The organism is Pseudomonas serboccidentalis (genome assembly GCF_028830055.1).
Taxonomy (GTDB): Bacteria; Pseudomonadota; Gammaproteobacteria; order Pseudomonadales; family Pseudomonadaceae; genus Aquipseudomonas; species Aquipseudomonas serboccidentalis.
The window spans coordinates 3,231,229-3,288,899 of the sequence record NZ_CP101655.1; the positions used below are offsets into that span (position 1 = coordinate 3,231,229).

The window sequence follows — 57,671 nt, forward strand, 5'->3', positions numbered from 1 at the left end:
CCGCATCTGCGGGGCTTTTTGTTTTACGCGGCGTTCTTCGCCTTGATCTTTTTCAGCTCTTCGTCACGCAACTCGCGGCGCAGGATCTTGCCGACGTTGGTGGTCGGCAGCGCGTCGCGGAACTCCACCGAACGCGGCACCTTGTAGCCGGTGACGTTGGCGCGCATGTGCTCCATCACGGTTTCCTTGGTCAGGGTCACGCCCGGCTTGGCGACGATGAAAATCTTGATCGCCTCGCCCGATTTCTCGTCCGGCACACCGATGGCGGCGCACTGCAACACGCCCGGCAAAGTCGCCAGCACATCTTCCAGTTCATTCGGATAGACGTTGAAACCAGAGACCAGAATCATGTCTTTCTTGCGATCGACGATGCGCATGTAGCCATCGGGCTGGATCAGCGCGATGTCACCGGTCTTCAGCCAGCCTTCGCTGTCGAGGATCTCGTCGGTGGCTTCCTGACGCTGCCAGTAGCCCTTCATCACCTGCGGGCCCTTGACGCACAGTTCGCCGATTTCGCCCATGGGCTGCTCGACACCGGCATCGTCGATGACTTTGCACAGGGTCGACGGCACCGGAATGCCGATGGTGCCGATCTGGATGTTCTGAATCGGGTTGACCGTGGCCACCGGGCTGGTTTCGGTCATGCCGTAACCTTCGCAGATCGAGCAACCGGTCACCGCTTTCCAACGCTCGGCGGCGGCCAGTTGCAGGGCCATGCCGCCGGACAGGGTGACTTTCAGGTTGGAGAAATCCAGCTTGCGGAAGCCTTCGTTGTTGCACAGCGCCACGAACAGTGTGTTCAGGCCGACAAAACCGCTGAACTTCCACTTCGACAGTTCCTTGACCATCGCCGGCAGATCGCGCGGGTTGCTGATCAGGATGTTGTGGTTGCCGATCAGCATCATCGCCATGCAATGAAAGGTGAACGCATAGATGTGGTACAGCGGCAGCGGCGTGATCAGGATCTCGCAACCTTCGTTGAGGTTGGAGCCCATCAGCGCCTTGCACTGCAGCATGTTGGCGACGAGGTTGCGATGAGTGAGCATCGCGCCCTTGGCCACGCCGGTGGTGCCACCGGTGTATTGCAGCACCGCGACATCGCTGCTGTGCGGATTGGCTTCGGCCACAGGCTGGCCGTGGCCCTTGCTCAACACGTCGTTGAACTTGACGGCCTTGGGCAGGTGATACGCCGGCACCATCTTCTTCACGTACTTGATCACGCTGTTGATCAGCAGGCGCTTGACCGGCGGCAGCAGGTCGGCGACTTCGGTGACGATGACGTGCTTGACCCCGGTTTTCGGCACTACGGCTTCGGCCAGGTGCGCCATGTTCGCCAGGCAAACCAGGGCTTTGGCGCCGGAGTCGTTGAATTGGTGTTCCATTTCCCGCGCGGTGTACAGCGGGTTGGTGTTGACCACGATCAGCCCGGCGCGGATCGCACCGAAGACGGCGACCGGGTACTGCAGAACGTTGGGCAGTTGCACGGCGATTCGATCACCGGGCTGCAAGTCGGTATGCTGTTGCAGATACGCGGCAAACGCACCGGACAACTCGTACAGTTCACCGTAGGTGATTGTCTTGCCCAGGTTGCTGAAAGCCGGTTTGTTGGCGAAGCGTTGGCAGGATTGCTTCAACACTGCCTGAATATTCGGGTACTCGTCTGGATTGATGTCGGCAGCAATTCCAGCCGGGTATTTATCCTTCCAAAAGTCTTCGATCATGGAAGCCCACTCCTCAGCAACGCGAATTCTTCACCGCATTTGATGCGATTATTATTGGTGTGTGTTTTGTATTGGTGAATCTGGCTTTTATACAGGCCGAGAAGTCACAAAGCGCGCCGAGAGTAGCAGCTTTGCCAAGGGCCGACTAGAGCCAAAAGCGGCCTTCATGGTCACTTTAATGACTCAAGACTTTCTAACGGTCATTTTAGAGCAAAAATCCTATAGCACCCTGAAAGCCCCGGATTCAGGGGACTTCAAAGCAAAAGATCGCAGCCTTCGGCAGTTCCTACAGGGAACGCATTCCAATGTAGGAGCTGCCGAAGGCTGCGATCTTTTCGCTTCCGGGTTTTCTATGCGATATCGCGCAACTCCCGCCGCAGAATCTTGCCGACCGGCGTCATCGGCAATGACTCACGCAGCACGATGTGTTTCGGCACCTTGTAGGCGGTGAAATTCTCTTTGCAGTACGCCTTGAGCTCCTCGAGGCTGACCCCGCTTTCCCGCGCCACCACAAACAGCTTCACCGCCTCCCCCGAACGTTCGTCCGGCACACCGATCACCGCGCAGTTGGCGACTTTCGGGTGGGCCATGACCACGTCTTCGATCTCGTTGGGGTACACGTTGAAACCGGAGACGATGATCATGTCCTTCTTGCGGTCGACGATGCGCACGAAGCCGTCCGGGTCGATCACCGCGATGTCACCGGACTTGAACCAGCCTTCGGCATCCAGCACTTCGGCGGTGGCTTCGGGCTTGTGCCAGTAGCCTTTCATGATCTGCGGGCCTTTGATGCACAACTCGCCACGCTCGCCCATCGGCTGCTCGACACCCTCGTCATTGATGACTTTCAACAACGTGCCCGGCACCGGCAGGCCGACTGTGCCCAGGCGCGATTTGTCGCCATACGGGTTGGTGCAGGCCACTGGCGACGTTTCAGTAAGGCCATAACCTTCGGTGATGCGGCAACCGGTGATCTGCTCCCAGCGCTCGGCGGTGGCCTTGACCAGCGCGGTGCCACCGGAGTTGGTCAGCTTGAGGCTGGAGAAATCCAGGGTCTTGAAGTCCGGGTGATCCATCAGCGCGACAAACAGGGTGTTGAGCCCCAGCAACGCCGAAAAGCGCCAGTTCTTCAGTTCCTTGATGAAGCCTGCGATGTCTCGCGGATTGGTGATCAGCACGTTGTGATTGCCGGACACCATCATGCACATGCAATTCGCGGTGAACGCATAGATGTGATACAGCGGCAGCGGCGCCACCATCACCTCCTGCCCTTCGCGCAACAAAGGTTGGCCGTCAGGCCCCAACTGCGCCAGACACGCGCGCACCTGCTGCATGTTCGCCACGAGGTTGCCGTGGGTCAGCATGGCGCCTTTGGCCAGGCCGGTGGTGCCGCCGGTGTATTGCAACACGGCGACGTCGTCGAGGCCGACTTTCAACGGCTTGATGCCCAGGCCGCGACCCAGGCGCAGCGCACTCTTGAAGGAAATGGCCTGCGGCAGCGAATACGCCGGGACCATTTTTTTCACTTTGCTGACCACGGTGTTGATCAGCCAGCCCTTGGCGGTGGGCATCAAGTCGCCCATCTTTGCTTCGATCAGGTATTGCAGGTCCGTGTCGGGCAGCACTTCCTGGACCTTCTGCCCGAACATGTTCAGGTACACCAGCGCCCGCGCACCCGAGTCCTTGAACTGGTGGCGCATCTCGCGCGCGGTGTACAGCGGGTTGGTGTTGACCACGATCAGCCCGGCGCGCAAGGCGCCGAACACGGCAATCGGATATTGCAGCACATTGGGCATCTGCACCGCGATGCGATCCCCCGGCACCAGATCGGTGTGGGCTTGCAGGTAACCGGCGAACGCCGCGCTGTAGCGCTCCAGCTCAGCGTAGGTCAGGGTCACGCCCATGTTGCTGAAGGCCGGACGGTCCGCGAACTTCTTGCAGGAACGCTCAAACACCTCGATCACCGACTTGAACTCGCCCATGTCGATGTCCAGCGGTACGCCAGCGGGGCGTTTGTCATTCCAGAAATCAGGTTGCATTGTTCTTGTCCTCTTTACCTGAATCGATCCGGGAGCCGCTTTTCTGCTCTTTCGCTGTTATCCCTTAAAAGCAAAAAGCAAAAAGCGGAGCTTCACGGACACTAGCAGTTATGGCCATTGAGGCAAATATGGGCGATGGCGACATTGATCGTATGAATCTTCCTGCCGTGGCGTGAGCTGATCGGACGCGCTATACAATGCTACGACTGCGGGCCGTTACCGCTCGATAAAAAGGAATTGCCATGATCCACCACGCCTTCTGGCTGGACGCGAGTGACCGCAGCCGCCTCTTCGTCAACCAGTGGCTGCCGGCCGCGCCATTGAAAGCGGTGATCCTGCTGGCTCACGGCATGGCCGAACACAGCGCGCGCTACGAGCGCCTGGCGCAAGCGTTTTGCGCACAAGGTTACGGGGTGTACGCCCCGGACCTGCGCGGCCATGGCAGGACGGCTGATAACGGCACGCTCGGGCATTTCGCCGATGACGATGGCTGGTGCAAGGTGATCGGCGATCTGGCCAGCCTCAATCAGCACATTGGCCAGCAGCACCCCGATGTGCCAATCATCCTGCTCGGGCACAGCATGGGCAGCTACCTCGCCCAGGGCTATCTGCTGCATCACAGCGCCAGCCTGCACGGGGCGATTCTCAGCGGTTCGAATTTCCAGCCAGTGGCGCTCTACGGCGCAGCGCGACAGATCGCCCGTTTCGAGAAACTGCGTCAGGGCGGCAAGGGGCGCAGCGCGTTGATCGAGTGGTTGTCGTTCGGCTCGTTCAACAAGCAATTCAAACCGGCACGCACGCCGTTCGACTGGCTGAGCCGCGACCCGGTCGAGGTCGATCGGTATGCCAACGACCCGTTATGCGGCTTTCGCTGCACCAATCAATTGTGGATCGATCTGCTCGATGGCTTGCAGCAGATCAGCAAAGCGTCCAATCTCGCCCAGATCGACCCGGGCCTGCCGCTGCTGGTGATCGGCGGTGAATGTGATCCGGTGAGCGAAGGCAAGCGTCTGACAGATCTGGCCAATGCCTTGCGCACGGCCGGCAGCCAGAACCTGCAACTGAAGATCTACCCGCAGGCGCGGCACGAATTGTTCAATGAAACCAATCGCGACGAAGTGATTGCCGATGTGCTGACCTGGATCGACCAGGCCCTGCGCCATCGGCGCCCTCACCGCAGCGAATAATTTTTTGTGGATTCACTTTAATCCGTCACAGGAATCAAGACCGATGACCCAGGTTACCAATATCCCTTACGAAGCCCTCGAAGTCGGCCAGACCGCCAGCTACAGCAAGACCGTCGAAGAGCGCGACATTCAGCTGTTCGCCGCGATGTCGGGCGACCACAACCCGGTGCACCTGGACGCCGAGTTCGCTGCGGCCAGCATGTTCAAGGAGCGCATCGCTCACGGCATGTTCAGCGGTGCACTGATCAGCGCCGCGGTCGCGTGCGAGCTGCCTGGGCCGGGCACCATCTACATCGGTCAGCAGATGAGTTTTCAGAAGCCGGTGAAAATTGGTGACACCCTGACCGTGCGCCTGGAAATTCTCGAGAAGCTGCCGAAGTTTCGCGTACGCATCGCCACTCGCGTGTTCAACCAGCGTGATGAACTGGTCGTGGATGGCGAGGCTGAGATCCTCGCGCCGCGCAAGCAGCAGACTGTGACATTGCCGACGCTGCCGGCGATCAGCATCGGCTGATTGAAAAGATCGCAGCCTTCGGCAGCTCCTACAGGGGAACGCATTCCAAGGTAGGAGCTGCCGCAGGCTGCGATCTTTGGCTTTTCCCTCACGCATAAAAAAACGCCAGACTAGCTGGCGTTTTTTGTAACCTGCGAACCCTTACGAACGGGCGCGAGCCTGGTTACGCAGGGCTTTCACCTGATCGTGATTGCGTTGCACGCCATGGTACTGGCGCTCAACCAGGTCACGAATACCGACCAGGCTGTGCTTGTTGATTTTCTCGATGGCTTCGCGATAAGCCTTCAGGGCGTGGTCTTCACCGCGCTCGGCTTCGTTGAGCACAGCCTCTTCGTCCTTGCCGGTGAACATGGCTTTGACGTCGACCCAGCGACGGTGCAGGTCACCGCTGACGCTGGTGGAGGTTTCCGGATCACCGCCCATCGAACGCACGGTGGCTTGCAGTTCGGCAGCGGCGGTGGCGCAATCGGCCGAGCGCTTGGCGAACAGCGCCTTGAGTTCCGGATGCTTGATGTCTTCGGCGCAAGTCTTGAACCCTTCCTGACCGTCCTTGCTGGTTTCGATCAGGTCGTTGAGTACAGAGATGGCTTCTTTATTCATGTCAGTCATTTTTCAATTCCTTGCGGTTGGTTGAAGATGCAAGGGTTATTGCAGTGTGCGTGCCAGCTTTCCAAACAGATTATTTTAGTTATTTATCAATGACTTAAAAATAAATGAACCATCTGTATCACGGTTATTTGCATGATCTGTCATTTGGCCTGCATGCAGAATGCCTGTATTTTCCAGAGTGTTTTGAATCCAGATGATTGCCATTGATGAATCCCGAAAAGCTTGAACTGTTGATCACCCGTGAAATGCCCTTCGGCAAGTACAAGGGCCGGATCATTGCCGACCTGCCGGGGCCCTATCTGAACTGGTTCGCCCGCGAAGGCTTCCCGCATGGCGAACTCGGTGGACTGCTGGCGCTGATGCAGGAAATCGACCATAACGGTCTGTCGGACCTGCTCGAGCCGTTACGCGCCAAACACGGCAAACCTGCCCCGCGCCACTGAAGCGCCCTCCTCTCTTGAGCCGAATCGACCATGCCTGACAACACCCGCCGTGCCCGTGACGAAGCGTTCTGGCAAACCTTCGCCGATCGCTACGAAGCGCAAACCGGCCCGCTGAACCTGGAGAACGGTTATTTCGGACGCATGTCGCGCACGGTGATCGAGGACTACCAGCGCAACATCGAGCTGATCAACACCAGCAACTCGGTGTATGTGCGCCAGCGTTTCGAGCAGCACGACAGCCTCGACATTCGTGCGCAACTGGCCGAGACGATCGGCGTGCGCGCCCAGAGCCTGGCCTTCACCCGTAACGCCAGTGACGCCCTGCAGTCGCTGATCCGCAATTACAACCGCCTGCAACCGGGCGACCAGGTGCTGATCTGCGACCTCGAATACGACACGGTCAAAGGCGCCATGCGCTGGCTGGCGCGGCATCGTGGGGTGGACGTGATCGAGATCAGCCACACCCATCCGGCCAGTTTCGACAGCCTGCTGGACACCTACCGCGAAGCCTTCATCCGCTACCCGAAACTCAAGCTGATGGCTCTGACCCATGTGACCCACCGCACCGGGCTGGTGATGCCAGTGCAGGCCATCGCCGCGCTGGCGAAACAACATGGCGTGGACATCATCCTCGACGGCGCCCACGCACTCGGTCAGATCGAGTTCAACCTCGAAGCCCTGGGTATCTCGTTCGCCGGCTTCAACCTGCACAAGTGGATTGGCGCTCCATTGACCCTGGGCTTTCTGTACATCGCCCCGCAGCGCCTTGCCGACATCGATCCGGACATGGGCGAAATGCACTTTCCGGCCAGCGACGTCCGCGCGCGCACGCCGTACAGCACGCCGAACATCCCGGCGCTGATGTCCCTGCCGCTGGCGCTCGAGGAGCACCGTTCGCTCGGCGGGGCCGCGGCCAAAGGCGCGCGACTCAATTACCTGCGCAACCTGTGGGTCAGCGCGGTGCGGCACCTGCCGGGCATTGAAGTGATGACCCCGGACGATCCACGCCTGTATTGCGGCATCACCTCGATGCGCTTCACCCGCCACACCGATCAACAGGCGATGGTCGAGCGCCTGCTCAACGAGTACAACCTGTTCACCGTGGTGCGCAACGGCGCAGCGAGCGGGCCGAGCATCCGTATCACCCCGGGGCTGACCACCACCGACGCCGACATGCAGACCCTGACCCGCGCGCTCAACGAGCTGCGCTGATTCGCTCACACGGTGTATTTGTCGAAGTCCTCGGGCTTGATCTGCGATGAGGCCGCGAAAGTGTCGATGCCGATGGTCAGGTGACCGAAAAAACCGTCCTCGTGAGAGTCTCGGCCGATCGGCCACACGGTCAGAGTCGAGCCTTCGCCGCCCATGTTCGCGTAATAGTTGTCTTCGGCGTTGTTCAACGGCGTCGAAGCCCGGCCGCGATAATCCCGGGCGGCGAGTACCGAGCGCGAAACCACCTCGGGAAAATACAGCTGACCGACCCAGGCCACGTTGCGCTCCTCCAGATATTCACCGCCGGTAACGATGCGCACCGCCACATGAATATGCAGCGCCCGACCGGCGTAGAACCCCGGATAGATCGTGGTAAACCGCGCCCGCCCCTTGTGATCACAGAACTGGCTGCCGCGCAGGTAGGTGTCATCGTCGGTGCGCGGGATCGAGCCGATGGCATCGGTGTCGGCTTCGAGATCCGGGTTGACCCGGCTCCATCCGGAATAGGCGCCCCGCGCATTGCAGTGCCAGATATCAACCAGCGCCCCGCTCACCGGCTCGCCGGTCATGGCGTCGACGATGCTCAGACGCAGCAGCAGGGGCAGCCCTTCGGCACCTTCGCTGATGTTGCGGCGCAGCAGCTTGGGATTGCGGAAGTACGGCCCGGCGATCTGTTCGGGGGCCAACTGATAGATCGGTTGTGGCGATGAGGCTGAAGTATCTCGTTCCATGACACGTTCTCTCTTCCATAAGATGAACGCAGATTAACGCCACGCCCAAGCGCCTGTGCGGTAACTATGTATCGCAGCGTAACGATGATTCCCATCCACCTGTAGGAGCTGCCGAAGGCTGCGATCTTTTGATCCTGGCTTTAAAAGATCGCAGCCTTCGGCAGCTCCTACCGGGGATGGGTTTTCCGGGCAAAAAAAAACGGTGCACCGACCAAGCGCACCGTAAAGCCGTAGAACACACAACGAAGTGTCAGGTAAAAACTTTTAGTCCAGCAGCGCCAGGGCCTCGGCGGTGCATTCCTGAATGCGCGCCCAGTCGCCGTTCTTGATCCACTCCGGATCCAGCATCCAGCTACCGCCCACGCACATGACGTTTTTCAGCGCCATGTAGCTCTTGATGTTGGCCGGGCCGACGCCGCCGGTCGGGCAGAATTTCACTTCGCCGAACGGGCCGCCGAGGGCCTTGATCGCTGCCACGCCACCGCTGACTTCCGCAGGGAATAGCTTGAAGCGGCGATAACCCAGGCCATAGCCTTCCATGATGCCGGAGGCGTTGCTGATGCCTGGCAACAGCGGGATCGGGCTGGCGACGCTGGCTTCGAGCAGGTCACGAGTGATGCCCGGGGTGACGATGAATTGCGAACCCGCCGCTTCGGCAGCCGCGAGCATGTTGCGATCGAGCACAGTGCCGGCACCGGTCACCAGCTCCGGACGCTGTTCGCGCAGGATCTGGATCGCCTTGAGACCGAACTGCGAACGCAGGGTCACTTCCAGCGCCGTCAGGCCACCGGCGGCCAGGGCGTCGGCCAGCGGCAGCACGTCCTGTTCACGGGCGATGGTGATCACCGGCAGGATCCGCGCCTTGGCGCAGAGGCTGTCGATCAGGGCAACTTTGTCCGCCATGGAAACGGTCGGGGATGGGGTTGTCATAGCGGCTGTTCCTTGGCTCATGGGCACCAGTAAATCTCTAACGTAGGTTGCAGAAACGCGCGAACCGGCATGGCCGCGACGTCGTCGGATGCCAGTGCGGCATTCAGGGTGGTCAGTTTCGATTGACCGGAAATCGACAGAATCTTGTGCCTGGCCGAAGCCAGCAGCGCGCGGCTCATGGTCAGGCGCTGACGCGGCACACTTGGCGCCAGCATCGGCCAGCAGCGACGAGTGCCATCCGCCTGTAACGCTTCAGTCAGGTTCGGGCTGTCGGGGAACAGCGACGCGGTATGACCGTCATCGCCCATGCCCAGCACCAGCACGTCAATCGGCGGCAGTTCGGCGAGCAACCGGTCGGCCTGTTCGGCAGCCTGCTCGACGTTGGCCGCCGCGCTGTAAAGGCTGAGGAACTGCGCCTTGGCCGCCGGGCCCTTGAGCAGATACTGCTTGAGCAGACCAGCGTTACTGTCGGCGTGTTCGACCGGCACCCAGCGCTCGTCGGCGAGGGTCACGACGACCTTGGACCAGTCCAGCACCTGCTTGGCCAGGTGCTGGAAAAACGCCACCGGGCTGCGACCGCCGGACACCACCAGCACCGCGTTGCCGCGAGCGCCGATGGCTTCGTTCAGTTGCTTGGCGACGTTCAGCGCCAAACCCTCGGCCAGCAGCACCGGGCTTTTGAACGGATGGGCGTGCACGCCCTCGGGCAGTTTCACATCAGATATCGCCATACCACGACCTCCCGTCCCGCGTGATCAGTGCGATCGAGCTCATCGGCCCCCACGACCCGGCCGCATACGGCTTGGGCGCGTCACCGGATTTTTTCCACCCGGCGATCAACTGGTCACACCACTTCCACGCGGCTTCGATTTCATCTTTACGGACAAACAGGTTCTGATTGCCGTTCATCACTTCCAGTAACAACCGCTCGTAGGCGTCGGGGATCCGCGCGCTGCGCCAGGTGTCGGAGAAATTCAGTTGCAGCGGTCCGCTGCGCAGTTGCATGCCCTTGTCCAGGCCTTGCTCCTTGGTCATCACGCGCAAGGAAATGCCTTCGTCCGGTTGCAGACGAATGATCAGTTTGTTGCTGATCTGCAGGCGTTGTTCCGGCGCAAAAATGTAGTGCGACGGTTCCTTGAAGTGGATGACGATCTGCGACAGTTTTTGCGGCATACGCTTGCCAGTCCGCAGGTAGAACGGCACGCCGGCCCAGCGCCAGTTGCGGATGTCGGCACGCAGGGCGACGAAGGTTTCGGTGTCGCTCTGGGTGTTGGAATTGGGTTCTTCCAGGTAGCCCGGTACGGACTTGCCTTCGCTGTGGCCGGCGATGTACTGACCGCGCACCACTTGCGTGGTCAGGCCTTCCGGACTGATCGGCGCCAGGGCCTTGAGCACTTTGACCTTTTCGTCACGGATGCTGTCGGCGGACAGGTCGGCCGGTGGGTCCATGGCGATCAGGCACAGCAGCTGCAGCAGGTGGTTCTGGATCATGTCACGCAGTTGGCCGGCCTTGTCGAAATAGCCCCAACGGCCTTCGATGCCGACCTTCTCGGCCACGGTGATTTCCACGTGGGAGATGTAGTTCTGGTTCCACTGGGTTTCGAACAGGCTGTTGGCGAAACGCAGGGCGATCAGGTTCTGGACGGTTTCTTTGCCCAGGTAGTGGTCGATGCGGTAGGTGCGGTTCTCGGGGAAGAACTGCGCCACGGCGTCGTTCACTTTGCGCGAGGATTCCAGATCGGAGCCGATCGGCTTTTCCAGCACCACGCGGGTGTTTTCCGCCAGACCGACTTTGGCCAGGTTCTCGCAGATCGCGCCGTACACCGCCGCCGGGGTGGCGAAGTAGGCAATCATGCGTTGCGCGGTGCCGGCGGCTTCGGCCAGCGTCACGTAATCATCAGCCTTGAGGAAGTCGACGTGCAGGTAGCTCAGGCGCGCCAGAAAGCGCTCGGCCACGGCTTCGTCCAGCTCTTTGCCGACGTAACGGCGCAATTCGGCGGCGATGAACGCCAGGTGCTGCTGCTCGGAGCCGGATTCACGGGCCAGCGCGATGATGCGCGTGTCCTCGTGCAACAGATCGGCGCCATCGAGGTGATAAAGGGCAGGAAACAGCTTGCGCAGGGCAAGATCGCCCAAAGCGCCGAACAAGGCAAAGGTGCACGGTTCAACCGTAATCGAAGGCATGATGTTTGTTCTTTTATCAAGTTAAGCTACAAATACCTTTTTTCAAGGCATCACTCAAGGGAAAATGTAGTAATAACCACAACATTTTCGCAAAATACAGATTCCGAGTGGTGGTCGGTCGGAGCCATCAGTAGGATAGGCCACCGTCACGGGCCACATCAAAGGCCCAATTTGCATAGCCCGGCGCAACTTTGCGCAGGTGAATTAGGAATTCCATATGGACCGTGTGCGAAATTTACTGGAACAGATCCAGAGTCGCCTTGAAGAGCTGAACAAGGCCGAACGCAAAGTCGCCGAGGTGATCCTGCTCAACCCGCAGCAGGCCACCCGCTTCAGCATCGCCGCCCTCGCCCAGGCGGCGTCGGTGAGCGAGCCGACGGTCAACCGTTTCTGCCGTTCGTTCGGTGTCAGCGGCTACCCTGAACTCAAGCTGCAACTGGCGCAGAGCCTAGCCAGTGGCGCGGCGTATGTCAGCCGCGCGGTCGAGGCCGATGACAATCCCGAGGCGTACACGCAGAAGATTTTCGGCAGCGCCATCGCCTCGCTGGACAGCGCTTGCCAGGCGCTGGACCCGAACCTGATCAGCCGCGCCGTCGACCTGTTGATCCAGGCGCGGCAGATCCACTTCTTCGGCCTCGGCGCTTCGGCACCGGTGGCGCTGGACGCGCAGCACAAGTTCTTCCGCTTCAACCTCGCCGTCACCGCGCATGCGGATGTGCTGATGCAGCGAATGATTGCTTCGGTGGCGCATACCGGTGAGTTGTTCGTGATCATTTCCTACACCGGCCGCACCCGCGAGCTGGTGGAAGTGGCGCGCATCGCCCGGGAGAATGGCGCTTCGGTGCTGGGTCTGACGGCGGAGAACTCGCCACTGGCCAAGGCCAGCACCCTGAGCCTGAACATTCCGCTGCCGGAAGACACCGACATCTATATGCCGATGACCTCGCGGATCATTCAGCTGACCGTGCTGGACGTGCTGGCGACCGGCATGACCTTGCGTCGCGGGGTGGATTTCCAGCCGCATCTGCGCAAGATCAAAGAGAGCTTGAATGCGAGCCGGTATCCGGTGGGTGACGAGTTCAATTAGGACGCTTCGCGTAAAAGATCGCAGCCTTCGGCAGCTCCTGCATGATGTGTACGCCACCCCATGCAGGAGCTACCGAAGGCTGCGATCTGTTGATTTTCATGCTGCTGCCCACGCCTGCAAACTCAAATGCGCCTTCTCCCCCGGCGCCAGATGCAGGCTGTCCGTCCCGCCGGCCGCCGCTTCGACACAGACAAACTCTGCCACTTCATCCCAGCTCACGCCCAACAATGGCCGTGAACCCGGGTGCCAGACCACGGTGTCGGCACTGTCGCCGGTATCGATGCACAGCTCGCGCTGCCAGGCATGATCCTTGAGCTGCAATTCGCCGTCGTGCTGGAACACCCGCTGACAACCGCCATCGACGCGCAACTCGCCTTCCTGCTGGCAGGACTGGCGGCTCAACTGGTCGTAACCCTGCGCACCTTCTAGCCCAGACAGCGCTATCTCGCCGACATCGCCAATACGCCAGTAAGCGTGCAAAGCCTGGCTCAACTGGCACGGCATGTCGTCCTGATGCTCGGTGCTCAGGCGCAACTCCATGCGTTCGCCCAGATGCGCATGCAGGTCCGCCTGCCAGTCGCACAACTGCAACTGCCAATGCAGGCGCACGCCGTCGTCGGCACTGCTGCTGTCGATCAATTTCCAGTCGAGCAGCCGCGCCCAACCATGGGACGGCCAGGCGTTTTCACTCGGATGACGGCCATACCACGGCCAGCACACCGGCACGCCACCGCGAATGGCGCCAACGTGCGGCCACTTCGCCGCGCACCACAACCACGGTTTCTGCCCGCGTGGCTGAAAGTGCAGCAACTGCGCACCCTGCCGACTGAACACCGCCTGACACAGCGGATGGTCGATCACCAGCACATCGCGCATCTGATAGCGCTCCCAGGCGAACACCGGTCGTTCGCGCAGGGATTTGAAGAAGCGTTGCAGCGGATGCTCAGGCATTGGCCACGGTTCCGAATTCATCTGTTACGGGCTGCGCCAGCCCTCAAAAAAAAGCGGACAGCCTAGGGGGCGTTCTCAATTGTTTTTCCGACCGCGGCGGGTAAAACAATTGAGAACGCCCCCTCGCTGTCCGCAAATATGCGCACATAGAGAGGAGCTTATCGCAGACGCGTCAGAACGTAGACTGAATTTTCAGGCCAGCGACCAATGCGTTGTCCACTTCATCCACACCACCCGGGTGAGTGATGTACTGCAGGTTAGGACGTACGGTCAGCCAGTTGGTGACGTGGAAGCCGTAGTTGATCTCGTAGTTGTATTCGGTTTCACGAATCGGCGAGAACACCGGATTGTCGTAGTCCGAAACACCGTTGGAGACATTCAGCAGCTCGGCGTTTTTCTTCACGTCATCGTTGACGTGGATACGCGCCGCGCCAATGCCGACGTCATCCTTCGGACGTGCGTCGAACGGGCCTTTGTAGACAAACATCACCGACTGGTAGTTGTCGATGAAGTTGGTGTCCTTGTCGTGGAACGTGGCGTTGGCCGCAATGTTCAGACCACGAGTCGCATCACCGTTGTGGCTGGTGAGTTGCTGTTGCGCGACGAACCAGTAGCCGTGTTTGCTGCTGTGGGTCTTGTAGGCGTCGCCGGTGGTCGCCGCGTCGAAACCGTTGACGTCTTCACGCACATCGCTGGCGTCCGCCGTGCTCTTGTAGTAACCGATGCGGTATTCGCCCGGCAGGCTGTTGACCTTCGGCGACCAGACCAGCTCGACAGGAAGAACAGTACCTTTGGTGCCGCTGCCGCTGAGTTTGAAACCGTTGCCGTGTTCCAGCTGCGACGGGTTCTGGTTGTACGCACCGATCTGCGCGTAGAGCTCGTCGTTGATGTTGTACTTCACGCGGATCGCGGCCTGGCTGACGGGCCAGTTGTACCAGATGTTGGTCGCCCAGTTACCCACTTGCGAGCCGCAGAACGCCAGGTTCTGGAATTCGCACGGGAAGGTGTTGAAGTCTTCGCCTTCACCGAAGTAACCGGCCTTCACGTCGAGCTTGTTGTCGAAGAATTGGTGCTGAATCCACAACTGGGTCAGACGCACCATGTGGCCACGACCGTAGACTTCCTGCGAAGACGACAAGGTGCCGGCACGCGGATCGCCAACGCGGTCGTTGGAGATGTTTTGACCGTTACGGTTGGTCAGCTGGATCTTGGCCTGGGTGTTGTCCCAGCCCCAGAGTTTCTGCAGGTCCAGCGCCACGCCCAGACCGAACTGATCGCTGTAGCGACCGGTTTTGTCGTCGTTGTAGCCGCCATGCAGGTTGGCGCCCATTTCCCCAACGTAATCAGCCTTGATATCGATACCTTGCTCGATCAGCTTGGTACGCTCGCCACCCCAGTCGCCAGTCATCCATTTCGAATCGGAGCTGAATGCATCGGCAGCCATTGCATTGCCGGCCAGCACCAATGCCGCCGCAGCTGACACTTGGCAGATCAACCGGGCATTGACGTGTTTCTTTTTCATCCCTACATCCTCGTCTTTATTGTTATTAACTGTTTTTTTCCAACGTGGTTTACATAAAGTGCGGTGCTCGACAGACCGGGCACCGCGTGCTCCTTGTAGGAGTGAGCCTGCTCGCGATAGCGGTTTTACATTCAACATCTCTGTCGACTGATACACCGTCATCGCGAGCAGGCTCACTCCTACACTTGTTCCTCAGCGGCCTTTGAATTGCGCCACATTCGCCGACCGTGCTTCGGTCTGCGCCTGGCCCGCAACGCCCAGACGCTCGCCAGTCTTGGCATCGAACAACAACACTTTCGACGGATCGAATTGCAGTGTCAGGGTTTCGCCCACCTGCGGCGCCACGTCCGGCGCCAGACGGCAGCAGACCTTGGTGTCATTCAGGTTGACGAACACCAGCGTGTCCGGACCGGTCGGCTCGGTGACCTGCACTTGCGCCTTGATGCTCGGCAGGCCATTGCCCTCTCCGTTCGCCAGAACAATCTGTTCAGGGCGTAGACCGAGGATCACTTCGCGATCTTCCAGCCCGGCGTCCTGCATGCTCATCGGCAGCTCGCAGCGAGCCTGACCGCTGTCGAGGAGTGCCAGCAGACGACCGTCCTTGCGTTGCAGACGCAGCGGGATGAAGTTCATCGGCGGCGAACCGATGAAGCTCGCCACGAACAGGTTGGCCGGATCGTTGTAGATCTCTTTCGGCGTGCCGAACTGCTGGATGATCCCGTCCTTCATCACCGCCACTTTGTCGCCCAGGGTCATCGCTTCGATCTGGTCGTGGGTCACGTAGACCGTGGTGGTTTTCAGGCGCTGGTGCATCAGTTTCATTTCGGTGCGCATCTCGACGCGCAGCTTGGCGTCGAGGTTGGACAGCGGTTCGTCGAACAGGTAGATCTTCGGCCGCCGCGCCAGGGCCCGGCCCATCGCCACACGCTGTTGCTGACCACCGGAGAGCTGGCCCGGCTTGCGGTTGAGCAGGTGTTCGATCTGCAGCAGCTTGGCCACGCGCGCGACTTCTTCGTCGATCGCCGACTGCGGCATCTTGCGGATCTTCAGACCGAACTCGATGTTCTCGCGCACGCTCATGGTCGGGTACAGCGCGTAGGACTGGAACACCATGGCGATGTCACGATCCTTCGGGCTCATGCCGCTGACGTCCTGGTCGCCGATCATGATCGCGCCACCGGTGATGGTCTCGAGGCCGGCGATGCAGTTCATCAGGGTCGACTTGCCGCAGCCCGACGGGCCGACCAGGATCAGGAACTCACCGTCCTTGATCGACAGTTCGATGTTCTTCAGAGTGTCCGGCAGGCCGGCACCGTAGGTCTTGTTGACGTTGCGAAGTTCGAGCGTTGCCATGATTACCCCTTGACTGCGCCGGCCGTCAGCCCGCGCACGAAATACTTGCCTGCGACCACATAGACCAGCAGGGTCGGCAGCCCGGCGATCATCGCCGCTGCCATATCAACGTTGTATTCCTTGGCCCCGGTGCTGGTGTTGACCAGGTTGTTCAGCGCCACCGTGATCGGTTGCGAATCACCGCTGGAGAACACCACACCGAACAGGAAGTCGTTCCAGATCTGGGTGAACTGCCAGATCAGGCAGACCATGATGATCGGGGTCGACATCGGCAGAATGATCCGCCGGAAAATCGTGAAGAAACCCGCGCCATCCAGACGTGCAGCTTTCACCAGCGCATCGGGAATGCTCACGTAGTAGTTACGGAAGAACAGCGTAGTGAACGCCAGACCGTAGACCACGTGGACGAAGACGAGGCCGGTGGTGGTGCTCGCCAGGCCCATCTTGCCGAGGGTGAACGAGGCCGGCAGCAGCACGGTCTGGAACGGCAGGAAGCAGCCGAACAGCAGCAGACCGAAGAACAGCTGCGAACCGCGGAACCGCCACATCGACAACACGTAACCGTTCAGCGCGCCGATGGCGGTGGAGATGACCACGGCCGGCACGGTGATCTTGATCGAGTTCCAGAAGTAACCGTCAACCGTGGCCCAGGCCTTGACCCAGCCGATGCCGCTGACCACGGTCGGCCAGCTCAGCAGGTTGCCGGTGCTGATGTCTTCCGGGGTCTTGAAACTGGTCAGCAGCATCACCACCAGCGGAATCAGGTACAGCAGGACCGCGAGGATCAGCACCGCGTAGATCGCCACGCGACTGAGGCTGAAGGCGGGTTTGGCAGCGAGACTAGTCATGACGCTTGGTCCTCAGCTCGGAGTACAGGTAAGGCACGATGATCGCGAGAATCGCACCGAGCATCAGAATCGCACTGGCCGAGCCCATGCCCATCTGGCCGCGACTGAAGGTGAAGGAATACATGAACATCGCCGGCAGGTCGGAGGAATAACCCGGACCACCCGCAGTCATCGCCGCGACCAGGTCGAAGCTCTTGATCGCGATGTGGGCGAGGATCATCACCGCACTGAAGAACACCGGACGCAGGCTTGGCAGCACCACTTTCCAGTAGATGGTCGGCATGCTCGCGCCATCGATCTGCGCGGCACGGATGATCGACTGATCGACACCACGCAGGCCGGCGAGGAACATCGCCATGATGAAGCCCGAGGCTTGCCACACAGCGGCGATCACCAGGCAGTACACCACGCGATCAGGGTCGATCAGCCAGTCCAGACGGAAGCCTTCCCAGCCCCAGTCACGCAACAATTTGTCCAGGCCCATGCCCGGGTTGAGCAGCCATTTCCACGCAGTACCGGTGACGATCATCGAGAGCGCCATCGGGTAGAGGTAAATGGTGCGGATAAAGCCTTCGCGACGGATGCGCTGGTCGAGGAACACCGCCAGCAGCACACCGATCACCAGCGTGATGCCGATGAACATGCCACCGAACACCGCGAGGTTCTTGCTCGCCACCCACCAGCGGTCGTTGTCGAACAGTCGTGCGTATTGCGCAAGTCCCGCCCACTTGTAGTTGGGCAGGAAAGTCGAGGTGGTGAACGACAGCACGAACGTCCACAGGATGTAGCCATAGAAGCCCACCAGCACGATGAACATGCTCGGCGCCAGCACCAGTTTCGGTAGCCAGCGCTGCAGTGCATCGAACGGCGAGGCCTTGCTGAACACAGCAACAGAACTCATGGGGAAATCCAGTACGAGAGAAAAGGACTACTTGGGCAACTCGTCCCCTTGTAGGAGTGAGCCTGCTCGCGATTGCGGTGTGTCAGTTGATGAATCTGTTACCTGACAAACCGCTATCGCGAGCAGGCTCACTCCTACAGGGGCCAAGAATTACTTGGCCGACTGAACCGCCGCGCCCAGTTTCTTGGCCGCATCGGCCGGGTCGGCTTTCGGGTCGTTGATGTAGTTGGTCACGACATCAAAGAACGCGCCCTGCACCGCCAGCGTGGTCGCCATGTTGTGCGCCATGCTTGGTTGCAGGCCGCCGGATTTGGCGTCTGCCAGGAAGTCCTTGGCGGCGGTTTGCGCGCAGGAATCGAAGCCGAGCTTGTCCATGTTGTTCAACATGTCGTTACGCACCGGGATCGAGCCTTTGTTGATGCTGAAGACTTTCTGGAAGTTTTCACCCAGCACGACTTTGGCGATGTCCTGCTGACCCGCCGCAGTGCCTTTGTCTTTCTGCTTGAACACCGCCAGGGAGTCGATGTTGTAGGTGAACGCCTTGTCGGTACCCGGGAACGCTACGCACTCGTAGTCCTTGCCGGCGACTTTCTTGGCAGCGGTCCATTCGGACTTCGCCCAGTCACCCATGATCTGCATGCCGGCCTTGCCGTTGATGACCTTGGCCGCTTCCAGGTTCCAGTCCTGGCCCTTGCCGTCGGCGTCCATGTAGGTCGCGACTTTCTTCAGCTCGGTCAGCGCCTTGACCATTTCCGGACCGGTCAACGCCTTGTTGTCCAGGTCGACCAGGGCTTTCTTGTAACCATCAACGCCCATGACCGAGAGCACCACGGCTTCGAACACGGTGCTGTCCTGCCAAGGCTGACCGCCGTGGGCCAGCGGGATGAAGCCCGCAGCCTTGAGCTTGTCGCCAGCGGCGTAGAATTCTTCGAGGGTGGTCGGGTTCTTGGTGATGCCGGCTTTCTTGAAGACTTCCGGGTTGATCCACAGCCAGTTCACCCGGTGAATGTTCACCGGCACGGCCACATAATCACCGTCGTACTTCACGGTATCGGAGACTTTCTTGTCGAGCAGGCTGTCCCACTTTTCCGACTTGGCGACGTCTTTCAGCACGTCGGTGTCGAGCAGACCGGTGGACGCCCATTCCTGGATGTCCGGGCCCTTGATCTGGGCGACGCCTGGCGGGTTGCCAGCCACGGCACGGCTTTTCAGCACGGTCATGGCCGTGGCACCGCCACCGCCGGCGACTGCGCCGTCTTTCCAGGTGAAACCGTCTTTTTCGACTTGCGCCTTGAGCACATCAACGGCGGCTTTTTCGCCACCGGACGTCCACCAGTGCACGACTTCGACCGAACCTTTGGATTCGGCAGCGGAAACACTGAGAGGCAGAATTGCGAGCGGGAACAGGGAGGCGACAGAAATGACAGTAGCGAGGCGAGAAATCGCATTCATCTGAGATGTACCTTTCTTGTTGTTATGCATGCAAGTCTGGTGCTTGCGCTGCACAGGAGTTTAAACAGGGCGATTCCCTTCGCAGGTAACGAAGGGATGCGCAAATGTCACCGCATGGTTACATAGGAACAGCCCGGGATAATTGCGCCAGAGCCGTTGCCATACTGGGTGACAAGGGTAGACGAGGGATCAGAACCGCCTGCCAGGCATGATACAGATCGGGCTTGCCCGGCCAGATATCGGCGCTCGGACGGTTTTGCGGATCGAGTTCGTGGTGCCAGCTGCCATCGCACCGGTCAATGAAATGGCCTTCACAGAATTCCCAGAACAGTCGGTACCAGGCTTCGTACTGCGCATCACCGGTGCGTTTGAGCAAGGCGCTGGCAGCGGCGCTGGCCTCGGCATGAGTCCAGTGCAGACGATGGCGCACCACGGCCTTGTTGTCCCAGTCGAGGGTGTAGACGATCCCCGGCGCGCCATCGACGTCCCAGCCGTGGCGGCAGTTCTGCTCGAAGAGTTTTTGCGCATCGGTCGCCAGCCAGCCCGGGGTGAGCATGCCGGCCTTAACCCGCGCCGCTTCGAGGTGCAGCAACAGCCGCGCCCACTCGAAACCGTGGCCCGGGGTGGTGCCGTAGGGACGGAAGCCGTCGGCCGGGTTGTCGTGGTTGTACTCGCGCAGCGGTTGCCAGTCGCGGTCGAAGTGTTCGATGACCCTGTAACCGTTGGCGGCGGCGTGACCGTGGATCACCCGTTCGACGATGCGTTGCGCGCGCACCAGCCAGCGCGGGTCTTCGGTGACATCGGCCAGCGCCAGGAACGCTTCGGTGGCGTGCATGTTGCTGTTGGCGCCGCGATAGGCTTCTTCTTCGCGCCAGTCGCGATTGAAGAATTCGCGCATGGCGCCCTCTTCTTCGCACCAGAAATAGGTGTCGATGATATCGATGGCGTCATCCAGCAATGCTTGGGCGTCGGGACGTTGCGCGACCACCGCCGAGCTGGCCGCGAGCGCGACAAAAGCATGCAGGTAGGCGTTCTTGCCGGTGTTGCCGTCGCGGTGTTCGGCGACCGCAAACCAGCCGCCGTGCAGCGCATCACGCAACGGGCCACGCAGGGCCGCGATGCCGTGATCGACCAGTCCGGCGAACCCCGGCAGGCCCTGAATGTGGGCCATGGCGAAGCTGTGGGTCATGCGCGCGGTGTTCATGGTTTCGGCTTGCGCGTTCGCAGGCAGACGGCCGCGCTCGTCGAGGTTGCCGAAACCTTCAGGCAGCTTTGAAGCCTTGGCGAATGCCAGCAGGCGCAGACCTTCGTCGGCGAGCCATTGCTGGTGGGCAGGGGCATTCAGCCAACTGCTGAAGCCTGGGTGAAAGGTGTCCATGGAGTGGCCCTTTTTTGTTGTTATGACTGCGGGCAGTCTAAACAACGGGCCGGGCCGGGCTTGTAACGAAGGGGGCGGGTTTTGTCACCAAGCCGTGACATTAGAAAAGCAGAGTCAAAAGATCGCAGCCTTCGGCAGCTCCTGCAGGGAAATGCATTCCAAATGCAGGAGCTGCCGAAGGCTGCGATCTTTTTGATCTTCAGTCTACTGAACGCGGCAGCTGCAACGTCACCCGCAACCCACCCTCACGCAGGTTCTGCAACGTCACCTCGCCGCCATGGCTATGGGCAATGTTGCGCGCAATGCCCAAACCGAGGCCATAACCCTGCTGCTGCCCCGCCAGACGAAAATGCGGCTCGAACACCTGCTCCAGCCGTTGCTCCGGCACGCCCGGGCCTTCGTCGTCGACGTGCAGGACAAACGCGCGCTCATCATCGTCGACGTGCAGGTGCGCGTTCTGCCCGTATTTCAACGCGTTGTCGATCAGGTTGCCAATGCAGCGCTTCAACGCCAGAGGCTTGCCCGGATACGCCGCCAGCGCCTTGCCTTGCTGGGTCACGCGGCCATTGCCGTTGGGCGCCAGATACGGCTCCACCAGGCAGTCGAGCACATGATTCAGGTCCACCGGCTCGATGTTCTCGTGGATGTCGGTGTCTTTCACGCACTGCAGCGCGCCTTTGACCAGCAGCTCCAGTTCATCCAGATCCCGACCGAACTTGGCTTGCAGTTGCTCGTCTTCCAGCAGCTCGACGCGCAAGCGCAGGCGGGTGATTGGCGTGCGCAAATCATGGGAAATCGCACTGAACAACTGGCTGCGTTCGGTCAGGTAACGGCTGATACGCTCACGCATGGTGTTGAACGCACGGCCCACTTCCACCACTTCACTGCCACCACCCTCGGCCACCGGTTCGACGTCGGCACCCAGCGACAGATCCCGCGCCGCCCGCGCCAGACGCTTGAGCGGCCGACTCTGCCAGTGCACCAGCAGGCCGATGAACAACAGCAAAAAGCCGCTGGTGAGGACGATGAACCACACCTGTTGCGCCGGCAGGCCTTGTTCTTCAAGACTGGTGTAGGGCTCGGGCAACAGCGACGCGATGTACAGCCATTCGCCCGGGGCCATTTGAATCTGGGTGACCAGCACCGGCGGGTTCACCGGCTCCAGGGTCAGCGCGTAATGCGCCCAGGAACGTGGAAGCTCATCGAGCTTGAGTCCGGCGTTGAAAATCCGCAGGTCTTCGGGGCTGACGAACGTCACCGAGATATCAGTGTCATGGCCCAGCGACTGGCGCAGCACTTCGTCCACCGCCTGAATCACCGCCGCCTTGCGCGGGGTGATCGGCAGCACGTCCATGCCCAGCGGTTTATCGTTGAGCGTCACCACGAAGCGGGTGCCGCCCATGCTGCGCAACTGGTCGAGCACCAGCGGTCGGTACGCCACCGGCAGCGAGCGGAAATAACTGACGCTGGCGGTCATCGAATGGGCGAGGCTACGGGCGCTGGTGACCAGACCTTCGAGCTGGGTGGCGCGCAGTTGCGAAACCCAGATCACGCTCGACAAGGTCTGCGCAAACAGCACCGCCAACAGCGTCAACAGGAGCATCCGCCCCAGCAGCGAACGCGGCACCGGCACCTTGCTGGCGAGCCGGCGCAGCGACTCAGTGAGCATTGCCGGCAACCACATTGGCTGCCAGTTGGTAGCCGCTGCCGCGCACGGTGCGAATCAGTCGCGGCGGTTTTTCCGTGTCACGCAGGCGCTGGCGCAAGCGGCTGACGGCCATGTCGACGATGCGGTCGAGCGGCATCAGCTCACGGCCACGGGTGGCGTTGCCGATGGTGTCGCGGTCGAGGATTTCCTGCGGGTGATCAAGGAACAGTTTCAACAGCGCGAAGTCGGCGCCGGAGAGAATCACTTCCTCGCCGTCGGTGTGAAACAGCCGATGGCTGACCATGTCCAGCCGCCACTCGTCGAAGGCCAGCACTTCACTGCCGCCGCGTTCCTGGCCGAACTGCGCCCGACGCAGCAACGCCTTGATCCGCGCTTGCAGTTCGCGAGGGCTGAAAGGTTTGCCCAGATAATCGTCAGCGCCGAGCTCCAGACCGATTACTCGGTCGGCCTCGTCGGAACTGGCGGTGAGCATGATGATCGGCACCTGCGCCTGACGCGGATGCTGACGCACCCAGCGGCACAGGCTGAAGCCGTCCTCGTCGGGCAACATCACATCGAGGATCACCAGATCGCTCGGTGCTTCGTTGAGTGCCTGGCGGAAACTGGCGCCATCGGCTGTGGCCCGCACCTGAAACCCGGCGCGGGTCAGGTAGGTTTCCAGCAACTCGCGTATTTCCTGGTCGTCATCGACCAACAATATCGACTTGTTGACTGAGCTCACTTCGAAGGCATCCTTGTTGTTGGAATTGGGGCGGATTATGCCTGAGCAAAAACAGATGGCGTACGAGCTTTTGTGGCGAGGGAGCTTGCTCCCGCTGGGCTGCGAAGCAGCCACGATGTTTTGCCTCTGACATCGTGCTAGCCGGAGTTGCGATTGCTGCGCAGTCGAGCGGGAGCAAGCTCCCTCGCCACAGGTTACTTATGTCACAACAGGGATTGATTGTTCCAGCGCTACACCGGCACCGACCAGCCCGGAATACGGCGCCGTCACCAGCCACACCGGAATGCCCTTGAAGTAATCGCTCATGCAGCCCTTGTCGGCGAAGCTGCGGGCGAAACCGCTTTCGAGGAAGAAGTCGGCAAACCGTGGAATCACCCCGCCAACGATGAACACGCCGCCACGCCCACCGGTGGTCAGCACGTTGTTGCCCGCCACGCGGCCGAGCCAGCAGCAGAACTGCTCCAGCACTTCCAGCGCGATCGGGTCCCCCGCCAGACCGGCCGCGGTGATCGCTTCCGGTGTGTCGAGTGTCGGTTCATGCCCGTCCACCGCGCAGATCGCCCGATAAACCCGTGGCAACCCGCCGCCGCTCAACGCGGTTTCCGCGCTGACATGGCCGATTTCGTTGTGGATGTGCTGCCAGAGTTGTGTTTCCCGCAGGCTGCCCAACGGCAGATCGACGTGACCGCCCTCCCCCGGCAATGCCGCGAAACGCCCCTCACCCAGATCGAGCAAAGTGCCGACGCCCAGACCAGTGCCCGGACCGATCACCACCGCCGGGCGCAACGGCTCCGGCGTGCCTTCGCAGACCACGCGAAATTCGCCGGGCTGCAAGCGGGTCATGCCCAGCGCCATCGCCGAGAAGTCGTTGATCAGCAGCAGTTGCTCGACCTGCAAGGTCTTGCAGAACGCCATGCGGCTCAGGCGCCAGTGATTGTTGGTGAACTTGAATTCATCACCACTCACAGGCCCCGCCACCGACAGGCATACCGAACCGATCGAGCCCGGCGCCAGACCGAGGCCGCTCAGGTACAGGCTGATTGCCTCCTCCGGGGTGGCGTGGTCGGCCGTGGCCAGCACCTGAACCGATTCCAGTTGCTGGTTTTTCCACAACGCGAACCGCGCGTTGGTGCCTCCGATATCACCGACCAAAGCCAGTTTCAATTAAGCGTCTCCAGGGCAGAAGTGAAGGCGCTGGCGCCCTGCTCCGCCGAGCTGAAGGCCAAACGCATGAAGCCAAACAGTTCACGACCGCTGCCGATGTTGTTGCCCAACAGGCCTTTGGCGGGTTCGCGCGCTGCGAATTCGGCGGCGTCGACCTTGAGTTCCAAAGTCCCTTTGACGCCATCGACGCGGATGATATCGCCCTCTTGCACCCGCGCCAAAGCACCACCGACATAAGCTTCCGGGCTGACGTGTATCGCCGCCGGGATTTTCCCCGACGCGCCGGACATGCGCCCGTCGGTCACCAGCGCGACTTTGAAGCCGCGATCCTGCAGCACACCGAGGAACGGCGTCATCTTGTGCAGCTCGGGCATACCATTGGAGCGCGGGCCCTGGAAGCGCATCACCGCGACAAAATCCTTCTCCAGCAGACCGGCCTTGAACGCATCGGCCAGGTCCTGCTGATCCTGGAACACCATGGCCGGCGCTTCGACGATCTGGTTTTCCAGCGCCACGGCGGAGACTTTCATCACGCCACGCCCGAGGTTGCCTTCCATCACCCGCAAACCGCCCTCGGCCGAGAACGCACGGGCCACCGGACGCAGGATGTTTTCGTCGAGGCTTTCGATCGGGCCTTCGCGCCACACCAGCTCACCGTTTTCCAGGAACGGCTCTTTGGTGTAACGGCTCAGGCCATGGCCGAGCACGGTGTTGACGTCTTCGTGCAGCAGGCCGGCTTCGAGCAGTTCGCGGATCAGGAACGACATGCCGCCCGCCGCCTGGAAGTGGTTGATGTCCGCTTTACCGTTCGGGTAAACGTGGCTCAGGGTCGGCACGACTTCGGAGAGGTCAGCCATGTCCTGCCAGGTCAGTTGAATGCCCGCCGCCATGGCGATCGCCGGCATGTGCAGGGTGTGGTTGGTCGAGCCGCCGGTGGCGTGCAGCGCGACGATCGAGTTGACCAGCGCCTTCTCGTCGACGATTTCGCCGATCGGCATGAAGTTGCCGTTCTGCTTGGTCAGGCGCGTGACCTGATGCGCGGCTTCGCGGGTCAGGGCGTCGCGCAGCGGCGTGTTCGGGTTGACGAAAGAGGCGCCCGGCAAGTGCAGGCCCATGACTTCCATCAGCAACTGGTTGGTGTTGGCGGTGCCGTAGAAGGTGCAGGTGCCTGGGCTGTGGTAGGACTTCATCTCCGATTCCAGCAGCTCTTCGCGGGTCGCTTTGCCTTCGGCGTACTTCTGCCGCACGTCGGCTTTTTCCTTGTTGGAAATCCCCGAGACCATCGGCCCGCCCGGAACGAAGATCGTCGGCAGATGGCCGAAGCGCAGCGAACCCATCATCAGCCCCGGCACGATCTTGTCGCAGATGCCAAGCATCAGCGCGCCGTCGAACATGTTGTGCGATAGCGCCACTGCTGTGGACATGGCGATCACTTCGCGGCTCGGCAGGCTCAGTTCCATGCCCGGCTCGCCCTGGGTCACGCCATCGCACATCGCTGGCGTACCGCCGGCGAACTGGCCGACCGAACCGATTTCGCGCAGGGCGTTCTTGATCTGTTGCGGGAACACTTCGTACGGCTGGTGTGCCGAGAGCATGTCGTTATACGACGAAACAATGGCGATGTTCGCCGAGTTCATCATCCGCAGGCTGTGCTTGTCTTCGCTGCCACACCCGGCCACGCCGTGGGCGAAGTTGGCGCATTGCAGCTTGCCGCGCATCGGCCCGTCAGTGGCGGCACCGCGAATCAGTGCAAGGTAAGCCTGACGCGTGGCGCGGCTGCGGGCGATAAGCCGTTCGGTGACCTCAAGAACGCGGGGATGCATGTGTAGAACTCCAGGCTAACGGATGTGGCGACCTGATTGTCTATGCTGATCAAACGCCGCTGTTGTTGGAATGACAGACGGCTTTTTTGACCATTCGGACCAGTTGATTCAGGTCACTCGTTGTAGATAAAACAAAATATTGCCACTAAAAAGGCTTGTTTTCTATTTTTATGCGAATAATCTTGTAATTCCAACAACAAAACGACGGCGGCGCTGTTCAATGACTCTTCGAATTGCAATCAATGGTTTTGGCCGTATCGGCCGTAATGTCCTGCGCGCACTGTATACCCAAGGCTATCGACAGGATTTGCAGATCGTCGCTATCAACGATCTGGGCGACAGCGCCATCAACGCCCATTTGCTCAAGTACGACACCGTTCATGGCACATTCGACGCCGAAGTGGCCCATGACAATGAGAGTCTGACGGTCAATGGCGACCGCATTTCGGTCAGCGCGATTCGCAACCCGGCCGAGCTGCCGTGGGCCGCGGAAAAGATCGATGTGGTGTTCGAATGCACCGGTCTGTTCACCGACCGCGCCAAAGCGGCCGCGCATATTACTGCCGGCGCGCGCAAAGTCATCATCTCGGCGCCGGCCAAAGGCGCGGACGCCACCGTCGTTTACGGCGTGAACCACGACATTCTGCGCCAGTCGCACCAGATCATCTCCAACGCTTCGTGCACCACCAACTGCCTGGCACCCGTGGCGCAGGTGCTGCATCGCGAGCTGGGCATTGAAAGCGGCCTGATGACCACCATTCACGCCTACACCAACGACCAGAACCTCACCGACGTCTACCACACCGACCCGTACCGCGCGCGTTCTGCCACGCAGAACATGATCCCGAGCAAGACCGGCGCCGCCGAAGCGGTAGGCCTGGTGCTGCCGGAACTGGCGGGCAAACTGACCGGCATGGCCGTGCGTGTACCGGTGATCAATGTGTCGTTGGTGGACCTGACCGTGCAGCTCAAACGCGAAGCCTCGGCCGACGAAGTCAACGCGCTGATGAAAGCCGCCAGCCAGCACTCGAAAATTTTGGGTTACAACACGTTGCCGCTGGTTTCCAGTGACTTCAACCACAACCCGCTGTCGTCGATCTTCGACGCCAACCACACCAAAGCCAGCGGCAAATTGCTGAAAGTGCTGGCCTGGTACGACAACGAATGGGGCTTCTCCAACCGCATGCTGGATAACTGCCTGGCGCTCTGCAACGCGGAGTAACTTAGCGCCACTCCCCTGTAGGAGCTGCCGAAGGCTGCGATCTTTTGATCTTGTTTTAAATGCAGGATCAAAAGATCGCAGCCTTCGGCAGCTCCTACATTTGCCTGCTTCGTTCAAAAACAACACTTGACCACCCGACTGGATGATAAGCATTATCATTCGCTCAAAATGGATCAGGTTCCCCCGTGAGTCAATCGCGCTTCAACCACGTCTTCCTCTCTCAGCGCACCTCCCTGTTGCGCACGATCGAGCGGATGGTCAACAACCACAGCACCGCCGAAGACCTGCTGCAGGAAACCTACCTGCGCGTCACGCGGGCGCTGAGCGAGCGCGCCATCGATCACCTTGAACCCTTCGTGTTCCAGACCGCGCGCAACCTGGCGCTGGATCATCTGCGCGCGCGCAAGATCCATTCGCGGACCATGCTCGATGACGTGCCGCAAGAGGTGGTGCACAGCGTCGCCGCCCCCGCCAGCAGCGCCGAAGACGCCGCCCACGCCGAACAATTGCTGGAGCGCCTGAACGTGAGCCTCAGTCAACTCAGCCCGCGTCAGCAGCAGATTTTCATCCTCAGCCGCCTGCACGGGCACAGTTATCAGGAAATCGCCGACGAACTGAACGTGTCCCTCAGTACCGTGCAGAAGGAACTGAAGTTGATCATGAGCATTTGCATCGGCGTCGCCGAACGACACGACAGCAGCGGCAAGCTGTAAGCTTCAAGCTCCAAGTAAAAACGAAAAGCAGTACACGCATCTGGCTTGCAGCTTGCAGCTTGACGCTAGAAACTGCTTCGCCAGAAGCCCGAGGAAACACCGTGACGGACACCCACCGCTCGCCTTCGCCCGACACGGCGCAGGACGCCGCCAGCGCAATGGACCAGGCTCTGGACTGGCTCATCGTGCTCGGCAGTGCGGACGAAGAGCAGACCCGGCAATTTCATGCGTGGCTGGCGGCCGACCCGTTGAATGCCGAGGCGTTCGCCAAGGCCCAGGCGATCTGGAACGGGCCGCAGGTGGTGCAATGTGCGCAGCGTCTTGCCGCGAAGCCTGCGAAAGTCACCTTGCTCAAACGTCTGCGCCCGCACTGGAAACCGTTGGCCACCGCCGCCGTGCTGATCCTCGGCCTGTTCAGTTTCAGCAACCTGCCGATGCGCCTCCAGGCCGATCACCTGACCGTGGTCGGCGAGCGCCAGCGTCTGCAACTGGAAGACGGTTCCAAGGTATTGCTCAACACCAACTCGGCGTTCTCCAGCACCATCAATGAACGCCAGCGCGTGGCGCGGTTGTATCAGGGCGAAGCGTTTTTCGAGATTGCCGCCAACCGTGGCCAGCCGCTGGAAATCGACGCCGGCCCGGTACAGGCCAGCGTGCGTGACACCGCGTTCGCCGTGCGTTATCTGGACGGCGTGGCACAGGTCAATGTGCAGCGCGGCGATGTCGATCTGCGCGCCACACACAACGACGCGCGCGTGCGGTTGTCCGCCGGGGAAAGCATCCGCATCGGCCCCAACGGTTTCGATCGCCCGGCCAGACTTGATGCCGCCACCGACCTGGCCTGGGTCCAGGGCCGACTGGTGTTCGAGAACTGCCCGTTGAATCAGGTGCTGGCCGAACTGCGCCGCTACTACCCGGGCTGGATCATCAACACCAATGAGCAGTTGGCCGACGTCAACGTCACCGGCAACTACCGCCTCGACCAGCCGCTGGACGTGGTGCGCTCCCTTGCCCACATCACCTCGGCGCGCCTGCAGGAATTCCCCGCGCTGGTGATCCTGAACTAAATGAGAATTATTTTTACTCGATAGCGAAAGCCCGTTCGTCTCGTTATAGCCAATGCAATTGATTCGCATCTTCGGAGGCGGATCAGCACCTATAAAGATTCGTGCGACACGGAGCGCTATCGATGTCCTCTCGCCTTACCCGCCAGACTGCTTCCCCTTCCCGCATGTTGTCGTTGCTGACGGCCGCCATCCTGATGGCCGGCACCGCACCGCTGATGGCCGCCACCGAACAACCGGCGCGCAACATGGGTGATTATTCGTTCTCGATCGGCCAGCAACCGCTGGTGTCGGCGCTCAATGCCTTCACCAGCGTGACCGGCTGGCAGGTCGGCTTGCCGGCAGAACTGGGTCAGGGCGTGTCGTCGCCGGGCGTGCGCGGTTCGCTGCCGCCGGAAAAAGCCTTGGAGCGCCTGTTGGTGGGGACCAACCTGAGCTTCCGCAAACTGAGCAACAACAACGTCGTGCTGGAGAAGCGCAACACCGGCGGCGCACTCAATCTGGATCAGGTGACCATCAGCGCCACCCGCCAGGAACAGTCGGTCAACAGCGTGCCGGCCACCGTCACCGTGCAGACTCGCCAAGACCTGGACCGCAACAACGTCAACACCATCAAGGATCTGGTGCGCTACGAGCCGGGCGTGTCCGTCGGCGGCGCCGGCCAGCGCGGCGGTATCAGCGGCTACAACATTCGTGGCATCGACGGCGACCGCATCCTGACCCAGGTTGACGGCGTCGAAGTACCGGATGGTTTCTTCAATGGTCCGTACGCCAAGACCCAGCGCAACTACGTCGACCCGGAAATCGTCAAACGCGTGGAAATCCTTCGCGGCCCGGCCTCGGTGCTGTACGGCAGCAACGCCATCGGCGGCGCGGTCAGCTACTACACCCTCGACCCGGACGACATCATCAAGCCTGGCAAAGACGTCGGCGCCCGCCTGAAAACCGGCTACAGCTCCGCCGATGACAGCTGGCTGAAATCCGCCACCGTCGCCGGCCGCGCCGAGCAGTTCGACGGTTTGCTGCACCTCAGCCAGCGCGACGGCCACGAAACCGATTCCTACGGCAGCAACAACGGCACAGGCCTTGAGCGCACCGCCGCCAACCCGGAAGACGTCAAAGCCACCAACGTACTGGCCAAGATCGGCTGGAACTACAACGACGATTCGCGCCTGGGCCTGACCTACGAAAAGTACAAGGATGATCGCGACACCGACCAGAAAAGCGCCTACGGCGGCCCATACTTCAACGGCGCCCCGACCATCCCCGACAGCATGCTGCCCGGCGGCATGTACCAGTGGCGCACCGGCAACGACACCATCACCCGCGAGCGGTTCGGCCTGGAGCACAGCTTCGCCCTCGACAGCCTGCTGGCCGATAACGTGAAGTGGAGCCTCAACCACCAGATCGCCAAGACCGACCAGAGCACCGAAGAGTTCTACTACCCGATGACCCGTAAAGTGCTGCGCACCCGCGACACGGTCTACGAGGAAAAACAGTGGGTATTCGATGCACAACTGGACAAGGCCTTCGCCCTCGGTGACACCGATCACGTGCTGACCTACGGCACCACGATCAAACAGCAGAAAGTCACCGGTTCGCGCAGCGGCGACGGCAAGTGCCTGGCGGTCGGCCGTGGCTGCAGCGCCATCGGTGCCACCAGCGCAGCCGACGTGCTGAAGAAGTCCAGCGACTTCCCGGACCCGACCATCAACACCTACAGCCTGTTCGCCCAGGATCAGATCAGCTGGAACCAGTGGACTTTCCTGCCGGGCCTGCGCTACGACTACACCCAGCTCAAGCCGCACATCACTCAGGAGTTCCTCAACACCGTGGCCGCCGACGGCAACGGCACGGTCAGCGACGAGAACAAGACCTGGCACAAAGTCTCGCCCAAATTCGGCCTGACCTACGCCCTGACCGACCACTACACCTGGTACGGCCAGTACGCCGAAGGTTTCCGCACGCCGACCGCGAAAGCGTTATACGGCCGCTTCGAAAACAGCACTACCGGCTACAACGTGGCGCCAAACCCGAACCTGGAACCGGAAAAAAGCAAAAGCTATGAAACCGGCCTGCGCGGCAACTTCGAGCAAGGCTCGTTCGACGTGGCGGTGTTCTATAACAAGTACCGCGACTTCATCAACGAAGACGCGGTCACTCCGGGCTACGACGAGCTGACCTTCCAGTCGAGCAACATCAAGCACGCGACCATCAAGGGTGCCGAGGTCAAAGGTCGTCTGAACCTGGACACCTTCGGCGCGCCGCAAGGCCTCTACACCCAGGGCTCGATCGCCTACGCCTACGGGCGCAACAACGACAGCGGCGAACCGCTCAACAGCGTCAATCCGCTGACCGGCGTGTTCGGCCTGGGTTACGACCAGGACCACTACGGCGGCCTGCTGAGCTGGACCGTGGTGAAGAAAAAGGACCGCGTCGACGACAGCAACTTCAAGTCGCCAGATGGCGTCAGCAGCCAGTTCAAGACCCCGGGCTTCGGCATTCTCGATCTGGCCGGCTATTACAAAGTCACCGACGACGTCACCGTCAGCGGCGGCATCTACAACCTGACCGACAAGAAGTACTGGCTGTGGGATGACGTGCGCGGTTATGACAGCGTCGGCGAAGCCTCGGTGACGCAACCGGCCAACCTCGATCGCCTGACCCAGCCGGGCCGCAACTTCGCGATCAATCTGGTCTGGGACATCTGATCCGCACGGCCCTGCGGCGCGAGCATCGATAGCGCGTCGCGGGGCTTTTTTTACGGTTCGGCACGTGCCCGTTCGTCTCGTTATCAAGCGCCTCTTTTATTCAAGGACCTCTCATGACCACTTCGGAAAAAGCCCTGCGTTCACAACGCCTGAACCAGATCACCCACGAGCCGCACAGCAAGCTCGACGCCCTGGTCAAGGCTCACGCACCATTCGAAACCCGCGCCAACTTCGCGCGTTTCGTGGTGGCGCAGTACCTGTTCCAGTCGGAACTGGTCGACCTCTATAACAACGCCGAACTGACCGCCATCGTCCCCGACTTGCCGGCCCGTTGCCGCGCGGAAGCGGCCAAGGCTGACCTGGCGGATCTGCACACCGACATCCCGGCACCGGTGGCCGGCGCGCTGAAAAACCCGAGCAAGGCCCGCGCACTGGGCTGGCTGTTCGTCTCCGAAGGTTCGAAGCTGGGCGCGGCGTTCCTGATCAAACGCGCCGTGGCGCTGGAGCTGAGCGACACCTTCGGTGCCCGTCACTTGGGCGAGCCGGAAGGTGGCCGTGCTGAAGGCTGGAAAAGCTTCGTGCGCACCCTCGACTCGCTGCAGTTCACTGCCGAAGAGGAAGCCGAAATCGAGCAAGGCGCGATCGATGCGTTCAACCGCTTCACCGTGCTGCTGGAACAGGCTTACGCCACAGAAGCAGAACCGGCCTGACACAACACAAATCCCCCTGTAGGAGCTGCCGCAGGCTGCGATCTTTCGATATTGAAAACAACATCAAAAGATCGCAGCCTGCGGCAGCTCCTACAGGGGGGCCACGTAAGTCTGTAAGATCTCCATCCCGCTTCAGAAGCAACCGCTGAGTCCATGCCGCAACCAGCCACCTCCAAACTCGCCCGTCTGCTGTTCGGCCTGCTGGCCTACGTCAGCCTCGGCATCGGCCTGATTGCCATCGTCGTGCCCGGCTTGCCGACCACCGAGTTCATCCTGCTCGCCGCCTGGGCCGCGACCCGCAGCTCGCCGCGCCTGAGTGCCTGGCTGGAAAACCATCGGCTGTTCGGGCCGATCCTGAGCAACTGGCGCAATGGCAAGATCATCGCGCGCAAGGCCAAGGTCAGCGCCACAATCAGCATGCTGCTGTGCGCGACGCTGATGCTGGTGATGCTCGATCACGGCTGGCCGGTGTACCTGGCGATTGCCGGCATGACCCTGGGCAACCTGTGGATCTGGTCACGCCCCGAAGCCCTCCCGGAATCTGTCTGACCGCACGCTATTTAAGGTGAATGGCTTTTGTGGCGAGGGGGCTTGCCCCCGTTCGGCTGCGCAGCAGACGCAAAATCCTTGAACGCGGTTTTCCTGAAAATACTCGCTTACAGGTTCTGGGGCCGCTTTGCGCCCCAACGGGGGCAAGCCCCCTCACCACAAAAGGCCCTGCCACATCGGCACGTTTCAGCAGCGACTCCACACTGAAACTTCCCTGTAATTAATCGCCTTTTCAGCACAATCCCCTGCGCAAACGTTTAGCGCTGACCGTTCGTCGGTAATCGCCTCATGCGCCCTCGCCCGGCGCCGATGAGCATTGAATGGCGCTGAATGGATTTGGCGAACCGGTAACTCCGCCCGGGCCACCTGCTCATTCATTCACGAGATCGCCCCATGTTCGACTCTCTCTCCATTCGCCTGAAAATCGTCCTGCTCTCCGGTCTGTGTCTGCTCGGTGTGGTCGCGCTGATCGTCGGCATGAACATTTACCAGACCAACCAGAACGACGACCTGGTCAACGACTCCAGCAGCAAGATGCTCACCGCCAGTGTGCAGAACCTGTTGCTGGCCAAGGCTGGCGAGCAAGCGGTGCGGGTGCAGAAGACTTTTGGCGAGAGCCTGACGGTGATCACCGCCCTGGCCGACCAGATCAAAGACATGCGTGTGATGGCCGCCAAGCGCTCGCTGGACGCCGGCGCCCTGCGTGAGGAGTTGAACCTGAGCCTGAAAACCGCGTTCGAGCGCAACGACAAGGTGCTCGGCATCTGGCTCGCCTTCGAACCCAACGGCCTCGATGGCAAGGACAGCGAGTTCGTCAGCGACGCCGCGCACCAGTCCAACGAAGCCGGGCGTTTTGCGACCTACTGGAGCCGCGCTGCCGGTTCCGCGCTGAACACGATCATGGTCGAAGAAGACATGACCAAGACCACCCTCAGTGTCAGCGGCACACCGTACAACAGCTGGTACACCTGCCCTCGCGACAGCAAGCGCACCTGCCTGCTCGACCCGTACGCCGACACCGTGGGCGGCAAGGAAATGTTGATGACCACCATTTCCGTGCCGCTGATCGTCGACGGCAAGGCCATCGGCGTGGTCGGGGTCGACATTGCCCTCGATGCCCTGCAAGCGGCGGCCGTGGAGTCCCAGCGTAATCTGTTCAACAACGCCGGGCACATGCTAATCGTCTCCGGCAGCGGCGTGCTCGGTGCCGACAGTTCCGACGCGAGCAAGGTCGGTAAAAAGATCAGCGACACCCTCGGCGCCGACGGCAAGGACCTGCTGCAACTGGTCAGCAGCGGCACACCGAAGATTCTCGAACAGGGCGACCTGATTCGCGCCGTGTACCCGGTCGATCCGATTGGCAACTCGCGGGCCTGGGGCGTGATCATCGACCTGCCGAAACAGGTGCTGCTGGCCGACTCGGTCAAGCTGCAAGCGGTGGTCGACGATGCTCAGGAAACCGGCGTGATCACCGCGCTGCTGGTGGCGGTCGTCGCCGGCCTGGTTGGCCTGCTGCTGATCTGGCTCACCGCGTCGGGCGTGACCCGGCCGATCAACAGCGTCGCCGACATGCTGAAGAACATCGCCAGCGGTGAAGGCGATCTGACCCAGCGTCTGAACTACAGCAAGCAGGATGAACTGGGCGAACTGGTGAACTGGTTCAACCGCTTCCTCGACAAGCTGCAACCGACCATCGCGCAGATCAAGCAGAGCATCACCGAGGCCCGTGGCACCGCCGACCAGTCTTCGGAAATCGCCCGCCAGACCAGTGAAGGCATGCAGGTGCAGTTCCGCGAGATCGATCAGGTCGCCACCGCGTCCAACGAAATGAGCGCCACCGCCCACGACGTTGCCAACAGCGCCTCGAACGCGGCCAACGCCGCCAAGGGTGCCGATCAGTCGGCCAAGGACGGCATGTCGATCATCGAGCGCAGCACCCGCGACATCAATCAACTGGCCGATGAAGTCAGCAAAGCAGTGACCGAAGTCGAAGCGCTGGCGGTCAACAGTGAGCAAATCGGCTCGGTGCTGGAAGTGATCCGCAGCATCGCCGAACAGACCAACCTGCTGGCGCTCAACGCTGCCATCGAAGCGGCTCGCGCCGGTGAAAGCGGCCGTGGTTTTGCGGTGGTGGCCGATGAAGTGCGCAACCTCGCCAGGCGCACCCAGGATTCGGTAGAGGAAATCCGCATCGTGATCGAGCGCATCCAGACCGGCACCCGTGGCGTGGTCGCGACCATGCATTCGAGCCAGACTCAGGCGCACAACAACGCCGGGCAGATCCGTCAGGCGGTGGATGCGCTGGGCAAGATCAGCGATGCCGTCACAGTGATCAGCGACATGAACCTGCAAATCGCCAGCGCCGCCGAACAACAGAGCGCGGTGGCCGAAGAGGTCAACCGCAACGTCTCGGCGATTCGCACCGTGACGGAAACGCTGACTGAGCAGGCCACTGAATCGGCGGCGATCAGCAGCCAGCTCAATGCCCTGGCGAGCCAGCAGATGAAGCTGATGGATCAGTTCCGCGTGTAACGCCACACATTTCCCCTGTAGGAGTGAGCCTGCTCGCGATAGCGGTGAGTCAGTTAACAGATGCATCAACTGATACGACGCAATCGCGAGCAGGCTCACTCCTACAATTGAATTTCATCTGGCCCAGGATTTTTTTGCACTATCATCGCCCTCTCTCCCGGAGGGCCTTCGATGACTGATTTACTCACGTCCATTCAAGCCGCACTCGGCTTGTCGCGCACGCCGATTCCGTTTACCGCCCGTGGCGCCCTGCCCTCGGCGTTCGCCGTCACCGACCTGGCCTGTGCCAGCATCGGCGCTGCCGGTCAGGCCGTCGCCGAACTGCTCCAGCAACACACCCAACACCTGCCCGCCGTGGAAGTTGATCGAAGACTGGCCTCGTTCTGGTTCGCCACTTCGTTACGTCCGATGGGCTGGGAAGTCCCGCCGCTGTGGGATCCGGTGGCCGGCGACTACGCGACAAAGGACGGCTGGATCCGCCTGCACACCAACGCCCCGCATCACCGCACCGCCGCCGAACGCGTGCTGGGTGCCTGCGCCGACCGTGCCGCGATGGCGGCGAAAGTCGCGCAATGGAGCAGTACCGAGCTGGAGCAAGCGGTGGTCGAGGCCAAGGGTTGCGCCGCGCAAATGCGCGGTTGGGCGCAGTGGCAGCAGCATCCGCAGGGGCTGGCGGTGAATGCCGAACCGTTGGTGCATTTCAGCGCCGGTCAGGAAGAAATCCTCAAACCGTGGCGAGGCTCAGTGGCGCAACCGCTGGCCGGAATCAAGGTGCTGGACCTGACCCGCGTGCTCGCTGGCCCCACTGCCAGCCGCTTTCTCGCGGGCCTGGGGGCCGAGGTGCTGCGCATCGATCCACCGACCTGGAACGAGCCGGGCGTGGTGCCGGAAGTCACCCTCGGCAAACGCTGCGCGCGGCTGGATCTGCAGCAACCGGCTGATCGTGCAGTGTTTGAAAACCTGTTGAACGACGCCGACATCCTGCTGCACGGCTACCGCGCCGATGCGCTGGAACACCTCGGCTTCGGCACCGAACGCCGCCGACAACTGGCCCCGGGGCTGATCGACGTCTGCCTCAACGCCTACGGCTGGAGCGGCCCGTGGCAGAACCGCCGTGGCTTCGACAGCCTGGTGCAGATGAGCAGCGGCATCGCCGAGGCCGGGCAGCGCTGGAAGCACGCCGACAAACCCACGCCGTTGCCGGTGCAGGCGCTGGACCATGCAACCGGTTATCTGATGGCCGCGAGTGCGATCAAATTGCTCACCGAACGTTTGCGCAGCGGTCGCGGCGGTTCAGCACGCTTGTCGCTGGCGCGCACCGCCAAGCTGTTGATCGAGCACGGACCGGGAACGAGCGAAGCGTTGCGCGCCGAGGATAAACAGGATCAAGACTCGCGGGTGGAGCAGACACCGTGGGGGCCGGCGCATCGCTTGCTGGCGCCGGTGAAGATCACCGGGACGCCGCTGCAGTGGGCGTTGCCGGCCACAGAATTGGGTTCACATCGAGCGCAGTGGTGACTTTCTAACCGCTTTCGCGAGCAGGCTCGCTCCCACCCTTGAAATCCGTTCCCCTATGGGAGCGAGCTTGCTCGCGAAGAGGCCCGCGCCGACACCACCGATTCCAGAATCAATCCGCCTACAACGACAACACCCCGCTGTACAAACCATACGCCGCCAACCCCGCGCCAATGATCACGCAGGTGAAAATCACCTTCTCGACATGGGTGAACAGCGGCTCACCCTGCTCATGCTTGGCCTTGGCGAACAGCACCACGCCCGGCGCATACAACAACGCCGACAGCAGCAGATATTTCACCCCGCCGGCATACAACAGCCACACCGCGTAACACAGGGCGATGCCGCCGATCAGCAGGTCCTTGGTGCGCTCGGCCGAGGCGTGCTCGTAGGTTTCGCCGCGACCGCTGAGCAATACCGCGTACGCCGCCGACCACAGGTACGGCACCAGAATCATCGACGACGCGAGGTAGATCAGGCTGGTGTAGGTGCCGGCGGAAAACAGTGTGATCAGCAGGAAAATCTGGATCATCACGTTGGTCAGCCACAGCGCATTGACCGGCACATGGTTGGCATTTTCCTTTTTCAGGAACGCCGGCATGGTCTTGTCTCGGGCCGTGGCAAACAGGATTTCGGCGCACAGCAGCGCCCATGACAGCAACGCGCCGAGCAGGGAAACTGCCAGACCGAGGCTGATCAGCAACGCGCCCCACGGCCCGACGATGTGTTCCAGCACCGCCGCCAGCGACGGGTTCTGCAGGGTCGCCAGCTCTGGCTGGCTCATGATCCCCAGCGACAGCACGTTGACCAGCACCAGCAGCGCCAGCACGCCGATGAAACCGATCACCGTGGCGCGGCCGACATCGGTGCGTTTCTCCGCCCGCGCCGAGTACACGCTGGCCCCCTCGATGCCGATGAACACGAACACCGTCACCAGCATCATGTTACGCACCTGATCCATCACCCCGCCGAAGCTCGGGTTGCTGTGGCCCCAGATGTCGCGAGTGAAGATGTCGGCCTTGAACGCCACCGCCGCAATGACGATGAACATGATCAGCGGCACGATCTTGGCGACCGTGGTCACCTGATTGATGAACGCCGCCTCCTTGATCCCGCGCATCACCAGAAAGTGCACGGCCCATAGCAACAGCGACGCACAACCGATGGCGACTGGCGTGTTGCCCTCGCCGAACACCGGAAAGAAGTAACCGAGGGTACTGAACAGCAGGACGAAATAACCGACGTTGCCCAACCAGGCACTGATCCAGTAACCCCAGGCGGACGAGAAGCCCATGTAGTCGCCGAATCCGGCCTTGGCGTAGGCGTAGACCCCGGAGTCCAGTTCGGGTTTGCGGTTGGCCAGGGTCTGGAACACGAAGGCCAGGGTCAACATGCCGATGGCCGTGATGCCCCAGCCGATCAGGATCGCCCCGGCATCGGCGCGGGCCGCCATGTTCTGCGGCAGGGAAAAAATCCCCCCGCCAATCATCGAACCCACCACCAGGGCGATCAACGCACCCAGTTGCAGCTTTTGCGTCGGTTGCGACATTCCAGTCTCCCTTTCCCTGTCGGCGGCGAGCGCCTGCAAATATCAGGTATTAACTAAACGGATAAAGCGTAAGTACGTTTATTGAATAACGCCAATTAGCGCCTCTTATATATAGCCAACGACGCTAACGCCTATCACGGCTAGTCGCTTTTGTGCGCGAATACTGGTTATTCGATTCTGTACTGAAAACAGATGTGGAAAATTTGCCAAAAGCTGAAAACCAACTAGCGTGATAACTCGAAAGCAATAGGAGCAATTCCCAACCACACCTGCCAGAGCCTCTGGAACAGACCTCTTCAGGCAGCCGCTTTATGCCATCAGCTTTTTCATAAGTCATTCATTAACAATGGAATGTGGCCATGTACTGATCTAAGTCAGATGTTTGAACAGACAACAGCACTAGGCTGTGAACTCTTCTCTCCTGCAATGGAGTCATGCAATGTCTGAAGCTCCCGTAAAACTACGACTCGGTGCACTGGTTGCATTGGTAGTCGGTTCAATGATCGGTGGCGGGATATTCTCTTTGCCACAAAACATGGCCGCCAGCGCCGATGTCGGCGCGGTACTGATTGGTTGGGCCATCACCGCTGTCGGCATGCTCACCCTCGCTTTTGTCTTTCAAACCCTCGCCAATCGCAAGCCTGACCTGGACGGCGGTGTCTACGCTTACGCCAAGGCCGGTTTCGGCGATTACATGGGTTTCTCGTCCGCCTGGGGTTACTGGATCAGTGCCTGGCTGGGCAACGTCGGCTACTTTGTTCTCTTGTTCAGCACCCTCGGCTATTTCTTTCCGATTTTCGGCGAAGGCAACACAGTGGCGGCGGTCATCGGCGCTTCTGTCCTGTTGTGGGCCGTGCATTTCCTGGTGCTGCGCGGGATCAAGGAAGCAGCGTTCATCAACCTGGTGACCACCGTCGCCAAGGTCGTGCCGCTGTTGCTGTTCGTCCTGATCGCGATCTTCGCATTCAAACTGGACATCTTCACGGCTGACATCTGGGGCTTGAAAAATCCCGATCTGGGCAGCGTGATGAACCAGGTGCGCAACATGATGCTGGTTACCGTGTGGGTGTTCATCGGCATCGAGGGCGCAAGCATCTTCTCGGCGCGGGCGGAGAAACGTTCCGACGTGGGTAAAGCCACCGTGATCGGCTTCATCACCGTGCTGCTGTTCCTGGTACTGGTGAACGTGCTGTCGCTGGGCATCATGACTCAGCCTGAACTGGCCAAATTGCAGAACCCGTCGATGGCTGCCGTGCTCGAGCACGTGGTCGGGCACTGGGGCGCAGTGCTGATCAGCGTCGGCCTGGTCATCTCGCTGCTGGGCGCGCTGCTGTCGTGGGTGCTGCTGTGCGCGGAGATCATGTTCGCCGCCGCCAAGGACCACACCATGCCGGAGTTCCTGCGCCGCGAGAACGCCAACCAAGTGCCGGCCAACGCCCTGTGGCTGACCAACGCGATGGTGCAGCTGTTCCTGATCATCACCCTGTTCTCGGCCAGCACTTACCTGTCGCTGATCTACCTCGCCACCTCGATGATTCTGGTGCCGTACCTGTGGTCGGCGGCCTACGCCCTGCTGCTGGCGGTGCGCGGCGAAACCTACGAAGGCTTCGCGGCCGAGCGGCGCAAGGATCTGATCATCGGCGGTATCGCCCTGGTCTACGCGGTCTGGCTGCTGTACGCCGGCGGCGTCAAGTACCTGCTGCTCTCGGCCCTGCTGTATGCCCCCGGCGCAATCCTGTTCGCCAAGGCCAAGCTCGAACTCAAACAAGCGGTTTTCACTAACGTCGAGAAGCTGATTTTTGCCGCGGTGATCGTCGGTGCCCTGGTGGCAGCCTACGGTCTCTACGACGGCTTCCTGACTCTGTAATTGCCCACCGTTTTATCTCTGGAGGATCACTGCAATGACCACGGAAAAAGTTAAGTACGGCGTCCATTCCGAAGCCGGCAAACTGCGCAAAGTCATGGTTTGCTCCCCAGGTCTGGCCCACCAGCGGCTGACCCCGAACAACTGCGATGAACTGCTGTTCGACGACGTGCTGTGGGTCGCCCAGGCCAAGCGCGACCACTTCGACTTCGTGACCAAGATGCGTGAACGCGGGATCGACGTGCTGGAAATGCACAACCTGCTGACCGACATCGTCGCCATCCCTGAAGCGCTGGACTGGATTCTTGATCGCAAGGTCACCGCCGACTCGGTGGGCCTGGGCCTGATCAGCGAAGTCAAATCCTGGCTGAAAAGCCTTGAGCCGCGACACATCGCCGAGTTCCTGATTGGCGGCGTGTCTGCCGATGACCTGCCGGACAGCTTCGGTGGCAAAACCATCCAGATGTTCCGCGACTTCCTCGGCCACTCCAGCTTCATTCTGCCGCCGCTGCCAAACACCCAGTTCACCCGCGACACCACCTGCTGGATCTATGGCGGCGTGACGCTCAACCCGATGTACTGGCCGGCGCGCCGTCAGGAAACCCTGCTGGCCACCGCCATCTACAAATTCCACCCGCAGTTCACCAACGCCGATTTCGAGATCTGGTACGGCGACCCGGACAAGGATCACGGCAGCTCCACCCTTGAGGGCGGCGACGTGATGCCGATCGGCAACGGCGTGGTGTTGATCGGCATGGGCGAGCGTTCTTCTCGCCAGGCCATCGGCCAACTGGCGCTGAACCTGTTCAAGAACAAAGCCGTGGAAAAAGTCATCGTCGCAGGCCTGCCGAAGTCCCGTGCGGCGATGCACCTGGACACCGTGTTCAGCTTCTGCGACCGCGACCTGGTGACGATCTTCCCGGAAGTAGTGAACCAGATCGTCGCGTTTACCCTGCGCCCTGACGAAAGCAAACAGGGCGGCATCGACATTCGCCGCGAAGAAACCACCTTCCTCGACACCGTGGCCAAAGCCCTCAACCTGCCGAAGCTGCGCGTGGTGGAAACCGGCGGCAACAGCTTCGCCGCCGAACGCGAACAATGGGACGACGGCAACAACGTGGTGGCCGTGGAGCCGGGCGTGGTCATCGGCTACGACCGCAACACCTACACCAACACCTTGCTACGCAAGGCGGGCGTGGAGGTCATCACCATCAGCGCCGGCGAACTCGGGCGCGGCCGTGGCGGTGGCCACTGCATGACCTGCCCGATCATCCGCGACCCGATCGATTACTAATCTTTGAGCCTTGGCCGCGACTTATCGAGCGCGGCCAAGGGGATAACCGAAACCCAAGGAGATCCATCATGGCTTTTAACATGCGCAACCGCAGTTTGCTGAGCTTGATGCACCACACCACTCGCGAACTCAACTATCTGATCGACCTGTCCCGCGACCTCAAACGCGCCAAGTACAGCGGTACCGAGCGTCCGCACCTGCAAGGCAAGAACATCGCGCTGATCTTCGAAAAAACCTCGACCCGCACCCGTTGCGCCTTCGAAGTCGCGGCGCACGACCAAGGCGCTCACGTCACCTACATTGACCCGGTGTCCTCGCAGATCGGCCACAAAGAAAGCATGAAAGACACCGCCCGCGTGCTCGGCCGGATGTTTGATGCCATTGAATACCGTGGCTTCGAACAGGAAATCGTCGAAGAGCTGGCCAAGTTCGCCGGGGTGCCGGTGTTCAACGGTCTGACCGCCGAATTCCACCCGACACAAATGATCGCCGACGTACTGACCATGCGTGAGCACAGCGACAAACCGATGCACGACATCAGCTACGCCTACCTCGGCGACGCCCGCTACAACATGGGCAACTCGCTGCTGATGATCGGCGCCAAACTCGGCATGGACGTACGCATCGCTGCACCGAAAGCGCTGTGGCCGCACGCTGACTTCATCGCGCAGTGCAAAGAATTCGCCGAAGAAAGCGGCGCACGCATCACCATTACCGAAGACCCGAAAGAAGCGGTCAAAGGCGTGGACTTCATTCACACCGACATCTGGGTATCGATGGGTGAGCCGGTCGAAGCGTGGGACGAGCGTATCGAGCAACTGCTGCCGTACCAGGTCAACAGCAAAATGATGAAAGCCTCCGGCAACCCTCGCGTGAAATTCATGCACTGCCTGCCGGCGTTCCATAACAGCGAAACCAAGGTCGGCAAAGACATTGCCGCGCGCTATCCGCACTTGGCCAACGGCGTCGAAGTGACAGAGGACGTGTTCGAATCCCCGGCCAACATCGCCTTCGAACAAGCGGAAAACCGAATGCACACCATCAAGGCGATTCTGGTGTCGGCACTGGCTGATCTGTAACTCGCTGATCGGGACTTCCTGATCAACCATTGACCTGTAGGAGCTGCCGAAGGCTGCGATCTGTTGATCTTGATCTGCATACAGCAAAGTCAAAAGATCGCAGCCTTCGGCGGCTCCTACAGGGTCATCGAACTCTGAAAGGATTGCACCATGCGTATCGTCGTAGCTCTGGGCGGTAACGCCCTCCTCCGCCGTGGCGAACCGATGACCGCTGACAACCAGCGCGCCAACATCCGCATCGCCACCGAGCAAATCGCCAAGATCCACCCCGGCAACCAACTGGTCATCGCCCACGGCAATGGCCCGCAAGTCGGCCTGCTGTCGCTGCAAGCGGCCGCTTATACCTCTGTCACCCCTTACCCGCTGGACGTGCTCGGTGCCGAAACCGAAGGCATGATCGGCTACATCATCGAACAGGAACTGGGCAACCTGCTGGACTTCGAGGTGCCGTTCGCCACTCTGCTGACTCAGGTTGAAGTCGACGCCAAGGACCCGGCGTTCCAGAAGCCGAGCAAACCGATCGGCCCGGTCTACGACAAAGCCGAAGCGGAAAAACTCGCCGCCGAAAAAGGCTGGGCCATCGCTCCGGACGGCGACAAGTTCCGCCGTGTGGTCGCCAGTCCACGGCCAAAACGCATCTTCGAAATCCGCCCGATCAAGTGGCTTCTGGACAAGGGCAGCATCGTGATCTGCGCCGGTGGCGGCGGGATTCCGACCCTGTACGACGAAAACCGCAACCTCAAGGGCATCGAGGCGGTGATCGACAAGGACCTGTGCTCGTCGCTGCTGGCCGAACAGCTGGAAGCCGACTTGCTGGTGATCGCCACCGACGTCAACGCAGCGTTCATCGACTACGGCAAACCGACGCAGAAAGCCATCGCCGAGGCGCATCCGGATGAACTGGAACGTCTGGGTTTTGCCGCCGGTTCCATGGGACCGAAGGTGCAGGCAGCCTGCGAATTCGCGCGCCATACTGGCAAGGTTGCGGTGATCGGCTCGCTCGCGGACATCGAAGCGATTGTCCAGGGCACCGCCGGTACTCGCGTCAGCACGGCGAAGCCGGGCATCAGTTATCGATAAATAGAAACTCCGGGGGCAGACCCAGGGGCTGCCCTTCTCCCATGCCTTGAAAGGAGAAATCCATGGCCCAATTCGAACCCGGTCGCCTGCACATCGAGCGACATGCCTTGACGCCGGATGATGTCAGTTACAACGTGCACCTCGACTATGAGTTGTTCACCGATCCGCAAAAAGGCAAAGGCATACAGTTCACGATGCATGGCAGCCTTCAGGGAAAGGATATGAAAGAGACCTTCTTCCTGCCCAAGGAAGAGGCCTACAACTTTGCCAACAACGTGACGCGGATCGCCGAGAAGTACGGCATCCCCAGGACCCACAGCCAGATCGGCTCGGTACACAAGCATTACGATCTGATGTTTGAAGACATCCGTAAGCAGCTCGATATGAAATCCGGCGACTCGGTCAATCTCGAGCACTTCGAATAACCCTCAATGTTTCACACTCCCTGTAGGAGTGAACCTGCTCGCGATAGTGGAGTATCAGTCGACATCGTTGTTATCTGACACACCGCTATCGCGAGCAGGCTCGCTCCTACAAGGGTTCAGTGTGGCCCTGAAATCTTGCGTCGGATTTCACCATTGCCCCGCCCCAAGGCATACTTGCCACCCTCCGCATCCCAGAACACTGAACCGCCCCATGCGTATCCACGTCAGCTTCATCGACCGCGTCGGTATCACCCAGGAAGTCCTGGCTATCCTCGGTGGGCGCAACCTCAATCTGGATGCGGTGGAGATGATCCCGCCCAACGTCTACATCGACGCCCCGACCTTGAGCCCGCAAGTGCTCGAAGAACTCAAGGATGCGCTGTTTCGCGTGCGCGGTGTAGAAGCGGTGACCGTGGTCGACATCCTCCCCGGCCAGCGTCAGCACTTGCAGCTCGATGCGTTGCTCGCGGCGATGACCGATCCGGTACTGGCACTGGACAGCGCCGGCAAGGTGCTGCTGGCCAACCCGGCCTTGATCGCGCTGTACGGTCGTGAGCCGGCGGGCGAAAGCGTTGCGCAATTGTTCAACGATCCCGGCCTGCTGGACACCCTGCTCGAACAGGGCTTCCGCCTGCCGCTGCGGGAAATCACCGTCAACGGCCAGACCCTGTTGCTCGACGCTACACCGATCACCGACGCCGGCGCGCTGCTGACCCTGTATCAGCCGAACCGCATCGGCGAACAACTGTCAGCGCTGCACCACGACCACGCCGAAGGCTTCGATGCGCTGCTCGGCGAATCCCCGGCGATCCGCACCCTCAAGGCCCGCGCGCAACGGGTCGCGGCCCTCGATGCGCCACTGTTGATTCAGGGCGAAACCGGCACCGGTAAAGAACTGGTGGCCCGTGCCTGCCACGCAATCAGCGCGCGGTACAGTGCACCGTTCCTGGCGCTGAACTGCGCGGCCCTGCCGGAAAACCTCGCCGAAAGCGAACTGTTCGGCTACGCCCCCGGCGCCTTCACTGGCGCGGCACGCGGTGGCAAACCGGGGCTGATGGAACTGGCTAACCAGGGCACGGTGTTTCTCGACGAGATCGGCGAGATGTCGCCGTACTTGCAGGCCAAGTTATTGCGCTTTCTGAATGACGGCAGTTTCCGTCGGGTCGGCGGTGATCGCGAGGTGAAGGTCAACGTGCGGATCCTTAGCGCGACCCACCGCGACCTGGAAAAAATGGTCAGCGAAGGCCTGTTCCGCGAAGACCTGTTCTACCGCCTCAACGTGCTCAACGTTGAAGTGCCACCGCTGCGCGAGCGCGGTCAGGACATCCTGCTGCTGGCGCGCTACTTCATGCAGCAGGCCTGCGCGCAGATCCAGCGCCCGGTCTGCCGCCTCGCCCCCGGCACCTATCCGGCGCTGCTCGGCAATCGCTGGCCGGGCAATGTGCGGCAACTGCAGAACGTGATCTTCCGCGCCGCTGCGATCTGCGAAAGCAGCCTGGTCGACATCGGCGACCTGGACATCGCCGGCACCTCCGTGGCGCGCCAGGCTGACAGTGACGTCGACAGCCTCGAACAAGCCGTGGAAGCGTTCGAGAAATCGCTGCTGGAAAAGCTCTACGTCAGCTACCCCTCGACTCGGCAACTGGCCAGCCGCCTGCAAACCTCGCACACCGCGATTGCCCATCGCCTGCGCAAATACGGCATCCCCAACAAGCCCTGAGCCACCACAAATTCCCGAACTCTCCCGATCTCCTGTAGGAGCTGCCGAAGGCTGCGATCTTTTGATCTTGATCGAAAAAACAAAATCACAAGATCGCAGCCTTCGGCAGCTCCTACAGTCCTGGTTTGCAGTTCAGACACTTCATTGCTCGTTGTAAAAACGACCTCCATCTGTACTGAAAGCGCTACAGCGGAACGATATCGCTACACTCCACTCCGATCACCGCTGTGCAAGGCTTTGATCCGCTTCAGCTTTTTTCCCTGCCCCGATCTGTAGCGATTTCGCTACACACATGCAATCTGCGTCATCCCAAAAAACATCTATCCAATTGATTTATAAAGAAAAATACAAGATGGCCGCGTTCTTGCTAAGTAACCGCTCATAAAATCAGGGCTTTCCCGCCCGAGTCTTCCATCGCGTCCACCAGACGAGTCTGGCCCCCTTAGGAGTTTCCATGAGCGAGTTGCGTTTTACTGAAGATCACGAATGGCTGCGCACCGAAGCTGACGGCAGCGTTACTGTCGGCATCACCGCTTTCGCGCAGAACGCCCTGGGCGACGTGGTGTTCGTGCAACTGCCTGAACTGCAGGCTTACGAAAAAGGCGCTGAAGCCGCCACCGTGGAATCGGTGAAAGCCGCCAGCGGCGTGTACATGCCACTGGACGGCGACGTGCTGGAAGTCAACCCGGCACTGGAAAACGCTCCGGAACTGGTCAACGAAGATCCGCTGGGTGAAGGCTGGTTCTTCCGCTTCAAGCCAACCGACGCATCGGCCGTGGCCAAACTGCTGGATCAGGACGCCTACGACCGTCTGATCAAAGCCAACGCCGAAGCCTGAGGAGTAGCGACATGACCCAAGTAAACCTCGGCACCGCCAACGAATTCATCGCCCGTCACATCGGCCCGCGCGCCGGTGACGAGCAGGCCATGCTCAACAGCCTCGGCTTCGACTCGCTCGAAGCCCTGAGCGCCAGCGTCATCCCGGAAAGCATCAAGGGCACCAGCGTGCTCGGCATGGACGACGGCCTGAGCGAGGCCGACGCCCTGGCGATGATCAAATCCATCGCCGGCAAAAACCAGTTGTTCAAGACCTACATCGGCCAGGGCTACTACAACTGCCACACGCCGTCGCCGATCCTGCGCAACCTTCTGGAAAACCCGGCCTGGTACACCGCTTACACCCCGTACCAGCCAGAAATTTCCCAGGGTCGCCTCGAAGCGCTGCTGAACTTCCAGACCCTGATCAGCGACCTCACCGGCCTGCCGATCGCCAACGCCTCCTTGCTCGACGAAGCCACCGCCGCTGCCGAAGCCATGACCTTCTGCAAACGCCTGAGCAAGAACAAAGGCAGCCACCAATTCTTCGCCTCGATCCACAGCCACCCGCAAACCCTCGACGTGCTGCGCACCCGTGCCGAGCCACTGGGCATTGACGTCGTGGTGGGCGACGAACGTGAGCTGACCGACGTGACGCCGTTCTTCGGCGCGCTGCTGCAATACCCGGCCAGCAACGGTGACCTGTTCGACTATCGCGAGCTGACCGAGCGCTTCCACGCCGCCAACGCGCTGGTCGCCGTGGCTGCCGACCTGCTGGCCCTGACCCTGCTGACCGCCCCGGGCGAGTTCGGCGCGGACGTCGCCATCGGTTCCGCGCAACGCTTCGGCGTGCCGCTGGGTTTCGGTGGCCCGCACGCCGCTTACTTCTCCACCAAGGATGCGTTCAAGCGCGATATGCCGGGCCGTCTGGTCGGTGTCTCGGTTGACCGCTTCGGCAAGCCGGCCCTGCGTCTGGCGATGCAGACCCGCGAGCAACACATCCGCCGCGAGAAGGCCACCTCGAACATCTGCACCGCGCAGGTGCTGCTGGCCAACATCGCCAGCATGTACGCCGTGTACCACGGCCCGAAAGGCCTGACGCAGATCGCCAACCGCGTGCATCACCTGACCGCGATTCTCGCCAAAGGCCTGAGCGCGCTGGGCGCCAAAGTCGAGCAGGCAAGCTTCTTCGACACCCTGACCATCGCCACCGGCGCGCACACCGCTGCACTGCATGACAAGGCACACGCTCAGCAGATCAACCTGCGCGTGATCGATGCCGAGCGCCTGGGCCTGTCGGTGGACGAAACCACCACTCAGGCTGACATCGAAACCCTGTGGGGCCTGTTCGCCGACGGCAAGACCCTGCCGGACTTCGCTGCGCTGGCCGCTTCAGTGCAAAGCACCATTCCGGCCGCGCTGGTACGTCAATCGCCGATCCTCAGCCACCCGGTGTTCAACCGTTATCACTCGGAAACCGAGCTGATGCGCTACCTGCGCAAACTGGCGGACAAGGACCTGGCACTGGATCGCACCATGATCCCGCTGGGCTCGTGCACCATGAAACTCAACGCCGCCAGCGAAATGATCCCGGTGACCTGGGCCGAATTCGGCGCCCTGCACCCGTTCGCCCCGGCCGCGCAAAGTGCCGGCTACCAGCAACTGACCGATGAACTGGAAGCGATGCTCTGCGCCGCCACCGGTTACGACTCGATCTCGCTGCAACCGAACGCCGGTTCGCAAGGTGAATACGCCGGCCTGCTGGCGATCCGTGCCTACCACCAGAGCCGTGGCGATGAGCGCCGCGACATCTGCCTGATCCCGTCGTCCGCTCACGGCACCAACCCGGCCACCGCCAACATGGCCGGCATGCGCGTGGTCGTGACCGCGTGCGATGCCCGTGGCAACGTCGACATCGAAGACCTGCGCGCCAAAGCCATCGAGCACCGCGAACACCTCGCCGCGCTGATGATCACCTACCCGTCGACCCACGGCGTGTTCGAAGAAGGCATCCGCGAAATCTGCGGGATCATTCACGACAACGGCGGCCAGGTGTACATCGACGGCGCCAACATGAACGCGATGGTCGGCCTCTGCGCGCCGGGCAAGTTCGGCGGTGACGTGAGCCACCTGAACCTGCACAAGACCTTCTGCATTCCGCACGGCGGTGGCGGCCCGGGCGTCGGCCCGATTGGCGTCAAGTCGCACCTGACCCCGTTCCTGCCGGGCCATGGCCAGATGGAGCGCAAAGAAGGCGCGGTCTGCGCAGCACCGTTCGGCAGCGCGAGCATTCTGCCGATCACCTGGATGTACATTCGTATGATGGGTGGCGCGGGTCTCAAGCGTGCTTCGCAACTGGCGATCCTCAACGCCAACTACATTTCCCGTCGTCTGGAAGAGCACTACCCAGTGCTGTACACCGGCAGCAACGGTCTGGTGGCGCACGAATGCATCCTCGACCTGCGTCCGCTGAAAGACAGCAGCGGTATCAGCGTCGATGACGTTGCCAAGCGCCTGATCGACTTCGGCTTCCACGCCCCGACCATGTCGTTCCCGGTAGCGGGCACGCTGATGATCGAGCCGACCGAAAGCGAATCCAAAGAAGAACTGGACCGCTTCTGCGACGCCATGATCCGCATCCGCGAAGAAATCCGCGCCGTGGAAAACGGCACCCTGGACAAGGACGACAACCCGCTGAAGAACGCCCCGCACACCGCGGCGGAGCTGGTCGGCGAATGGACTCACCCGTACAGCCGCGAGCAAGCGGTGTATCCAGTGGCGTCGTTGATCGAAGGCAAATACTGGCCGCCGGTCGGTCGCGTCGACAACGTGTTCGGCGACCGCAACCTAGTGTGCGCCTGCCCGTCGATCGAAAGCTACGCTTAAACCGATGCGGGATCAGTTATCGCTGATCCCGCACACTCCGCAATTCCTCTGTAGGAGTGAGCCTGCTCGCGATAGCGCACTGACATTCACCAATGATGTCCACTGAAAGACCGCTATCGCGAGCAGGCTCACTCCTACAAGGGAATGCGGTGAACCGCTACATCCGCCAATTCCTATAACAAGAAACCGGAGAACCACTCATGTCGTTAAGCGTGTTCGACCTGTTCAAGATTGGCATCGGTCCCTCCAGCTCCCACACCGTCGGCCCGATGCGTGCCGCTGCGCGCTTCGCCGAAGGCCTGCGCCGGGACAACCTGTTGTCTGCAACCTGCACCGTCAAAGTCGAGCTGTACGGCTCGCTCGGCGCCACCGGCAAAGGTCACGGCAGCGACAAGGCTGTGCTGCTCGGCCTTGAGGGCGAACACCCGGACACCGTTGATACCGAAACCGTCGCCGCGCGCCTGCAAGACATTCGCGGCAATGGCCGGCTGAACTTGCTCGGTGAACACAGCATTGCGTTCAACGAAAAAGAACACCTGGCGATGATCCGCAAGCCGCTGGCCTATCACCCCAACGGCATGATCTTCCGTGCATTCGATGCGGCAGGCATTCAGATCCGCAGCCGCGAGTACTACTCCGTTGGCGGTGGTTTTGTCGTCGACGAGGATGCCGCCGGTGCCGACCGCATCGTCGAAGACGCCACACCGCTGACCTTCCCGTTCAAAAGCGCCAAGGACCTGCTCGGTCATTGCGCCACGTACGGGCTGTCAATCAGCCAGCTGATGCTGACCAACGAAAGCGCCTGGCGTCCGGAGGCGGAGACCCGCGCCGGGCTGCTGAAGATCTGGCAAGTGATGCAGGACTGCGTGGCTGCCGGCTGCCGCAACGAAGGCATTCTGCCGGGCGGGCTGAAGGTCAAACGCCGGGCGGCGGCACTGCATCGGCAGCTGTGCAAGAACCCGGAATCGGCGCTGCGCGATCCGCTGTCGGTGCTCGACTGGGTCAACCTGTACGCGCTGGCGGTCAACGAAGAAAACGCCAACGGCGGGCGCGTGGTTACCGCGCCCACCAACGGCGCGGCGGGGATCATCCCGGCGGTGCTGCATTACTACATGCGCTTTATTCCCGGTGCGAATGACGACGGCGTCGTGCGTTTTCTGCTGACCGCCGCCGCGATCGGCATTCTGTACAAGGAGAACGCCTCGATCTCTGGCGCCGAAGTCGGCTGTCAGGGCGAAGTCGGTGTGGCCTGTTCGATGGCGGCCGGTGCGTTGTGCGAAGTCCTCGGTGGCAGCGTGCAGCAAGTGGAAAACGCCGCAGAAATCGGCATGGAACACAACCTCGGCCTGACCTGCGACCCGATTGGCGGGCTGGTGCAGGTGCCGTGCATCGAGCGCAACGCCATGGGCTCGGTGAAGGCGATCAACGCGGTGCGCATGGCCATGCGCGGCGACGGCCAACACTTCGTCTCGCTCGACAAGGTCATCCGCACCATGCGCCAGACCGGCGCCGACATGAAAAGCAAATACAAAGAGACCGCCCGTGGCGGTCTGGCGGTCAACATTATCGAATGCTAATTAGCCCCCTCTCCCTGCGGGAGAGGGTTGCTGTGAATCAAGGAGTTCCGCATGTCCACCGAACAACTGTCGAAAACCCCGCTGCACGCTTTGCATCTCGAACTCGGTGCCCGCATGGTGCCGTTCGCCGGCTATGACATGCCGGTGCAATACCCGCTGGGCGTGATGAAGGAACATCAGCACTCCCGTGAGCAGGCCGGGCTGTTCGATGTCTCGCACATGGGCCAGATCCGCCTGACCGGCGCCAATGCCGCCAAGGCCCTGGAAACTCTGGTGCCAGTGGACATCATCGACCTGCCGGTGGGCATGCAGCGCTACGCGATGTTCACCAACCAGAACGGCGGCATCCTCGACGACCTGATGGTCGCCAACCTCGGTAACGACGAGCTGTTCCTGGTGGTCAACGCCGCGTGCAAGGATCAGGACCTGGCCCACCTGCAAAAACACATCGGCGACCAGTGCACCATTACGGAGCTGTTCGAGGCGCGCGCCCTGCTCGCCCTGCAGGGTCCGGCAGCAGTCACCGTGCTCGCGCGGCTGGCGCCGGAAGTGGCGAAGATGACCTTCATGCAGTTCAACCGCGTGCAACTGCTGGGCGTGGATTGCTTCGTCAGCCGTTCGGGCTACACCGGTGAAGACGGTTTCGAAATCTCGGTGCCCGCTGCCGACGCGGAAAAACTCGCCCGCGCCCTGCTCGCCGAACCGGAAGTCCAGGCCATCGGCCTCGGCGCCCGCGACTCGCTGCGCCTGGAGGCCGGTCTGTGCCTGTACGGCCACGACATGAACACCGAGACCACGCCGATCGAAGCCAGCCTGTTGTGGGCGATCTCCAAGCCACGCCGTGCCGACGGCGCGCGGGCCGGTGGTTTCCCGGGAGCGGAAGCGGTTTTCGCTCAACAGCAGAACGGTGTCGCACGCAAACGCGTCGGCCTGCTGCCGCAGGAACGCACGCCGGTGCGTGAAGGCGCGGAAATCGTCAATGAGGCCGGTGAGATCATCGGCAGCGTGTGCAGCGGCGGCTTCGGGCCGACCTTGGGTGGGCCGCTGGCGATGGGTTACCTCGACAGCGCTTATACCGCACTCGATACGCCAGTCTGGGCCATCGTTCGTGGGAAAAAGGTGCAAATGCTTGTAAGCAAAATGCCATTTGTTCCACAACGCTACTACCGTGGTTGATTGACTGTTTCTATAAGTAACGCGATTGCGTTATGCGTGCACTAATGTGTAACGCAATCGCCACAAAAAAGTGCATTTTCTAACATCTGATTCGAATTTGAACTTTGCTTATAACGGTCGAAAACATTTCAACAAGCTAATCGTCTAAACCGTACTAGTGGACTGACTAAACTGCCATCAGGGGCAGGAAAACCGGGGCCTTCGCGGGGCTTGTTTTTTCTCCCGTAGTTGGCGTAGAGTTTGTCCACTGTGTTTGCATGGGTCAGCTTGGAATCGTGACCTGGGCAGTAGCCTACAAAGTTAGCTACATCCCGTTCGACGTCTTCTTACTCTCCTGCAACCAGCCCCAGTACTCTTTCATGAGGAAGAGACTGTCATTAATTTTTGCGTCAAAGGAAATAAGAAATGTCCACACGTCAGAGCGGTACCGTCAAGTGGTTTAACGACGAGAAAGGTTTTGGTTTTATCACTCCAGAAAGCGGTCCGGATCTGTTCGTGCATTTCCGCGCCATTCAGGGCAACGGCTTCAAGAGCCTGAAAGAAGGCCAGAAAGTGACCTTCGTTGCAGTGCAAGGCCAAAAAGGCATGCAGGCTGACGAAGTACAAGCTGAAGCCTGATCTTCTGTTACGAAAAAGCCCCTGATATTGATATCAGGGGCTTTTTTGTGCGCACGAATCCGTAAAATGGCGCTTCATTTTGCGTCCAGAGGCTGCCATGTCGAAAAACCTGCTCACTCCCCAGGGCGATTTTCCTGCCGTTGGCCTTGGCCGTCGCCTGGCCGCGATGTTCTATGACTTCCTGCTGTGCACCGCCCTGCTGATTGTCACCGGATTCGTTTACAAGCTGATCCAGGCGGCAATCATCGGCGAGGAACGCCTGCGGGTACTGACCGACTCCGGGAAAATGGACGGCGATCCGCTGTACTCCACGGTGCTGCTGCTGGTGCTGTTTGCGTTCTTCGCCAAGTTCTGGACCCATGGCGGGCAGACGCTGGGCATGCAGGTGTGGGGGATTCGCGTGCAGAACGCCGATGGCAGCGCGATCAGCCTGTGGCAGGCGCTGCTGCGCTTCATGGTATCGATCGCTTCGTGGCTGTGCGCGGGGCTTGGCTTCTTCTGGTCGTTGTATGACAAGCAGAAACGCACCTGGCATGACATCTATTCCGATACCCGCGTGGTGCGGATCCCGAAAAAGACCAAATAATTTTCAGACACCCAAAACCACTGTAGGAGTGAGCCTGCTCGCGATAGCGAAGTGTCAGTCAATATTTAAGTCGACTGATAAACCGCTATCGCGAGCAAGCTCACTCCTACAGGTTTTTGTAATGCCTTTAGAGCTTAAGCGTTACCCGCCAGCTTCATCCGCGCCGCCTGGGTGAAATCCAGCATGCGCTTCAAAGGCCGGATCGCCTGCGGAATCAACGCCGGATCAACAAAGATCTCATTCGTCCCTTCCTTCAAGCTCTTGAGCGTACGCTCAAGGGTGTTCATGGCCATCCACGGGCAATGCGCGCAACTGCGGCATGCCGCGCCGTTACCGGCGGTTGGCGCCTCGATGAAGACCTTGTCCGGACACAGCTGCTGCATCTTGTAGAAGATGCCACGGTCGGTGGCGACAATCAGGGTCTTGTTCGGCAGCGATTGCGCGGCAGCGATCAACTGGCTGGTGGAACCGACAGCGTCGGCCAGTTCGATCACCGACGTCGGCGACTCCGGGTGCACCAGAATCGCGGCGTCCGGATACAGCGCCTTCATGTCTTCCAGCTGCTTGGACTTGAACTCTTCGTGAACGATGCACGCACCGTCCCACAGCAGCATGTCCGCACCGGTCTTGCGCTGGATGTAAGTCCCCAGGTGCTTGTCCGGGCCCCAGATGATGGTCTCGCCGTTGTCCATCAGGCTTTCGACGATCTCCAGCGCGCAGCTCGATGTCACCACCCAGTCAGCCCGGGCTTTGACCGCAGCGGAGGTGTTGGCATACACCACCACCGTGCGCTCCGGGTGCTGATCGCAAAACGCCGAGAACTCGTCAACCGGGCAACCCAGGTCCAGCGAGCAGGTGGCGTCCAGCGTCGGCATCAGCACGCGCTTTTCCGGGTTGAGGATCTTGGCGGTCTCACCCATGAATTTAACGCCGGCGACCACCACGGTCTTGGCCGGATGGGCGTTGCCGAAGCGGGCCATCTCCAGGGAGTCGGAAACACAGCCACCGGTTTCTTCGGCCAGAGCCTGAATCACCGGATCGCAATAGAAGTGGGCGACCAGCACCGCGTCCTGAGCCTTGAGCTCGGCGGCGATGGCGGAACGGTAGTAGGCCTCTTCCTCGGCAGTCAGCGGTTTGGGCTGTTTGGCATCGAGGTGGGCTTGAACCAGAAGGCGTTCGGAAATCTGCGTCATGTTCGCAAGACCTGCAGGCGCTTTCGCGCGAAAGTCGAGTATACACCCGGCTCCGGACCGCATGAGGGTACCGCCGGGAGGGTGAGTATTATCAGGCACGGACAGCATTGAAGCTGCGCAAGGCTACAGAATATCCCATTGATACAAAAGATGATTCTGACCTGTGTCAGCGCCGACGGCACTGAACAAATGCTCACCCGAATCGCAGGCAAAAAAAAACCCGGAAATCCTCACTTTCGTGGGCCTTCCGGATTTTCTAAACCGCCAAATATGGTGGGTCGTGTGGGATTCGAACCTACGACCAATTGGTTAAAAGCCAACTGCTCTACCAACTGAGCTAACGACCCGCTGTGTGGTGGCGCGTATAATACTGATTTTTAAGGACTATTCAACACCTTTTTGAAAAAAATCAAAAATAAGGTGTTGGATCGCTCACACCGGCCGCCGCAAAGCCCTCTGCACGCAGGCGGCAGCTGTCGCATTTGCCGCAGGCACGGCCGTCATCGTCGGCCTGATAGCAGGAAACGGTCAGGCCGTAATCCACGCCGAGCTTCACACCGGCCTGGACGATCTGCGCCTTGCTCAGGTTCTGCAGCGGCGCCTGGATGCGGAAACCATTGCCCTCCACGCCCGCCTTGGTCGCAAGGTTAGCCATGCGCTCGAACGACTCGATGAACTCCGGACGGCAATCCGGGTAGCCGGAATAATCCACCGCGTTGACGCCAATGAAGATGTCACGGGCGCCGAGCACTTCCGCCCAGCCCAATGCCAGCGACAGGAACACAGTGTTGCGCGCCGGCACGTAAGTCACCGGAATGCCCTCACCCAACTCTTCCGGGATATCGATGCTGGTGTCGGTCAGGGCCGAACCGCCCATGCCGTTCAGGTTCAGGCCAATGACCTTGTGCTCGACCACACCCAGGTCGCGGGCAACGCGAGCAGCAGCGTGCAGCTCAGCGTGGGAGCGCTGACCGTAATCGAAACTCATGGTGTAGCAGGCGTAGCCTTCAGCGCGAGCCATTGCCACCACGGTGGCCGAGTCCAGGCCACCCGACAGCAGTATTACCGCACGTTTTTCGTCAGTGTTCAGTTGTTCAGTCATCTCAGCGCCCCGGCTCATCATTCCATAGATATTTATGCAGTTGCAGTTGCAGCCGCACTGGCAGGTTATCCGCCACCACCCAGTCCGCCAGATCCCTTGCGTTGAGGTCATGGTGACTTGGAGAAAACAGGACTTCGCCGGCACGCCGGTCGAGCCCGTACTGGATCAGTTTGGAAACCGCCCAGTCATAGTCTTCCCGCGAGCAGATGACAAATTTCACCTGATCGTTGGAAGTCAGCAGTTCGATATTCTCGTAACGGTTGCGGTGGGCTTCTTTCGAGCCCGGCGTCTTCAGGTCGACAACGCGGCTGACGCGTGGATCGACGGCCGAAACGTCGAGGGCACCGCTGGTTTCCAGCGAGACCTCGTAACCGGCATCACACAACCGCTTGAGCAAAGGAATGGCATTGGGCTGCGCCAGTGGCTCACCACCAGTGACACACACGTAGCGCGGGCGGAACCCGGCCACTTGCTCAAGGATGTCATCGAGGGTGCGGATCGTACCGCCGGTGAACGCATAGGCGCTGTCGCAGTATTGGCAACGCAATGGGCAACCGGTCAGGCGCACAAAAACCGTGGGCAGCCCGGCAGTCCGCGTTTCCCCCTGCAACGAGTAGAAAACTTCGGTGATTCTCAATGTGTCTTGCATAGTCGCCACGGGCGTAACAGCTAAACAGGCTGTCCGCCTCCGTCAGGCACTTCAGGCAACCCCGCCAACGCGTAGATCACCAGAAGCGTGTTTCAGAAAAAGGGCGTGAATTCTAACGAAAAAACCCGCGACAAGCGCGGGTTTCTTCCAAACGGGGTAAAGCTGGGTTACATGCGTTGCAGATCGCGCTGGGCCAACTGAGCTGCAGAGGTCCCCGGGTATTGGGAAACCACCTGTTGCAGAATGCCTTTGACCTTGTCGGTGTGACCGAGGCGGCGCTCTACGTCAGCCAGCTTGTACAGCGAATCCGGCACTTTGGCATGCTTGGGATACAGCTGCGAAACCTTGGCAAACGCTTGACCTGCACCTTGCAGATCGCCTTTGGCCAGGTTGACTTCGCCCAACCAGTACTGGGCGTTGCCCGCGTATTGGCTGTTCGGGTATTTGCGCAGGAATGCCGAGAAAGCCTGGCTGGCCTTGTCGAAATCCTTGGCTTTGATCAGGTCGAAAGCCGCATCGTAATACAGCTTTTCCTTGGCCGGATCACCCGGTTCGCTGCTCGCAGCAGGCGCTTGGGCGGCAGCAGCCCCGGCACCCGCAGC

At 60.8% G+C, this 57,671-nt stretch carries 47 protein-coding genes, 1 tRNA gene and 2 pseudogenes (1 of these 50 running past the window's edge); 26 read left to right on the forward strand and 24 right to left on the reverse strand.

Features of this window, described 5'->3' with window-relative positions; genetic code table 11:
- Positions 1-23 precede the first annotated feature (23 nt).
- Positions 24-1,721 carry a long-chain-fatty-acid--CoA ligase FadD1 gene (fadD1, locus tag NN484_RS14765; RefSeq protein ID WP_127651297.1) on the reverse strand — a complete coding sequence of 566 codons (1,698 nt, stop codon included), beginning with the start codon at positions 1,719-1,721 and terminating at the stop codon, positions 24-26.
- Positions 1,722-2,071: 350 nt separating this feature from the next.
- Positions 2,072-3,760 carry a long-chain-fatty-acid--CoA ligase FadD2 gene (fadD2, locus tag NN484_RS14770; RefSeq protein WP_127651296.1) on the reverse strand — a complete coding sequence of 563 codons (1,689 nt, stop codon included), beginning with the start codon at positions 3,758-3,760 and terminating at the stop codon, positions 2,072-2,074.
- A 242-nt stretch (positions 3,761-4,002) separates the two neighbouring features.
- Between fadD2 and NN484_RS14775 the strand changes: the two genes are divergently transcribed.
- Together NN484_RS14775 and NN484_RS14780 are read left to right on the forward strand one after the other, a co-directional pair.
- Positions 4,003-4,947, forward strand: coding sequence for an alpha/beta hydrolase (locus NN484_RS14775; protein ID WP_274657399.1), 945 nt, complete (start codon positions 4,003-4,005; stop codon positions 4,945-4,947).
- Positions 4,948-4,990: 43 nt separating this feature from the next.
- On the forward strand, positions 4,991-5,461 hold the full coding sequence (locus tag NN484_RS14780) for a MaoC family dehydratase (RefSeq protein ID WP_003227420.1): 471 nt from the start codon (positions 4,991-4,993) through the stop codon (positions 5,459-5,461).
- 141 nt (positions 5,462-5,602) lie between these two features.
- On the opposite strand, the gene NN484_RS14785 is transcribed toward NN484_RS14780, so the two are convergent.
- Entirely contained in the window at positions 5,603-6,070 is a 468-nt protein-coding gene (locus tag NN484_RS14785) for a ferritin-like domain-containing protein (RefSeq protein ID WP_127651294.1), read from the reverse strand.
- Between the two features lie 206 nt (positions 6,071-6,276).
- Here NN484_RS14785 and NN484_RS14790 point away from each other — a divergent pair, with 206 nt between their 5' ends.
- Together NN484_RS14790 and NN484_RS14795 are read left to right on the forward strand one after the other, a co-directional pair.
- Positions 6,277-6,513 carry a DUF3820 family protein gene (locus NN484_RS14790; RefSeq protein ID WP_003227425.1) on the forward strand — a complete coding sequence of 79 codons (237 nt, stop codon included), beginning with the start codon at positions 6,277-6,279 and terminating at the stop codon, positions 6,511-6,513.
- A gap of 30 nt (positions 6,514-6,543) precedes the next feature.
- On the forward strand, positions 6,544-7,725 hold the full coding sequence (locus tag NN484_RS14795) for an aminotransferase class V-fold PLP-dependent enzyme (RefSeq protein ID WP_127651293.1): 1,182 nt from the start codon (positions 6,544-6,546) through the stop codon (positions 7,723-7,725).
- Between the two features lie 5 nt (positions 7,726-7,730).
- On the opposite strand, the gene NN484_RS14800 is transcribed toward NN484_RS14795, so the two are convergent.
- The 4 genes from NN484_RS14800 to zwf form a co-directional block, all read right to left on the reverse strand.
- Positions 7,731-8,456: an intradiol ring-cleavage dioxygenase gene (locus NN484_RS14800; protein WP_274657400.1), complete on the reverse strand. Its 726-nt coding sequence runs from the start codon at positions 8,454-8,456 to the stop codon at positions 7,731-7,733.
- Positions 8,457-8,720: 264 nt separating this feature from the next.
- Entirely contained in the window at positions 8,721-9,386 is a 666-nt protein-coding gene (locus NN484_RS14805; RefSeq protein WP_127651291.1) for a bifunctional 4-hydroxy-2-oxoglutarate aldolase/2-dehydro-3-deoxy-phosphogluconate aldolase, read from the reverse strand.
- 17 nt (positions 9,387-9,403) lie between these two features.
- Complete coding sequence (pgl, locus tag NN484_RS14810; protein WP_127651290.1) at positions 9,404-10,117, reverse strand: 6-phosphogluconolactonase; 714 nt, start codon at positions 10,115-10,117, stop codon at positions 9,404-9,406.
- Positions 10,104-11,570, reverse strand: coding sequence for a glucose-6-phosphate dehydrogenase (gene zwf / locus NN484_RS14815; RefSeq protein ID WP_127651289.1), 1,467 nt, complete (start codon positions 11,568-11,570; stop codon positions 10,104-10,106). The genes pgl and zwf overlap by 14 nt, the downstream gene beginning before the upstream one ends.
- 226 nt (positions 11,571-11,796) lie before the next feature.
- Here zwf and NN484_RS14820 point away from each other — a divergent pair, with 226 nt between their 5' ends.
- Complete coding sequence (locus NN484_RS14820) at positions 11,797-12,657, forward strand: MurR/RpiR family transcriptional regulator (protein ID WP_169842436.1); 861 nt, start codon at positions 11,797-11,799, stop codon at positions 12,655-12,657.
- 96 nt (positions 12,658-12,753) lie between these two features.
- On the opposite strand, the gene NN484_RS14825 is transcribed toward NN484_RS14820, so the two are convergent.
- The 11 genes from NN484_RS14825 to edd form a co-directional block, all read right to left on the reverse strand.
- Positions 12,754-13,608, reverse strand: a complete 855-nt coding sequence (locus NN484_RS14825; RefSeq protein WP_274657401.1) for a D-hexose-6-phosphate mutarotase — start codon at positions 13,606-13,608, stop codon at positions 12,754-12,756.
- A 172-nt stretch (positions 13,609-13,780) separates the two neighbouring features.
- Positions 13,781-15,130, reverse strand: a complete 1,350-nt coding sequence (locus NN484_RS14830; protein ID WP_215502760.1) for a carbohydrate porin — start codon at positions 15,128-15,130, stop codon at positions 13,781-13,783.
- A 192-nt stretch (positions 15,131-15,322) separates the two neighbouring features.
- On the reverse strand, positions 15,323-16,483 hold the full coding sequence (locus NN484_RS14835) for an ABC transporter ATP-binding protein (RefSeq protein ID WP_274657402.1): 1,161 nt from the start codon (positions 16,481-16,483) through the stop codon (positions 15,323-15,325).
- Between the two features lie 2 nt (positions 16,484-16,485).
- A complete protein-coding gene (locus NN484_RS14840; RefSeq protein ID WP_047599569.1) occupies positions 16,486-17,331 on the reverse strand; it encodes a carbohydrate ABC transporter permease in 846 nt (281 codons plus the stop codon).
- Positions 17,324-18,232 carry a carbohydrate ABC transporter permease gene (locus NN484_RS14845; protein ID WP_003227452.1) on the reverse strand — a complete coding sequence of 303 codons (909 nt, stop codon included), beginning with the start codon at positions 18,230-18,232 and terminating at the stop codon, positions 17,324-17,326. The genes NN484_RS14840 and NN484_RS14845 overlap by 8 nt, the downstream gene beginning before the upstream one ends.
- 150 nt (positions 18,233-18,382) lie before the next feature.
- Positions 18,383-19,684, reverse strand: a complete 1,302-nt coding sequence (locus tag NN484_RS14850; RefSeq protein ID WP_127651285.1) for an ABC transporter substrate-binding protein — start codon at positions 19,682-19,684, stop codon at positions 18,383-18,385.
- Between the two features lie 118 nt (positions 19,685-19,802).
- A complete protein-coding gene (locus NN484_RS14855) occupies positions 19,803-21,062 on the reverse strand; it encodes a D-mannose isomerase (protein WP_274657403.1) in 1,260 nt (419 codons plus the stop codon).
- A gap of 199 nt (positions 21,063-21,261) precedes the next feature.
- A complete protein-coding gene (locus NN484_RS14860) occupies positions 21,262-22,731 on the reverse strand; it encodes an ATP-binding protein (RefSeq protein WP_127651283.1) in 1,470 nt (489 codons plus the stop codon).
- On the reverse strand, positions 22,721-23,452 hold the full coding sequence (locus tag NN484_RS14865) for a response regulator (protein WP_127651282.1): 732 nt from the start codon (positions 23,450-23,452) through the stop codon (positions 22,721-22,723). The genes NN484_RS14860 and NN484_RS14865 overlap by 11 nt, the downstream gene beginning before the upstream one ends.
- 198 nt (positions 23,453-23,650) lie before the next feature.
- Complete coding sequence (locus tag NN484_RS14870) at positions 23,651-24,616, reverse strand: glucokinase (protein WP_274657404.1); 966 nt, start codon at positions 24,614-24,616, stop codon at positions 23,651-23,653.
- Positions 24,613-26,439, reverse strand: a complete 1,827-nt coding sequence (gene edd / locus NN484_RS14875) for a phosphogluconate dehydratase (RefSeq protein ID WP_127651280.1) — start codon at positions 26,437-26,439, stop codon at positions 24,613-24,615. Before edd ends, NN484_RS14870 begins: the two co-directional genes overlap by 4 nt.
- A gap of 220 nt (positions 26,440-26,659) precedes the next feature.
- On the opposite strand from edd, the gene gap reads away from it, so the two are divergent.
- The 9 genes and pseudogenes from gap (at position 26,660) to NN484_RS14915 (ending at position 37,458) form a co-directional block, all read left to right on the forward strand.
- On the forward strand, positions 26,660-27,661 hold the full coding sequence (gene gap, locus NN484_RS14880) for a type I glyceraldehyde-3-phosphate dehydrogenase (RefSeq protein WP_127651279.1): 1,002 nt from the start codon (positions 26,660-26,662) through the stop codon (positions 27,659-27,661).
- A 185-nt stretch (positions 27,662-27,846) separates the two neighbouring features.
- Positions 27,847-28,374 (forward strand): RNA polymerase sigma factor, encoded by a 528-nt coding sequence (locus tag NN484_RS14885; protein WP_274657405.1) that lies wholly within the window; start codon positions 27,847-27,849, stop codon positions 28,372-28,374.
- Positions 28,375-28,475: 101 nt separating this feature from the next.
- Positions 28,476-29,441, forward strand: coding sequence for a FecR family protein (locus tag NN484_RS14890; RefSeq protein WP_274657406.1), 966 nt, complete (start codon positions 28,476-28,478; stop codon positions 29,439-29,441).
- Positions 29,442-29,563: 122 nt separating this feature from the next.
- Entirely contained in the window at positions 29,564-32,149 is a 2,586-nt protein-coding gene (locus NN484_RS14895) for a TonB-dependent receptor (RefSeq protein WP_274657407.1), read from the forward strand.
- Between the two features lie 113 nt (positions 32,150-32,262).
- Positions 32,263-32,859 (forward strand): biliverdin-producing heme oxygenase, encoded by a 597-nt coding sequence (locus NN484_RS14900; protein WP_215502756.1) that lies wholly within the window; start codon positions 32,263-32,265, stop codon positions 32,857-32,859.
- Between the two features lie 153 nt (positions 32,860-33,012).
- Positions 33,013-33,408 carry a YbaN family protein gene (locus NN484_RS14905; protein ID WP_215502755.1) on the forward strand — a complete coding sequence of 132 codons (396 nt, stop codon included), beginning with the start codon at positions 33,013-33,015 and terminating at the stop codon, positions 33,406-33,408.
- A gap of 666 nt (positions 33,409-34,074) precedes the next feature.
- Positions 34,075-35,082 (forward strand): annotated as a pseudogene (locus NN484_RS27360) (methyl-accepting chemotaxis protein); the annotation flags it as partial.
- 330 nt (positions 35,083-35,412) lie between these two features.
- Positions 35,413-35,940: pseudogene (locus tag NN484_RS27365) on the forward strand (methyl-accepting chemotaxis protein); the annotation flags it as partial.
- A 171-nt stretch (positions 35,941-36,111) separates the two neighbouring features.
- On the forward strand, positions 36,112-37,458 hold the full coding sequence (locus NN484_RS14915; RefSeq protein WP_274657409.1) for a CoA transferase: 1,347 nt from the start codon (positions 36,112-36,114) through the stop codon (positions 37,456-37,458).
- A 118-nt stretch (positions 37,459-37,576) separates the two neighbouring features.
- Here NN484_RS14915 and arcD (NN484_RS14920) read toward each other — a convergent pair whose 3' ends face one another.
- On the reverse strand, positions 37,577-39,004 hold the full coding sequence (gene arcD, locus NN484_RS14920; protein WP_215502752.1) for an arginine-ornithine antiporter: 1,428 nt from the start codon (positions 39,002-39,004) through the stop codon (positions 37,577-37,579).
- A gap of 439 nt (positions 39,005-39,443) precedes the next feature.
- On the opposite strand from arcD (NN484_RS14920), the gene arcD (NN484_RS14925) reads away from it, so the two are divergent.
- The 12 genes from arcD (NN484_RS14925) to NN484_RS14980 all read left to right on the forward strand — a co-directional run bounded on the left by arcD (NN484_RS14925) (position 39,444) and on the right by NN484_RS14980 (position 54,125).
- Positions 39,444-40,871, forward strand: coding sequence for an arginine-ornithine antiporter (arcD, locus tag NN484_RS14925; protein ID WP_127648406.1), 1,428 nt, complete (start codon positions 39,444-39,446; stop codon positions 40,869-40,871).
- Between the two features lie 34 nt (positions 40,872-40,905).
- Positions 40,906-42,162, forward strand: a complete 1,257-nt coding sequence (gene arcA, locus NN484_RS14930) for an arginine deiminase (RefSeq protein ID WP_215502751.1) — start codon at positions 40,906-40,908, stop codon at positions 42,160-42,162.
- Positions 42,163-42,230: 68 nt separating this feature from the next.
- Positions 42,231-43,241: an ornithine carbamoyltransferase gene (locus tag NN484_RS14935; RefSeq protein WP_127648404.1), complete on the forward strand. Its 1,011-nt coding sequence runs from the start codon at positions 42,231-42,233 to the stop codon at positions 43,239-43,241.
- A 150-nt stretch (positions 43,242-43,391) separates the two neighbouring features.
- Positions 43,392-44,321: a carbamate kinase gene (gene arcC, locus NN484_RS14940; protein ID WP_127648403.1), complete on the forward strand. Its 930-nt coding sequence runs from the start codon at positions 43,392-43,394 to the stop codon at positions 44,319-44,321.
- Between the two features lie 62 nt (positions 44,322-44,383).
- Positions 44,384-44,746 (forward strand): DUF5064 family protein, encoded by a 363-nt coding sequence (locus tag NN484_RS14945; RefSeq protein WP_127648402.1) that lies wholly within the window; start codon positions 44,384-44,386, stop codon positions 44,744-44,746.
- Between the two features lie 211 nt (positions 44,747-44,957).
- Positions 44,958-46,466, forward strand: coding sequence for a sigma-54-dependent transcriptional regulator (locus NN484_RS14950; protein ID WP_127648401.1), 1,509 nt, complete (start codon positions 44,958-44,960; stop codon positions 46,464-46,466).
- Positions 46,467-46,920: 454 nt separating this feature from the next.
- Positions 46,921-47,304 (forward strand): glycine cleavage system protein GcvH, encoded by a 384-nt coding sequence (gene gcvH / locus NN484_RS14955; RefSeq protein WP_127648400.1) that lies wholly within the window; start codon positions 46,921-46,923, stop codon positions 47,302-47,304.
- Between the two features lie 11 nt (positions 47,305-47,315).
- Positions 47,316-50,168: an aminomethyl-transferring glycine dehydrogenase gene (gcvP, locus tag NN484_RS14960; RefSeq protein ID WP_274657410.1), complete on the forward strand. Its 2,853-nt coding sequence runs from the start codon at positions 47,316-47,318 to the stop codon at positions 50,166-50,168.
- A 200-nt stretch (positions 50,169-50,368) separates the two neighbouring features.
- Complete coding sequence (locus tag NN484_RS14965; protein ID WP_127648398.1) at positions 50,369-51,745, forward strand: L-serine ammonia-lyase; 1,377 nt, start codon at positions 50,369-50,371, stop codon at positions 51,743-51,745.
- Positions 51,746-51,796: 51 nt separating this feature from the next.
- Positions 51,797-52,921, forward strand: a complete 1,125-nt coding sequence (gcvT, locus tag NN484_RS14970; RefSeq protein WP_274657411.1) for a glycine cleavage system aminomethyltransferase GcvT — start codon at positions 51,797-51,799, stop codon at positions 52,919-52,921.
- A 405-nt stretch (positions 52,922-53,326) separates the two neighbouring features.
- Complete coding sequence (locus NN484_RS14975) at positions 53,327-53,539, forward strand: cold-shock protein (protein ID WP_003227496.1); 213 nt, start codon at positions 53,327-53,329, stop codon at positions 53,537-53,539.
- 97 nt (positions 53,540-53,636) lie between these two features.
- Complete coding sequence (locus NN484_RS14980) at positions 53,637-54,125, forward strand: RDD family protein (protein ID WP_215502746.1); 489 nt, start codon at positions 53,637-53,639, stop codon at positions 54,123-54,125.
- A 134-nt stretch (positions 54,126-54,259) separates the two neighbouring features.
- Here the strand turns inward: NN484_RS14980 and nadA are convergent, their stop codons facing one another.
- The 5 genes from nadA to ybgF all read right to left on the reverse strand — a co-directional run.
- Positions 54,260-55,318 carry a quinolinate synthase NadA gene (gene nadA, locus NN484_RS14985; RefSeq protein ID WP_003227499.1) on the reverse strand — a complete coding sequence of 353 codons (1,059 nt, stop codon included), beginning with the start codon at positions 55,316-55,318 and terminating at the stop codon, positions 54,260-54,262.
- Positions 55,319-55,589: 271 nt separating this feature from the next.
- Positions 55,590-55,665, reverse strand: a tRNA-Lys gene (locus tag NN484_RS14990).
- Between the two features lie 62 nt (positions 55,666-55,727).
- Positions 55,728-56,420: a 7-cyano-7-deazaguanine synthase QueC gene (gene queC / locus NN484_RS14995; RefSeq protein WP_127648395.1), complete on the reverse strand. Its 693-nt coding sequence runs from the start codon at positions 56,418-56,420 to the stop codon at positions 55,728-55,730.
- A gap of 1 nt (position 56,421) precedes the next feature.
- A complete protein-coding gene (gene queE / locus NN484_RS15000; RefSeq protein ID WP_127648394.1) occupies positions 56,422-57,069 on the reverse strand; it encodes a 7-carboxy-7-deazaguanine synthase QueE in 648 nt (215 codons plus the stop codon).
- A gap of 167 nt (positions 57,070-57,236) precedes the next feature.
- Positions 57,237-57,671, reverse strand: the 3' portion of a protein-coding gene (ybgF, locus tag NN484_RS15005; protein ID WP_064588907.1) for a tol-pal system protein YbgF. Its footprint extends 402 nt past the window's final position; 435 of the gene's 837 nt are visible here — the last part of the coding sequence; its start codon lies off the right edge, out of view; its stop codon occupies positions 57,237-57,239.

Coding starts and splice junctions, on each gene's coding strand:
- fadD1 (WP_127651297.1), bottom strand. CDS start 1,721: ATGATCGAAGACTTTTGGAAGGATAAATACCCGGCTGGAATTGCTGCC.
- fadD2 (WP_127651296.1), bottom strand. CDS start 3,760: ATGCAACCTGATTTCTGGAATGACAAACGCCCCGCTGGCGTACCGCTG.
- NN484_RS14775 (WP_274657399.1), top strand. CDS start 4,003: ATGATCCACCACGCCTTCTGGCTGGACGCGAGTGACCGCAGCCGCCTC.
- NN484_RS14780 (WP_003227420.1), top strand. CDS start 4,991: ATGACCCAGGTTACCAATATCCCTTACGAAGCCCTCGAAGTCGGCCAG.
- NN484_RS14785 (WP_127651294.1), bottom strand. CDS start 6,070: ATGACTGACATGAATAAAGAAGCCATCTCTGTACTCAACGACCTGATC.
- NN484_RS14790 (WP_003227425.1), top strand. CDS start 6,277: ATGAATCCCGAAAAGCTTGAACTGTTGATCACCCGTGAAATGCCCTTC.
- NN484_RS14795 (WP_127651293.1), top strand. CDS start 6,544: ATGCCTGACAACACCCGCCGTGCCCGTGACGAAGCGTTCTGGCAAACC.
- NN484_RS14800 (WP_274657400.1), bottom strand. CDS start 8,456: ATGGAACGAGATACTTCAGCCTCATCGCCACAACCGATCTATCAGTTG.
- NN484_RS14805 (WP_127651291.1), bottom strand. CDS start 9,386: ATGACAACCCCATCCCCGACCGTTTCCATGGCGGACAAAGTTGCCCTG.
- pgl (WP_127651290.1), bottom strand. CDS start 10,117: ATGGCGATATCTGATGTGAAACTGCCCGAGGGCGTGCACGCCCATCCG.
- zwf (WP_127651289.1), bottom strand. CDS start 11,570: ATGCCTTCGATTACGGTTGAACCGTGCACCTTTGCCTTGTTCGGCGCT.
- NN484_RS14825 (WP_274657401.1), bottom strand. CDS start 13,608: ATGCCTGAGCATCCGCTGCAACGCTTCTTCAAATCCCTGCGCGAACGA.
- NN484_RS14830 (WP_215502760.1), bottom strand. CDS start 15,130: ATGAAAAAGAAACACGTCAATGCCCGGTTGATCTGCCAAGTGTCAGCT.
- NN484_RS14835 (WP_274657402.1), bottom strand. CDS start 16,483: ATGGCAACGCTCGAACTTCGCAACGTCAACAAGACCTACGGTGCCGGC.
- NN484_RS14840 (WP_047599569.1), bottom strand. CDS start 17,331: ATGACTAGTCTCGCTGCCAAACCCGCCTTCAGCCTCAGTCGCGTGGCG.
- NN484_RS14845 (WP_003227452.1), bottom strand. CDS start 18,232: ATGAGTTCTGTTGCTGTGTTCAGCAAGGCCTCGCCGTTCGATGCACTG.
- NN484_RS14850 (WP_127651285.1), bottom strand. CDS start 19,684: ATGAATGCGATTTCTCGCCTCGCTACTGTCATTTCTGTCGCCTCCCTG.
- NN484_RS14855 (WP_274657403.1), bottom strand. CDS start 21,062: ATGGACACCTTTCACCCAGGCTTCAGCAGTTGGCTGAATGCCCCTGCC.
- NN484_RS14860 (WP_127651283.1), bottom strand. CDS start 22,731: ATGCTCACTGAGTCGCTGCGCCGGCTCGCCAGCAAGGTGCCGGTGCCG.
- edd (WP_127651280.1), bottom strand. CDS start 26,439: ATGCATCCCCGCGTTCTTGAGGTCACCGAACGGCTTATCGCCCGCAGC.
- gap (WP_127651279.1), top strand. CDS start 26,660: ATGACTCTTCGAATTGCAATCAATGGTTTTGGCCGTATCGGCCGTAAT.
- NN484_RS14895 (WP_274657407.1), top strand. CDS start 29,564: ATGTCCTCTCGCCTTACCCGCCAGACTGCTTCCCCTTCCCGCATGTTG.
- NN484_RS14900 (WP_215502756.1), top strand. CDS start 32,263: ATGACCACTTCGGAAAAAGCCCTGCGTTCACAACGCCTGAACCAGATC.
- NN484_RS14905 (WP_215502755.1), top strand. CDS start 33,013: ATGCCGCAACCAGCCACCTCCAAACTCGCCCGTCTGCTGTTCGGCCTG.
- NN484_RS14915 (WP_274657409.1), top strand. CDS start 36,112: ATGACTGATTTACTCACGTCCATTCAAGCCGCACTCGGCTTGTCGCGC.
- arcD (WP_215502752.1), bottom strand. CDS start 39,004: ATGTCGCAACCGACGCAAAAGCTGCAACTGGGTGCGTTGATCGCCCTG.
- arcD (WP_127648406.1), top strand. CDS start 39,444: ATGTCTGAAGCTCCCGTAAAACTACGACTCGGTGCACTGGTTGCATTG.
- arcA (WP_215502751.1), top strand. CDS start 40,906: ATGACCACGGAAAAAGTTAAGTACGGCGTCCATTCCGAAGCCGGCAAA.
- NN484_RS14935 (WP_127648404.1), top strand. CDS start 42,231: ATGGCTTTTAACATGCGCAACCGCAGTTTGCTGAGCTTGATGCACCAC.
- arcC (WP_127648403.1), top strand. CDS start 43,392: ATGCGTATCGTCGTAGCTCTGGGCGGTAACGCCCTCCTCCGCCGTGGC.
- NN484_RS14945 (WP_127648402.1), top strand. CDS start 44,384: ATGGCCCAATTCGAACCCGGTCGCCTGCACATCGAGCGACATGCCTTG.
- NN484_RS14950 (WP_127648401.1), top strand. CDS start 44,958: ATGCGTATCCACGTCAGCTTCATCGACCGCGTCGGTATCACCCAGGAA.
- gcvH (WP_127648400.1), top strand. CDS start 46,921: ATGAGCGAGTTGCGTTTTACTGAAGATCACGAATGGCTGCGCACCGAA.
- gcvP (WP_274657410.1), top strand. CDS start 47,316: ATGACCCAAGTAAACCTCGGCACCGCCAACGAATTCATCGCCCGTCAC.
- NN484_RS14965 (WP_127648398.1), top strand. CDS start 50,369: ATGTCGTTAAGCGTGTTCGACCTGTTCAAGATTGGCATCGGTCCCTCC.
- gcvT (WP_274657411.1), top strand. CDS start 51,797: ATGTCCACCGAACAACTGTCGAAAACCCCGCTGCACGCTTTGCATCTC.
- NN484_RS14975 (WP_003227496.1), top strand. CDS start 53,327: ATGTCCACACGTCAGAGCGGTACCGTCAAGTGGTTTAACGACGAGAAA.
- NN484_RS14980 (WP_215502746.1), top strand. CDS start 53,637: ATGTCGAAAAACCTGCTCACTCCCCAGGGCGATTTTCCTGCCGTTGGC.
- nadA (WP_003227499.1), bottom strand. CDS start 55,318: ATGACGCAGATTTCCGAACGCCTTCTGGTTCAAGCCCACCTCGATGCC.
- queC (WP_127648395.1), bottom strand. CDS start 56,420: ATGACTGAACAACTGAACACTGACGAAAAACGTGCGGTAATACTGCTG.
- queE (WP_127648394.1), bottom strand. CDS start 57,069: ATGCAAGACACATTGAGAATCACCGAAGTTTTCTACTCGTTGCAGGGG.